At 62.7% G+C, this 55,955-nt stretch carries 53 protein-coding genes (2 of these 53 running past the window's edge); 24 read left to right on the top strand and 29 right to left on the bottom strand.

All coding sequences use genetic code 11. The features are described 5' to 3' along the window. The 3 genes in view from LGT41_RS04570 to trxA are tightly spaced (at most 56 nt apart) and all read left to right on the top strand, a layout consistent with a single transcriptional unit that may run on beyond the window. Positions 1 to 2,889 carry the 3' portion of a PD-(D/E)XK nuclease family protein gene (locus tag LGT41_RS04570; RefSeq protein ID WP_274128897.1) on the top strand. The gene continues 42 nt to the left of window position 1, outside the view, so only the last 2,889 of its 2,931 coding nucleotides appear in the window; its start codon lies beyond the left edge, outside the window; the stop codon is at positions 2,887 to 2,889. Further along, positions 2,886 to 6,191, top strand: a complete 3,306-nt coding sequence (gene addA, locus LGT41_RS04565) for a double-strand break repair helicase AddA (RefSeq protein WP_274128896.1) — start codon at positions 2,886 to 2,888, stop codon at positions 6,189 to 6,191. Before LGT41_RS04570 ends, addA begins: the two co-directional genes overlap by 4 nt. Before the next feature lie 56 nt (positions 6,192 to 6,247). Further along, the gene (gene trxA / locus LGT41_RS04560; protein WP_274128895.1) at positions 6,248 to 6,568 is read left to right on the top strand and encodes a thioredoxin; all 321 of its coding nucleotides are present in this window, start codon (positions 6,248 to 6,250) and stop codon (positions 6,566 to 6,568) included. Positions 6,569 to 6,855: 287 nt separating this feature from the next. Here trxA and LGT41_RS04555 read toward each other — a convergent pair whose 3' ends face one another. From LGT41_RS04555 to LGT41_RS04535, 5 genes are all read right to left on the bottom strand, one after another. After that, a complete protein-coding gene (locus LGT41_RS04555; protein WP_274128894.1) occupies positions 6,856 to 7,473 on the bottom strand; it encodes a LolA family protein in 618 nt (205 codons plus the stop codon). Between the two features lie 84 nt (positions 7,474 to 7,557). Next, positions 7,558 to 10,206, bottom strand: a complete 2,649-nt coding sequence (locus tag LGT41_RS04550) for an FtsK/SpoIIIE family DNA translocase (RefSeq protein ID WP_274128893.1) — start codon at positions 10,204 to 10,206, stop codon at positions 7,558 to 7,560. A 15-nt stretch (positions 10,207 to 10,221) separates the two neighbouring features. Beyond that, positions 10,222 to 11,418 (bottom strand): aminotransferase class I/II-fold pyridoxal phosphate-dependent enzyme, encoded by a 1,197-nt coding sequence (locus LGT41_RS04545; RefSeq protein WP_274128892.1) that lies wholly within the window; start codon positions 11,416 to 11,418, stop codon positions 10,222 to 10,224. Between the two features lie 80 nt (positions 11,419 to 11,498). Then, positions 11,499 to 11,828, bottom strand: a complete 330-nt coding sequence (locus LGT41_RS04540) for a DMT family transporter (RefSeq protein ID WP_274128891.1) — start codon at positions 11,826 to 11,828, stop codon at positions 11,499 to 11,501. Positions 11,829 to 11,832: 4 nt separating this feature from the next. Beyond that, positions 11,833 to 13,152: an amidase gene (locus LGT41_RS04535; protein WP_274128890.1), complete on the bottom strand. Its 1,320-nt coding sequence runs from the start codon at positions 13,150 to 13,152 to the stop codon at positions 11,833 to 11,835. Positions 13,153 to 13,237: 85 nt separating this feature from the next. Here LGT41_RS04535 and LGT41_RS04530 point away from each other — a divergent pair, with 85 nt between their 5' ends. Next, positions 13,238 to 14,458, top strand: a complete 1,221-nt coding sequence (locus LGT41_RS04530; protein ID WP_274128889.1) for a UbiH/UbiF/VisC/COQ6 family ubiquinone biosynthesis hydroxylase — start codon at positions 13,238 to 13,240, stop codon at positions 14,456 to 14,458. 18 nt (positions 14,459 to 14,476) lie between these two features. Beyond that, complete coding sequence (locus tag LGT41_RS04525) at positions 14,477 to 14,893, top strand: hypothetical protein (RefSeq protein WP_274128888.1); 417 nt, start codon at positions 14,477 to 14,479, stop codon at positions 14,891 to 14,893. 58 nt (positions 14,894 to 14,951) lie between these two features. Here the strand turns inward: LGT41_RS04525 and LGT41_RS04520 are convergent, their stop codons facing one another. The 4 genes from LGT41_RS04520 to ubiG form a co-directional block, all read right to left on the bottom strand. After that, positions 14,952 to 15,269 carry a hypothetical protein gene (locus LGT41_RS04520; RefSeq protein ID WP_274128887.1) on the bottom strand — a complete coding sequence of 106 codons (318 nt, stop codon included), beginning with the start codon at positions 15,267 to 15,269 and terminating at the stop codon, positions 14,952 to 14,954. Between the two features lie 61 nt (positions 15,270 to 15,330). After that, the gene (locus LGT41_RS04515; RefSeq protein ID WP_274128886.1) at positions 15,331 to 16,068 is read right to left on the bottom strand and encodes an FkbM family methyltransferase; all 738 of its coding nucleotides are present in this window, start codon (positions 16,066 to 16,068) and stop codon (positions 15,331 to 15,333) included. Between the two features lie 58 nt (positions 16,069 to 16,126). Then, positions 16,127 to 16,702 carry an ActR/PrrA/RegA family redox response regulator transcription factor gene (locus LGT41_RS04510; RefSeq protein WP_274128885.1) on the bottom strand — a complete coding sequence of 192 codons (576 nt, stop codon included), beginning with the start codon at positions 16,700 to 16,702 and terminating at the stop codon, positions 16,127 to 16,129. Positions 16,703 to 16,766: 64 nt separating this feature from the next. Continuing rightward, on the bottom strand, positions 16,767 to 17,513 hold the full coding sequence (gene ubiG / locus LGT41_RS04505) for a bifunctional 2-polyprenyl-6-hydroxyphenol methylase/3-demethylubiquinol 3-O-methyltransferase UbiG (RefSeq protein ID WP_274128884.1): 747 nt from the start codon (positions 17,511 to 17,513) through the stop codon (positions 16,767 to 16,769). A gap of 66 nt (positions 17,514 to 17,579) precedes the next feature. On the opposite strand from ubiG, the gene pip reads away from it, so the two are divergent. From pip to LGT41_RS04485, 4 genes are all read left to right on the top strand, one after another. Continuing rightward, on the top strand, positions 17,580 to 18,569 hold the full coding sequence (gene pip, locus LGT41_RS04500) for a prolyl aminopeptidase (protein ID WP_420720201.1): 990 nt from the start codon (positions 17,580 to 17,582) through the stop codon (positions 18,567 to 18,569). Between the two features lie 109 nt (positions 18,570 to 18,678). Next, positions 18,679 to 19,635, top strand: coding sequence for an ABC transporter permease (locus LGT41_RS04495; protein ID WP_274128883.1), 957 nt, complete (start codon positions 18,679 to 18,681; stop codon positions 19,633 to 19,635). Continuing rightward, positions 19,632 to 20,570: an ABC transporter permease gene (locus tag LGT41_RS04490; RefSeq protein ID WP_274128882.1), complete on the top strand. Its 939-nt coding sequence runs from the start codon at positions 19,632 to 19,634 to the stop codon at positions 20,568 to 20,570. The genes LGT41_RS04495 and LGT41_RS04490 overlap by 4 nt, the downstream gene beginning before the upstream one ends. 4 nt (positions 20,571 to 20,574) lie before the next feature. Next, complete coding sequence (locus tag LGT41_RS04485) at positions 20,575 to 22,224, top strand: ABC transporter ATP-binding protein (RefSeq protein ID WP_274128881.1); 1,650 nt, start codon at positions 20,575 to 20,577, stop codon at positions 22,222 to 22,224. Between the two features lie 138 nt (positions 22,225 to 22,362). On the opposite strand, the gene LGT41_RS04480 is transcribed toward LGT41_RS04485, so the two are convergent. The 3 genes from LGT41_RS04480 to ilvD all read right to left on the bottom strand — a co-directional run bounded on the left by LGT41_RS04480 (position 22,363) and on the right by ilvD (position 26,809). After that, positions 22,363 to 24,384, bottom strand: a complete 2,022-nt coding sequence (locus LGT41_RS04480) for an NADPH-dependent 2,4-dienoyl-CoA reductase (protein WP_274128880.1) — start codon at positions 24,382 to 24,384, stop codon at positions 22,363 to 22,365. 69 nt (positions 24,385 to 24,453) lie between these two features. Continuing rightward, on the bottom strand, positions 24,454 to 25,089 hold the full coding sequence (locus tag LGT41_RS04475) for a hypothetical protein (protein WP_274128879.1): 636 nt from the start codon (positions 25,087 to 25,089) through the stop codon (positions 24,454 to 24,456). Further along, entirely contained in the window at positions 25,076 to 26,809 is a 1,734-nt protein-coding gene (gene ilvD, locus LGT41_RS04470; protein ID WP_274128878.1) for a dihydroxy-acid dehydratase, read from the bottom strand. Before ilvD ends, LGT41_RS04475 begins: the two co-directional genes overlap by 14 nt. 125 nt (positions 26,810 to 26,934) lie before the next feature. Between ilvD and LGT41_RS04465 the strand changes: the two genes are divergently transcribed. From LGT41_RS04465 to LGT41_RS04450, 4 genes are read left to right on the top strand one after another with little or no spacing between them, the layout of a single operon-like run. After that, complete coding sequence (locus LGT41_RS04465) at positions 26,935 to 27,864, top strand: CPBP family intramembrane glutamic endopeptidase (protein WP_274128877.1); 930 nt, start codon at positions 26,935 to 26,937, stop codon at positions 27,862 to 27,864. After that, positions 27,857 to 28,519, top strand: a complete 663-nt coding sequence (locus LGT41_RS04460; protein ID WP_274128876.1) for a CPBP family glutamic-type intramembrane protease — start codon at positions 27,857 to 27,859, stop codon at positions 28,517 to 28,519. Before LGT41_RS04465 ends, LGT41_RS04460 begins: the two co-directional genes overlap by 8 nt. Positions 28,520 to 28,549: 30 nt before the next feature. Next, positions 28,550 to 29,527 (top strand): acetyl-CoA carboxylase, carboxyltransferase subunit beta, encoded by a 978-nt coding sequence (accD, locus tag LGT41_RS04455; protein ID WP_274128875.1) that lies wholly within the window; start codon positions 28,550 to 28,552, stop codon positions 29,525 to 29,527. After that, positions 29,524 to 30,795, top strand: a complete 1,272-nt coding sequence (locus tag LGT41_RS04450; protein ID WP_274128874.1) for a bifunctional folylpolyglutamate synthase/dihydrofolate synthase — start codon at positions 29,524 to 29,526, stop codon at positions 30,793 to 30,795. The genes accD and LGT41_RS04450 overlap by 4 nt, the downstream gene beginning before the upstream one ends. A 44-nt stretch (positions 30,796 to 30,839) precedes the next feature. On the opposite strand, the gene LGT41_RS04445 is transcribed toward LGT41_RS04450, so the two are convergent. The 3 genes from LGT41_RS04445 to LGT41_RS04435 all read right to left on the bottom strand — a co-directional run bounded on the left by LGT41_RS04445 (position 30,840) and on the right by LGT41_RS04435 (position 32,857). Continuing rightward, positions 30,840 to 31,583, bottom strand: coding sequence for an enoyl-CoA hydratase/isomerase family protein (locus LGT41_RS04445; protein WP_274128873.1), 744 nt, complete (start codon positions 31,581 to 31,583; stop codon positions 30,840 to 30,842). Then, positions 31,580 to 32,365, bottom strand: coding sequence for an exodeoxyribonuclease III (locus LGT41_RS04440; RefSeq protein ID WP_274128872.1), 786 nt, complete (start codon positions 32,363 to 32,365; stop codon positions 31,580 to 31,582). Before LGT41_RS04440 ends, LGT41_RS04445 begins: the two co-directional genes overlap by 4 nt. Positions 32,366 to 32,473: 108 nt before the next feature. Continuing rightward, entirely contained in the window at positions 32,474 to 32,857 is a 384-nt protein-coding gene (locus tag LGT41_RS04435; protein ID WP_274128871.1) for a VOC family protein, read from the bottom strand. Positions 32,858 to 32,937: 80 nt separating this feature from the next. Between LGT41_RS04435 and soxR the strand changes: the two genes are divergently transcribed. Continuing rightward, a complete protein-coding gene (soxR, locus tag LGT41_RS04430; protein ID WP_274128870.1) occupies positions 32,938 to 33,396 on the top strand; it encodes a redox-sensitive transcriptional activator SoxR in 459 nt (152 codons plus the stop codon). Here soxR and LGT41_RS04425 read toward each other — a convergent pair. Beyond that, positions 33,378 to 34,064 carry a response regulator transcription factor gene (locus LGT41_RS04425; RefSeq protein WP_274128869.1) on the bottom strand — a complete coding sequence of 229 codons (687 nt, stop codon included), beginning with the start codon at positions 34,062 to 34,064 and terminating at the stop codon, positions 33,378 to 33,380. The genes soxR and LGT41_RS04425 overlap by 19 nt on opposite strands. Positions 34,065 to 34,226: 162 nt before the next feature. Here LGT41_RS04425 and ribA point away from each other — a divergent pair, with 162 nt between their 5' ends. Both ribA and LGT41_RS04415 read left to right on the top strand, forming a co-directional pair. Continuing rightward, positions 34,227 to 35,288: a GTP cyclohydrolase II gene (ribA, locus tag LGT41_RS04420; protein ID WP_274128868.1), complete on the top strand. Its 1,062-nt coding sequence runs from the start codon at positions 34,227 to 34,229 to the stop codon at positions 35,286 to 35,288. Beyond that, positions 35,285 to 35,782, top strand: a complete 498-nt coding sequence (locus LGT41_RS04415) for a L,D-transpeptidase family protein (RefSeq protein WP_274128867.1) — start codon at positions 35,285 to 35,287, stop codon at positions 35,780 to 35,782. Before ribA ends, LGT41_RS04415 begins: the two co-directional genes overlap by 4 nt. Here LGT41_RS04415 and LGT41_RS04410 read toward each other — a convergent pair. The 3 genes from LGT41_RS04410 to LGT41_RS04400 all read right to left on the bottom strand — a co-directional run bounded on the left by LGT41_RS04410 (position 35,773) and on the right by LGT41_RS04400 (position 38,661). Continuing rightward, positions 35,773 to 36,429, bottom strand: coding sequence for a YggS family pyridoxal phosphate-dependent enzyme (locus LGT41_RS04410; RefSeq protein WP_274128866.1), 657 nt, complete (start codon positions 36,427 to 36,429; stop codon positions 35,773 to 35,775). The genes LGT41_RS04415 and LGT41_RS04410 overlap by 10 nt on opposite strands. Before the next feature lie 99 nt (positions 36,430 to 36,528). Continuing rightward, positions 36,529 to 37,500, bottom strand: coding sequence for a porin (locus tag LGT41_RS04405; RefSeq protein WP_274128865.1), 972 nt, complete (start codon positions 37,498 to 37,500; stop codon positions 36,529 to 36,531). Between the two features lie 180 nt (positions 37,501 to 37,680). Beyond that, positions 37,681 to 38,661: a porin gene (locus LGT41_RS04400; protein WP_274128864.1), complete on the bottom strand. Its 981-nt coding sequence runs from the start codon at positions 38,659 to 38,661 to the stop codon at positions 37,681 to 37,683. A 247-nt stretch (positions 38,662 to 38,908) separates the two neighbouring features. On the opposite strand from LGT41_RS04400, the gene leuS reads away from it, so the two are divergent. Genes leuS through LGT41_RS04380 form a run of 4 tightly spaced genes read left to right on the top strand, consistent with a single transcriptional unit; the run spans position 38,909 to position 43,627 of the window. Continuing rightward, positions 38,909 to 41,491: a leucine--tRNA ligase gene (gene leuS / locus LGT41_RS04395; RefSeq protein ID WP_274128863.1), complete on the top strand. Its 2,583-nt coding sequence runs from the start codon at positions 38,909 to 38,911 to the stop codon at positions 41,489 to 41,491. Then, positions 41,478 to 41,993 carry an LPS assembly lipoprotein LptE gene (gene lptE / locus LGT41_RS04390; RefSeq protein WP_274128862.1) on the top strand — a complete coding sequence of 172 codons (516 nt, stop codon included), beginning with the start codon at positions 41,478 to 41,480 and terminating at the stop codon, positions 41,991 to 41,993. The genes leuS and lptE overlap by 14 nt, the downstream gene beginning before the upstream one ends. Further along, complete coding sequence (gene holA, locus LGT41_RS04385) at positions 41,990 to 43,018, top strand: DNA polymerase III subunit delta (RefSeq protein WP_274128860.1); 1,029 nt, start codon at positions 41,990 to 41,992, stop codon at positions 43,016 to 43,018. The genes lptE and holA overlap by 4 nt, the downstream gene beginning before the upstream one ends. A gap of 12 nt (positions 43,019 to 43,030) precedes the next feature. Then, on the top strand, positions 43,031 to 43,627 hold the full coding sequence (locus LGT41_RS04380) for a glutathione S-transferase family protein (protein ID WP_274128858.1): 597 nt from the start codon (positions 43,031 to 43,033) through the stop codon (positions 43,625 to 43,627). Here the strand turns inward: LGT41_RS04380 and aroQ are convergent. Genes aroQ through LGT41_RS04345 form a run of 7 tightly spaced genes read right to left on the bottom strand, consistent with a single transcriptional unit; the run spans position 43,624 to position 48,713 of the window. Continuing rightward, positions 43,624 to 44,061, bottom strand: coding sequence for a type II 3-dehydroquinate dehydratase (aroQ, locus tag LGT41_RS04375; protein WP_274128856.1), 438 nt, complete (start codon positions 44,059 to 44,061; stop codon positions 43,624 to 43,626). The two genes, LGT41_RS04380 and aroQ, sit on opposite strands and share 4 nt — an antisense overlap. Positions 44,062 to 44,089: 28 nt before the next feature. Next, the gene (locus tag LGT41_RS04370) at positions 44,090 to 44,440 is read right to left on the bottom strand and encodes a RidA family protein (protein ID WP_274128855.1); all 351 of its coding nucleotides are present in this window, start codon (positions 44,438 to 44,440) and stop codon (positions 44,090 to 44,092) included. Next, positions 44,437 to 45,555 carry an NAD(P)/FAD-dependent oxidoreductase gene (locus tag LGT41_RS04365; protein ID WP_274128854.1) on the bottom strand — a complete coding sequence of 373 codons (1,119 nt, stop codon included), beginning with the start codon at positions 45,553 to 45,555 and terminating at the stop codon, positions 44,437 to 44,439. The genes LGT41_RS04370 and LGT41_RS04365 overlap by 4 nt, the downstream gene beginning before the upstream one ends. After that, a complete protein-coding gene (locus LGT41_RS04360) occupies positions 45,552 to 46,571 on the bottom strand; it encodes a histone deacetylase family protein (protein WP_274128853.1) in 1,020 nt (339 codons plus the stop codon). The genes LGT41_RS04365 and LGT41_RS04360 overlap by 4 nt, the downstream gene beginning before the upstream one ends. Continuing rightward, positions 46,568 to 47,047 carry a GNAT family N-acetyltransferase gene (locus tag LGT41_RS04355; protein WP_274128852.1) on the bottom strand — a complete coding sequence of 160 codons (480 nt, stop codon included), beginning with the start codon at positions 47,045 to 47,047 and terminating at the stop codon, positions 46,568 to 46,570. Before LGT41_RS04355 ends, LGT41_RS04360 begins: the two co-directional genes overlap by 4 nt. Further along, positions 47,044 to 47,970 carry a 3,5-dioxohexanoate:acetyl-CoA acetone transferase gene (gene kce, locus LGT41_RS04350; protein WP_274128851.1) on the bottom strand — a complete coding sequence of 309 codons (927 nt, stop codon included), beginning with the start codon at positions 47,968 to 47,970 and terminating at the stop codon, positions 47,044 to 47,046. Before kce ends, LGT41_RS04355 begins: the two co-directional genes overlap by 4 nt. 14 nt (positions 47,971 to 47,984) lie before the next feature. Next, complete coding sequence (locus LGT41_RS04345) at positions 47,985 to 48,713, bottom strand: sulfotransferase family 2 domain-containing protein (protein ID WP_274128849.1); 729 nt, start codon at positions 48,711 to 48,713, stop codon at positions 47,985 to 47,987. A 130-nt stretch (positions 48,714 to 48,843) separates the two neighbouring features. On the opposite strand from LGT41_RS04345, the gene LGT41_RS04340 reads away from it, so the two are divergent. From LGT41_RS04340 to LGT41_RS04325, 4 genes are all read left to right on the top strand, one after another. Further along, the gene (locus tag LGT41_RS04340) at positions 48,844 to 50,133 is read left to right on the top strand and encodes a UDP-glucose dehydrogenase family protein (protein ID WP_274128847.1); all 1,290 of its coding nucleotides are present in this window, start codon (positions 48,844 to 48,846) and stop codon (positions 50,131 to 50,133) included. An 86-nt stretch (positions 50,134 to 50,219) separates the two neighbouring features. Continuing rightward, complete coding sequence (locus LGT41_RS04335; protein ID WP_274128846.1) at positions 50,220 to 52,277, top strand: caspase family protein; 2,058 nt, start codon at positions 50,220 to 50,222, stop codon at positions 52,275 to 52,277. Between the two features lie 12 nt (positions 52,278 to 52,289). Continuing rightward, the gene (locus tag LGT41_RS04330) at positions 52,290 to 53,585 is read left to right on the top strand and encodes a tetratricopeptide repeat protein (protein WP_274128844.1); all 1,296 of its coding nucleotides are present in this window, start codon (positions 52,290 to 52,292) and stop codon (positions 53,583 to 53,585) included. Next, positions 53,582 to 54,454 carry a hypothetical protein gene (locus LGT41_RS04325; RefSeq protein ID WP_274128843.1) on the top strand — a complete coding sequence of 291 codons (873 nt, stop codon included), beginning with the start codon at positions 53,582 to 53,584 and terminating at the stop codon, positions 54,452 to 54,454. The genes LGT41_RS04330 and LGT41_RS04325 overlap by 4 nt, the downstream gene beginning before the upstream one ends. A gap of 14 nt (positions 54,455 to 54,468) precedes the next feature. Here the strand turns inward: LGT41_RS04325 and LGT41_RS04320 are convergent, their stop codons facing one another. The 3 genes from LGT41_RS04320 to LGT41_RS04310 all read right to left on the bottom strand — a co-directional run. Beyond that, a complete protein-coding gene (locus LGT41_RS04320; RefSeq protein ID WP_274128842.1) occupies positions 54,469 to 55,107 on the bottom strand; it encodes a hypothetical protein in 639 nt (212 codons plus the stop codon). Between the two features lie 22 nt (positions 55,108 to 55,129). After that, entirely contained in the window at positions 55,130 to 55,453 is a 324-nt protein-coding gene (locus LGT41_RS04315) for a hypothetical protein (RefSeq protein WP_274128840.1), read from the bottom strand. A 90-nt stretch (positions 55,454 to 55,543) separates the two neighbouring features. Next, on the bottom strand, positions 55,544 to 55,955 hold the 3' portion of the coding sequence (locus LGT41_RS04310; protein WP_274128839.1) for a hypothetical protein. The gene runs 56 nt beyond the window's last position; only the last 412 of its 468 coding nucleotides appear in the window; the start codon falls outside the window, past its right edge; it ends in the stop codon at positions 55,544 to 55,546.

Here is a 55,955-nt window from a genome sequence, read left to right as displayed (position 1 = left end):
CGCGTCTTCGCCCTGCCCCCCGGTGCGGGCTTTGCACAGGCGCTGGTCGATGGGCTTGCCACCCGCCTGTCGGGCCAGCCGCCCGAGGCTTGGGCGCGCATCACGCTCTGGGTCAATACCCGCCGCACGGCGCGGGCGATCGAACAGATCATGGCTGGGCGCGGCGCCAGCCTGCTGCCGAATATCCGCGTGCTGGCCGATCTTTCCAAAGACATCGCGCCGCTGCCCGCCGCCCCCGATGCGCTTTCCCGCCAGCTTGACCTTGCCGCACTGGTGCGCAGCTACCAGCTTGCGCGCGGCCAAAGCCCGCAGCCCGCAATGGTGCTGGACCTTGCGCAATCATTGGCCGATCTGCTGGATGAGCTGGAGGGTGAGGGGCTTACCCCCGCCGTCTTTGAAAAGATCGATGCGACAAGCCTGTCGCGCCACTGGGTCGAAAACCGCGAATTCCTTGGTATTTTGCAACACTACCTGTCCAGCCTTGGCCTGCCCTATTCGGGGGCGGAAGGGCGGCGGCGTGCGGTGGTCGATACGCTGGCCGCGCGTTGGCAAACAAAACCGCCGCAAGGCCCGGTTCTGGTGGCAGGCTCCACCGGCTCGCGCGCCGCAACCCGCGCCTTCATGGCTGCCGTTGCGCGCCTGCCACAAGGCGCGGTCATCCTGCCGGGGCTGGATGCCCAACCGCCCGGCGCGATGCCGCCCGGTGGCCCCGGCGCCGACCATCCGCAAGCCGCTTTGCTGGCCACGCTCGCCGCTCTTGGCGCGGACCAGCCGGTTGCGGCATGGCATTCGGCCCCCGTGCCAAACCCCGTGCCCAACCCCGTGCGCGCCGCACTCGTCTCGCTTGCTTTGCGCCCTGCACCTGTCACCGACCAATGGCTTGCCGAAGGTCCGGCGCTTCTACCCGGCTTGCAAAACGCAACCGAATCCCTGTCGCTCATCACCGCCGACAGCACGCGGCACGAGGCGCTGGCCATCGCCTGTGCTTTGCGCGAAGCAGCGGATGCGGGCCAGCGCGCCGCGCTCATCACGCCCGACCGCAACCTCGCCCGCCGCGTTGGCATTGCGCTGACCCGCTGGAACATCGAGGCCGATGACAGTGCAGGCCAGCCCCTGCACCTCTCGCCCCCCGGCCTATTGTTGCGGCTGCTGGCCGAAGACACGCAAGCCGGCATCAGCCCCGTGCGCCTGCTCGACATCCTCAAACACCCGCTGGTGGGCGGGCAGGGCGCGGCGCGCGGCGCGCATTTGCAATTGACCCGCGCGCTTGAACACCAGGTGCTGCGTGGCGGCCCGCCCCAACTTGGCCCCGACGATCTGGCCATTTGGGCAGGCGATGACCCCGTGCGAAAAAACTGGGTGGCAGAAATCACTCCGGCGCTGTTTCCGCCCGCCAGCGAATCACAGCGCCTGTTCGATTGGGTCGCAAGCCTGCGCGCCCGCGCCACAGCGCTTGGCCCCGAGGCCGTATGGGATAAGGAGGCCGGCGAGCGCGCCCTCGCCCTGTTGGAGCAGTTGCAATCCGGCAGCGCCAGCGCCGCGCCGCAACCCCCCGCAATCTGGGCCGCGCTTCTGCTGCGCCAGATGCAACGGGTGGAGCTGCGCGGTGCCGCCTTCCTGCCGCACCCCAACATCGCCATCTGGGGCCCGCTTGAAGCGCGCGTGCAATCCGCCGATCTGCTTATTCTTGGTGGGCTGACCGAAGGCGTCTGGCCCGCGCGCCTTGCCGAAGACCATTGGCTCAGCCGCCAGATGCGCGCGCAAATCGACCTGCCCTTGCCAGAGCTGCGCATCGGCCTTGCCGCGCATGATTTTCAATGCGCGCTGGCCGCCCCGCGCGTGATCCTGTCGCGCCCGCTGCGCGATGGCGATAGCGAAACCCTGCCCGCCCGCTGGCTGCTGCGCCTTACCAACCTGCTGCAGGGTCTGGGCGACACCGGCAAGGCCGCGCTTGAGGCGATGCAAACGCGCGGCGCGGTCTACACCAGCCTCGCCGCGCGGCTCGACCGCCCCGAAGCGCCCATCGCGCCCGCCCCGCGCCCCAGCCCGGCCCCGCCCGTTGCGGCGCGCCCCAACCAGCTTTCCGTCACCGCCATCGAAAAGCTCATCACCGACCCTTATGCCGTTTACGCCTCCAAAATCCTGAAGCTTTCTGCGCTCGACCCGTTAGGGCGCGCGCCCGATGCGCGCGAACGTGGCACCGCGCTGCACAGCATTCTGGCGCATCTGATGCCGCGCATCCCCGACCCTGTGCCCGATACTTTGCCCGACAGCCTGCGCGCCGAAATCATTGCGCGCTTCGAAGCCGGCGTGCCCTGGCCCGCCACACGGCGCGAATGGCAGGCGCGGCTGTTCGGCGCGCTCGACTTTCTGCTTGCCAGCGAAAGAACCCGCCGCGAGGCCGCAAGGCCGCTGGCGGTGGAGCGCAGCGGCGCGCTGCCGCTCACCATTGCAGGCGCAGCCTTCACCCTCACCGCCAAGGCCGACCGGATCGACCGCGCCGCCGATGGCAGCATCGCGCTGTATGACTATAAAACCGGCGCCACCCCCAACCAGACGGCGGCCAACCACACCGCCGTGCAACTGCCGCTGGAAGGGCTGATCGCTGCGGCGGGCGGTTTTAGCGATGTGCCCGCTGGTCCGGCTGAAACACTCGGCTATATCCTGCTTGGCGCGCAAAGAACCACCGCGCCTGATGGCAAGCAAACCGTGCTGACCAATCTGGCCGAAAACCTTGTCGCCCTGCTCACCGCCTATGCCGACGCAGCACAGGGCTACACCGCCCGCGCCCGCCACGAATTGCTGCCTTATCCGGGCGATTACGACCAGCTGTCGCGCTTGGGCGAATGGGATGATGGCGCGCCGACAGCACCGGAGCCGCTGCCATGACCACACCGGAAATCGACCGCGCCACAAAAGCCCAACACGCCGCCGCCCGCCCCGATATCTCAAGCTGGATCACCGCCAATGCCGGCTCCGGCAAAACCTCGGTGCTGATCAACCGCGTGGCGCGCATTCTGCTGGGCGGCACCCCGCCCGCGCGCATCCTGTGCCTCACCTATACCAAGGCCGCTGCCGCCGAAATGCAGAACCGGCTGTTCACGCAGCTTGGCGCATGGTCGATGCTGCCCGATTCCGCCCTGCGCAAGGCGCTCGGCAAACTTGGCGCCGGCATGGTCGACGCCGCCGCCCTCATCGAGGCCCGCCGCCTGTTTGCCCGCGCGCTCGAAACCCCCGGCGGGCTGAAGATCCAGACCATCCACGCCTTTTGCGAATCGCTTCTGCGCCGTTTTCCGCTGGAAGCCGGGCTGTCACCCAGTTTCGAACTGCTTGATGACCGCGCCGCCGAACTGCTCCGCCGCGATATCCGCGATGAAATGGCCATAGGCGATGACCTGCCCCTGCTCGACGCCATGCTCGCCCAATCCGGGCAGGTCGACGAGGTGACAAAGGAAATCCTCAAACATCAGGATGCGTTCGCGCAGAAGCCAAACCGCGCAGCACTGGCCAAAGCCCTTGGCATTGCACCCGATCTGAGCGCCACCTCCATCCTCTCCACCGCGATGCAAGATTTTTCCGATAGCGATATCAACGCCATTGCCAGCATCCTCGCCAAGGGCACGAAAACCGAGCAGAACGCCGCCGCCATGCTTGGCCTGCGCAGCAGCGACCCTGCCGAAGCCGCGCTTGCCGCCTTCATTTCCGGCTTTCTTACCAAGGCGGGCACACCCTATAAAACCGGCCTTCCGGGGGCTGAAACCAAGAAAATGCCCGATGCCGCCAGCCGCGTTGAAACCCTCGTTGCCCGCGCCGAAGCGGCCAGCCAAGCGCTCAACGCCCTCAACGCGCTGGAACGCGGCCTTACGCTGCACCGCTTTGCCCGCGCATTCCTTGCCCGTTACCGCGCCGCCAAAGCCCGACGCCAGCGGCTGGAGTTTGATGACCTCATCCGCCACGCCAGCGCGCTGCTGCACCAATCCGACATGGCGGCTTGGGTGCTTTACCGGCTCGATGGCGGCATCGACCATATCCTGATTGACGAGGCGCAGGACACAAGCCTTGCGCAATGGCGCATTTTTGAAACATTGGCCGAAGAGATCATGGCCGGGCTGGGTGCTGCGCCCGAACGCGCGCGCACGCTGTTTGTGGTGGGCGATATCAAGCAATCCATCTTCTCCTTCCAAGGGGCCGACCCGGCGGCCTTTTCAACCATGCAAACGCATCTGGCCGCACGGCTGGCGGCGCGTGAAACCCCGATGCAGGAAACCAGCCTGCGCCATTCCTTCCGCTCGGCCACGCCGATTCTGGCGCTGGTCGATGCGGTTGCAGCCCCTGTTGAAGCCGGGCTTGGTGGCCCCTCGGCCCATGCGCCCGCCTATCCCGACCTGCCCGGCCGGATCGACATCCACCCCTTTGTAAAGGCCGAAGACAAGCCCGAAACCGCCCCGCTATTCGAGTTCACCCTCACCCCGCCCCATCCGGACCCGGAGCGTTTGCTGGCCGAGAAAATCGCCGATGACATCGCTACGATGATCGCCACAAAAACCCTGCTGCCCGCCAAGAACCGCCCCGTGCGGGCGGGCGATTTTCTGATTCTGGTGCAGCGGCGCAAGGTGCTTTACAAAACCCTGATCCGCGCGCTCAAGGCTCGCGGTGTTGCCGTGGCCGGGGCCGACAGGCTGACCCTGGGTGAAGACCTGGCCGTGGCCGATGTTATCATGGCACTGAAATTCGCCGCTTGCCCCGAGGATGATCTGGCGCTTGCCACCGTGCTGCGCTCGCCGCTCATCGGCTGGACCGAGTCGCAGCTTTTCACCCTTGCGCATAGGCGCAGCGGCGGGTTGTGGCCCGCGCTGCACGCCCAAGGCGCGCCCAAAATGCTGGCCGACCTGCTGGCACGGGCCGATTTCCAGCGCCCTTACGAGCTGATCGAGCTTATCCTGCAAAAGCATAATGGCCGCAGCAATCTGCTCGCCCGTTTGGGCAGCGAATGCGAAGATGCGCTCGACGAATTGCTCGTGCAGGCGCTGGCATACGAGGCGGCTGACATTCCCACGCTGGGCGGGTTTCTTGAATGGTTCGAAAGCGGCGATACCGAGATCAAGCGCCAGGTTGACAAGGCCAGCGACCAGTTGCGCGTGATGAGCGTGCATGGCGCCAAGGGGCTGGAATCGCCCATCGTTATCCTGCCCGATACGGCTAAGCTCGATCTCGCCAACAGCCCCAACATCATCACGCTCGGCGATCAGGCTGTGGCATGGGGCAAGTCAGCCGATGTAAACCCTCCTGTCGTGCAGGTTGCGGTTGCGGCCAGCCGCGAGGCTGAAATGCATGAACGCCAGCGCCTGCTTTATGTCGCCATGACCCGCGCCGAAAGCTGGCTCATCGTCTATGGCGCAGGCGCGCGCGGCACCGCTGAAAAGCCGTGCTGGTATGACCAGATTGCGACAGCCGCGCGCGCGATGCCGGGCGCGGAAATTGATGGCGAAGCCATCACCCTGCGCCATAACTGGGCTGCAGCGGGTGCGACCAGCGACGCGCCCACCGCGCCAGACGCCGCGCCCGAACCGCCCGCATGGTTCACCACCGCTGCCGCCACGCCCCCGCGCCCCGCCAGTCGGCTTTCACCCTCACAGCTCGGCGGCGCCCATGCCCTGCCCGGCGCCGATGGGCTGATGGCCGACGAGGCGCTGGCCTATGGCACGGCCCTGCACGCATTGCTGGAACAGATCATCGCGCTCGACCCCGAAGCGCGGGCAGAGGCCATTGCCGCGCTGCGCCCTGAAATCGGCATGGAGGCCGAAGCCGCACAGCTTCTGATCAGCCCCGACATGCGCAAGCTGCTGGAGGCGGCCCCGCTGGCCGAGGTTGCATTCGCGTGTCATATCAAAGATTTGGGCGATATTTCCGGCCGCATCGACCTGCTGGAAATCAGCGAGTCCACCGTCACCGCCTATGATTTCAAGACCAACCGCAACCTGCCCGCCCGCCCCGAGGATACGCCCGAAGCCCTGCTGCGGCAGATGGCCAGCTACCGCGCGGCGCTTGCGCAAATCTACCCCACACGTAAAATTGAGACGGCGATTATCTGGACAAAAACCGCACAAATCATGCCACTTGGCCACGCCATCACCGATGCCGCCCTCATGCGCGCTGTGGCAGATGCCCGGGTTGTCGCCAGCGCGCCTTGACGCCGCTACATCTGCTGCTTAGGTTCCTTGCTGAGCCCATATATAGGAGAGCCCCAATGGCCAGCGTTGCCGTATCCGATGCCACTTTCGAAGCCGAAGTCCTGAATTCCGACATCCCCGTTCTGGTGGATTTCTGGGCGGAATGGTGCGGCCCCTGCAAGCAGATCGGCCCGGCGCTGGAAGAAATTTCCGAGGAACTGGCCGGGCAGATCAAGATCGCCAAGGTCGATATCGAGGAAAACCCCGGCACGCCCAGCGCACTCGGCGTGCGCGGCATTCCGGCGCTGTTCCTGTTCAAAGACGGCAAGGTCATCGCCAACAAGGCGGGAGCAGCCCCGAAGGCGAGCCTGAAAAGCTGGATCGAATCCTCGATCTGAGCAGAGTAGAAATGCGATTGAAACAGGCCGCTTTAGCGGCCTTTTCTGCACGCTATGGTCGGTTTTGGGCCCGTTTTGCGGTGATAATGTAACAGAAGATACAATATATCAACAAACCGCACAGCGACGAGCATTACCACGGGCATTGCCCTTGGGCCCACCCGTGGCCGCAGGTAATGGCATGATCAAATCACGCCGCCCCGGGCCTGACCCGGGACCTCGACCACAATGCGCAGAGGTCCCGGGTCAGGCCCGGGACGCGTTGGATGCTGTGTTGATGGTTGGCTTCAGCGGTTGCGCTGGAAGGTCGAGATATTATGCGCGATGTTGAAAATCCGCGTCTCAAACTGCGCTTCAGTGTCGATGGTTTCCAGAAACACATGCGTTTCAAGCCCGGTGCGGTCGGTCAGGATCCATTCGCGCAACGCCACCGGCTCGGTATCGAAAATCATCACCATCTGGCCATTTTCCGGCGCTTCCGGGTCAAAAAGGGTAATCTGCGCGCGGTTTTCAACCATATCGATACGCCGCACAAAGGGCGATGACGTGACATTGATTTCGCGCATCGACAGCAGTGAAAGCGGTGTCTGGCGTTGCGGATAACGCTGCGGTCCGGCGTTCGATTTGGCATCAAACACCGCCAGAGTCGTGCCATCGGCAATGATCAGCTGATCGGCGGGCGCATCAAACTCAAAGCGCATCTTGCCGGGTTTCAGCAAAAAGAAGGTGCCGGTCTGCTCGGTGCCGTCGGGGCTGGCCTGGCGAAAACGTGCGCGCACGCGGGTCAGCCCGTTCAGATAGGCGTTCAGCCCGTCGATCACGGCGTTTTGCGCCACGCCAATGCGGGGCAGGGCTGTGGCAAGGGCAAGGCCGGTCGCGGCCGTCAGAAAGTGGCGTCTGTCCATAACTCTAATTTAACCTTGCCTGTTCATCGTTGCACTGCACGAAACCGAGAACGCGCGTAAATCCGCCGCGTGTTGATAGCCGCATCACCCTTCAGGCACAAGTATTTCACGCTTGCCCACATGGTTGGCAGGCGAAACTATGCCGCTATCTTCCATTTGCTCGACCAGCCGCGCCGCCTTGTTATAGCCAATGGCCAGTTTGCGCTGGATATAGGAGGTGGAGCATTTCCGGTCGCGCGCGACAATCGCCACGGCCATATCGTAAAGCTGGTCTTCGCTGTTGCTGCCATCGCTCAGCCCAAGCACGAGGTCGATATTGTTCTCGGTATCGCCATCCGGCCCTTCGACCACGCCCGACACATATTCGGGGCTGCCCTGGGCTTTGAGGAAGTTGACGATTTCCTCGACCTCTTCATCCGACACAAACGGCCCATGCACGCGGGTAATACGCCCGCCACCGGCCATATAAAGCATATCGCCCATGCCGAGCAGTTGTTCGGCCCCCATTTCACCCAGAATCGTGCGGCTGTCGATCTTGCTGGTCACCTGAAACGAAATCCGCGTCGGGAAGTTCGCCTTGATCGTGCCGGTGATCACATCGACCGAGGGGCGCTGCGTGGCCATGATCAGGTGGATTCCGCTCGCGCGCGCCATCTGCGCCAACCGCTGGATGCAGGCCTCGATCTCCTTGCCCGCGACCATCATCAAATCGGCCATCTCATCGACGATCACCACGATATAGGGCATCTTTTCGGGGGTGAAGTCTTCGGTCTCGAAAACCGGCTCGCCGGTCGTGTCATCAAAGCCGGTTTGCACGGTGCGGGTAAAAGCCTCGCCCTTGTCCAGCGCCTCGGACACGCGGCCATTGTAACCGTCGATGTTGCGCACGCCCATTTTGGACATCTTGCGATAGCGTTCCTCCATTTCCGCCACCACCCATTTCAGGGCGACAACCGCTTTCTTCGGGTCGGTCACAACGGGGGAAAGCAGGTGCGGGATGCCGTCATAGACCGACAGTTCCAGCATTTTCGGGTCGATCATGATCAGGCGGCATTCATCGGGGCGCAGCTGGTAGAGCAGCGACAGGATCATCGTGTTGATCGCCACCGATTTGCCCGAACCCGTGGTGCCGGCAATCAGCAAATGCGGCATTCGCGCAAGGTTGGCCACCACGGGCTCGCCGCCAATATCCTTACCAAGGGCCAGCGGAAGCTGGTGCGTGCTGTCACCATAGGCGCGCGCGGCCAGAATTTCGCGCAGCAGCACCTTTTCGCGGTGCGCATTGGGCAATTCGATGCCAATGACCGACCGGCCCGGAATGGTAGACACGCGCGCCGCCAGCGCCGACATGGAGCGCGCGATATCATCGGCCAGGCCAATCACCCGGCTGGCCTTCAGCCCGGCCGCCGGCTCCAGCTCATACATGGTGACAACCGGGCCGGGGCGGACCGAAACGATTTCGCCCTTCACGCCATAATCATCAAGCACGCTTTCCAGCATACGGGCGTTTTCCTGCAAGGCATCATCGGAAAGCTGCGCACGCACAATGGTCTTGGGGTTTTCCAGCAGCGAAAGCGGCGGAATATCGTATTGCTCGGCGGCGGAGTCTTCCAGCGCCAGGCGCGGCTGGGCCTCGGCCCTTGCGCGGGCAGATTGCGGGGCGGGTTTGGGCGACGGGTGCTGCACCAAAGGTTCGACGCGCTTATGCACCACCGAAGGGGCGGGCGCATCGGCTGTATCGTCCAGCACATCATCATCGTCAAACACATCGCCGGCGCGGTTGACGCCTCCAAGCCGCAAGCGTGAAGGGCTTTGGCCATCGCTGCGCACGGCCGCAGCAACACGGCCCGCAAGCGAGCCGTCATCTTCACTGGCGCGCAATCCGGCCAGCCTTTCGCCAAAACGCCCGCCATCGCCTTCGCGGCTAAGTTCGGGTTCCAGCGCGCGCCGCTCGCGCCTTGCATCGCGCGCGCGCGCCGCCGCAGCCACACCGCTGCGCCCGGCCGTAATGGCGGCAACACCGGCCTGCTTTGCGCCGACATGCGCAGCCTTGGCCCCGCGCCCGGCCAGAAAGGCCAGCGCGGTCATCAGCGCGGCGATCAGCCAGATCAGCCCGCGTTTCATGATATGCAGCAGGGCGCGCAGCTCGGCCCCGGTCATGCCGATGGCCAGTGCAAACAGCCCCACAAGCAGCAGCGCCAGGCTGCCCGAAGCAACCTTCACCGCCAGGCCAAGCTCCAGCGGGATCAGCGGCAATATCCATTCCAGCACCGAATCGCCCAGCATTCCGCCAAGGCTGTAAACCGGCTGCCAGCCGGCAGGCGGCACATGGGTGGCAAGGTAGATGGGGGCCAACAGCACCACCGGCACAATGAAAATCAGCCGGGGCAGCATTTTGCGGCTGGCCCGGTGCATCAGAATGCGCATACCCCAGGCCGCGGCAAGCAGCACCAGCGACCATGCGCCCAGCCCCAGCACCCGGTGCAAGGTATCGGCCCCATAGGCGCCGATCAGCCCCAGCCTGTTTTGCGCTTCGGCATCGGTATTGACGAAAAACGACGGGTCGGAGGCATCATAGCTGGCCAGCGCCAGTGCAATTGCGAATGCCAGCACCAGCAGGCACAGGCCCGCAAATTCCGCCAGCCGCTTGCGCAAAGCGGCTTCGGTTTTGCTTTCGACCAGCCGTTCGCGGCGGCGGCGGGGTTTGCGGGCGTTGGAAACTGCCATAGCCATGTATTTACTTCGTTCCTAACCTTCATACAGGCAGGCGCGTATTGCGCCAAGCCCGCGTTCGATATCGTTAATGGGGGCGACAAGCGCAACACGGATATAGCCCTGCCCCGGATTGCCACCGCCAAGGCTGGCATGGTTTTCATTGGCCAGATAGCGCCCGGGCAGCACGCGCACCCCATGCGTGACCCAAAGTTTCAGCGCGGCGGCCTCGTCATCTTGCACCGGCAACCACAGGAAGAACCCGGCATCGGGCGTGCGCAGCCCGGCAATATTGCCAAGCATCCTGTCGGCCATGTCGAATTTGGCGGCATAAAGCGCGCGGTTTTCGGCGGCATGGGCATCATCGGCCCAAACGGCGGCAGAAACCTTCTGGATGGGCAGCGGCAAGGGCGCACCGCCATAGGCGCGCAGCTGTTTGAGCTGCGCGATATTCCTGGGCCCGCCCGCCACAAAGCCCGAGCGCAGCCCCGCAAGGTTGGAGCGTTTGGAGAGCGAGTGAAAGGCCAGCACCCGTTCGGGATTGGCGCCAATGGCCTGCGCAATTTCCAGCACGCCCGGTGGCGGGGCATGGCGGTAGATCTCGGCATAGCATTCATCGGCCAGCACGATGAAGTCGTGCCGTTCGGCCAGTGTCAGCAGCCCGGTCCAGTATTGCGCATCGGCCACCGCGCCCTGCGGGTTGGCGGGCGCGCAGATATAGGCAAGGCTGACACGGTCGAGCAATGCGGGCGGCAGGCTGGCATAATCGGGCAAGAATCCGGTTTCAGCGCGGGCGGGCACCATAATGGGCGCGGCCCCGGCGGCGCGCGCGGCGACCATGTAGCATTGGTAAAACGGGTTGGGCAGCAGCACGGCGGGCTGTGCGCCATTCTTGCCTTCGGGTGACAGCGCCAGCGCGGCATTGAACAGCCCCTCGCGCGTGCCGTTCAGCGGCAGGATGCGCGCACCGTCAAACCCCGTCACCCCATAGCGGCGGGTCAGCCATCCGGCTATCGCCTCCAGCAATTCCGGCGCGCCGTCATTCGGGGGGTAGCCACCGAATCCGGCCATATATTCGGCCATCAGCGGCGCCACGAAACCGGGGAACGGATGTGTCGGGTCGCCGATCGACATCGACAAAACCGCACCGCCTGCCGGATGGTCATCCAACAGCGCGCGCAAACGCGGAAACGGATACGCCGGCAATGCGGCGAAGCGGTCAGGATACTGCATGTAGCCTCGATTGCGGGGTCTGTTTGCCCCATTGCCCGCCAGTCTAACCGCTTGTGATGCTTGCGTAAAGCAAATCAGCCCTAATGGCCGGTTGTGCCTGAAAACACGTTCAGCACCAGCACGCCCGCCACAATCAGCCCGATGCCCAGCATGGCCCCGAAATCGAGCTTTTGTTGAAACACCACCAGCCCGATAAGCGTAACCAGCGCCACGCCCGCCCCCGACCAGATGGCATAGGCCACACCCACCGGCATGGTTTTCAGCACAATGGACAAAAAGTAAAAGGCCACGGCATAGCCAAGCAAGGTGACCAGCGCATAGCCCCAATGGGTCAGCCCATCCGAGGCCTTGAGCGCGCTCGTGCCGATCACCTCGCCGATAATGGCGAGCGTCAGAAGAATCCACTGCATTGTTTTACTCCATCAATCCGGCTTCTAATGCCGTGCCAAGCCGCAAAAGCGCGGCCTCGCAATGCGGGGGTGCCATTACCATCAGCCCGCAGTAATCGGTGCCGGTTGGCAGGGTCAGCGAACAGCCGCCCATCAGGTTGCCAATGCGGGTATTGCGCAGGGTCATCAGGTTGCGGGTATTGAAATAATCCGGCTCGGCCAGCAGGCGCGCGGCATCGGGCGGCAAAATGGGCGCGGTTGGGGCAAGCACCGCATCATAGCCCGCCGTTGCGGCTGCCCAGCCGGCACGCAATGCACGCAGCCGCGCCCAGGCGCGCAAATAGTCGCTGGCCGTGGCATCGCGCCCGCCGCGAAACCGCTCGCGCACATTGGCAAACATCGCATCGGGGTTCGCCTCGATCAGCGCGCCCCATTGCGCATAGGCTTCCGGTGCAAACAGAATGCCCGACAGCGCCAGCGCCTCATCGACCATTGGCAGGGCGGCGGTTTCAACCACCGCACCGGCGGCGGCAAGCCGCGCGATGCACGCCTCAAAGGCTGCGGGAATCGTCTCCTCGCAATCGGAAAGCGCCGGTTCACACACCAAAAGCCGCGCGCCGCGCAATGCCGTATCATTCAGGTCTACATGCGCGCCACCCATCGCCTGCCAGAGCAGCGCCGCATCCTCGACCGAATGGCACAGCGGGCCGATCGTGTCGAAACTGGCGCAAAGCGGCACGACACCGCCCATTGGCAGGCTGCCATGCGTGGTTTTCAGCCCGACAAGGTTGTTCCAGGCGGCAGGCACCCGCACCGAGCCGCCGGTATCCGAGCCGATGGCCGCTGCCGCCAGCCCCAAAGCCGCCGATACCGCCGCCCCGGAAGACGAGCCACCCGGCGTGCGATACGCCTCTATGGCATTGGGCGGCGTGGCGGTCATCGGGTTCAGGCCAAGGCCGGAAAAGGCAAGTTCCGTCATATGGGTCTTGCCAAGGCAAACCAGCCCGTTGGCGCTGGCATTGGCCAGAACGGCCGCATCGCGCGCCGGCACGCGGCCAGCCAGAAGCCTGCTGCCGGCCTCGGTTGCCACACCGGCCGAATCAAACAGGTCTTTCCAGCTGATCGGCACGCCGTCAAGCGGATGGCGGCGCAGGCCCGCGCGGGCGCGCGCGGCGGCGGCATCGGCTTCGGCCAGCGCGCGGCGTTCTGTCAGCCGCGCATAAATGCGGCCAGATTCGGGGTGGGCGGCGCTGCGGTCCAGATATTCACGCACCACTTCGCGCGCATCAAGCGCGCCGCTTTCAATGGCCCGCCCGGTTGCGGCGGCGGTTTTGGGCAGGTCCATAGCGCGCTCCTCTGGTCAAATTCTGCCGCAGCCTAATCGCTTTGTGCGGCATGGACAATTGCCGCCAAACCTTGATACTTGCGGCATGAGCAACCGGGTGATCATTGTTGGTGGCGGGCTGAACGGGGCGGCGCTTGCGCTGGCGCTGGCCAGCACGGGCCAGCCAAGCCTGCTGGTGGATGCCCTGCCGCCCGAAACCCGCGCCGACCCGGCCTTTGATGGCCGCGCCTATGCGCTGGCGCTAAGTTCGCAGCGGATGCTGGCGGCTTTGGGCCTGTGGCGAGAGCTGGCCAGCAAGGCCGAGCGGATTGCCCATGTAAAGGTTGCCGATGGCCGCCCGAACAGCGGCGTTTGCGGCCCGCATTTGCACTTCAATGCCGATGAGCTGGATGGCGAAGGCGCGGGCTTCATGCTTGAAGACCGGCACTTGCGCCCGGCGTTACTGGCCGCCATTGCCGGGCAAAAGCTGATCACACATTTGGCCCCGGCCAAGGTGGTCACCCAGAATAGTGGCCCCAATACCGCCTCCATCACGCTTGATGATGGCCGGAAGTTTGAAGGCGCCTTGCTGGTTGGTTGCGACGGGCGGGCAAGTGCGGTGGCGGCGCGGGCGGGCATTGCCCGGCAGGGGCATGATTATGGCCAGATCGCGCTGGTCTGCGCGCTGACCCATGAAAAACCCCATAACGGCACCGCCTATCAGCTGTTTCTGCCCGCCGGGCCGCTGGCGATTCTGCCGCTCAAAGGCAACCGCTGTTCGATTGTCTGGAGCGAAAGCGCCAGCCGTGCCACCGCAATTGCGGCACTGGATGATGCAGCCTATATGGCCGCCTTGCGCCCGGTCTTCGGCAATTTTCTGGGCGAAATCAGCCTGTGCGGCGCGCGCTTCTCCTACCCGCTCAGCCTGACGCTGGCCACCGAGCTGACCCGCCCGCGGCTTGCGCTTGTCGGAGATGCGGCGCATGGCATCCACCCGCTGGCCGGCCAGGGGCTGAACCTTGGCCTGCGCGATGTCGCCTCTTTGGCCGAGGTGATCAGCGATGCCACGCGGCGCGGCGAAGATATTGGCGGCGCGCTTGTTCTGGCGCGGTACGCGCGCTGGCGGCGCAGCGATATTGCCGCCAATTCGATTGTGACCGACGGGGTGAACCACCTGTTTTCCAACGATAACCCCATTCTGCGCGCCGGGCGCAGCCTTGGGCTTGGCGTGGTCAATGCCTGGCCCGGCCTGCGCCGCTATCTGATGGCCGAGGCCGCCGGCCTGCACGGAACCCTTCCCCGCCTGATGCAAGGTCAGGCGCTTTAACCTTCCTCAAAAGGATACATGATGTTTGTAACCCTCAAGATCTTTCATTTCATCGGGCTCATGCTGGGCGGGGGTGCCGGTTTCGGCCTCATGCTTCTGGCCCCGGCCCTGCGCCGCGCCGATGCGGCAGGCAAGGCCGCCCTTATGCCGCTGCGCCCGAAACTCGCCAATTTGGGGCTGCTCGGCATTGTCCTGCTCTGGATCAGCGGGCTGGGCATGGCCTTTATGGTGGGCAGCTATGGGCTGTCGGGCCTGTGGTTCGGGCTGAAAATGCTGGCCGCAGCCGGGGTTCTGGCGCTGGCGATATTCGGCTTTGTCATGCGCCGCCGTGCCGCCGCCGGGCAGGCCGTGCCCGCCTATGCCCTGAAAATCGGCATCCTCGCCTCGCCGCTGTCGGTGCTGGCGGTCATTCTGGCGGTATTGGCCTTCAACTAAGCAAAAAGCGCGGGCCGACCAGCCCGCGCTTTCATGGGTTCAGACCCGTGCGACGTGATCAATATACCCGCCACGAGCCCAATTCGCAGACGTTGAAACCAAAATTCGTAACCTCGTCGCCATCGGAAAACAGCGCGCGGAAATCATAGATGCAATAGCCGCTGCCATCATCGAAATTCAGCGTAAAATATCGACCACTTGGCAGGACTTCGCTTCCAAACCAGTCGCGGCCCCAGCTGTTCTGGTCGCGATTGGTGGCATAGAAATTGGTCATCGTGACATTGGTATCATTGATGATCTGCACCACACGGTTTTGTGCAAATGCACCGCTGAACAGGGCAGCAGCAAAGGTTAGGGCCAAAATGAAAATACGCATCGTTACCTCCAAAATGTGAACGCGATCATCATTGCTGGAAGTTTGAATTCCGTCAACGCTTTCAAGCGTCGGTCTTGCCGGAAAACGGGCGCAGAACCTCGTTGGGTTGCACGCGCCGAAACAGCACGACGGCACCGCAGGAATGGCGCGGGTCATAGGCAAAGCCGTGCGCGCCCATATGCGCAAACAGCGCCGCAATGCCCCCAAGCCCGGTGATATGGTCGTGAAGCTCGATATAGATCCGGTCGACGCCGCCAAGATCGGCATCGCCAAACAGCCATTTCTCGGCACCTTCGATATCGCAAATGATCAGGCTGACGGCTTCGCGCGCCAAAAAAGCGTTCAGGTTGACTACAGGCACGGCAATGGCCGCATCATAGGGCTCTGGCCCCGGTGCAAGGCTGCCCATCCAGAAATCGCGCCGCTGATAGAATTTCATGCTGGTTTCAGGCGCATTGCACAGAACCGCATTCACCCGTTCAACGCCTGTCACCTGGTTTTCGGCATGAAGCCGGGCCATGAAGGGCATCAAGGCCGGATTCGCCTCGAAGGCGAAAACCTTGGCCAGGCCGGGCTGGCGCGCCACAAGCGTTGAGATGAAGCCGATGCCGGCACCGATTTCCAGCACCACATCGCCAGGTGCAACAATCATGGGGATTTGCGCCGCCTCTTCCGCCTCGTAGCAGCCGGCGCGCAGGGCGGCGGCGATGGGCGGTGTGATGATCGCCGGATCATAGGGCACGCACACGCCCAGCGTGTGCAAATTGCGGGTTTTGGCAAGTTGAAGCGACTCGGTCATGCAGGCAACTTGCCAGACAACGGGCAATTGCGCTAGCAATTTCTACCAAGGGTTGCGCCTAGCGCGGGCTGCGCTTGGCCAGAATGCGTTGCAGGGTGCGCCGGTGCATGTTCAACCGCCGCGCGGTTTCGCTGACATTGCGGTCGCACAGCTCGAACACCCGCTGGATATGTTCCCAGCGCACCCGGTCGGCCGACATGGGGTTGTCGGGCGGGGCGGGCTTGTCATCGGGCAGCGACAGCAGGGCCGCGGTCACGTCATTAGCATCGGCCGGTTTGGACAGATAGTCGGTCGCGCCGATTTTTACCGCCGCCACGGCGCTGGCAATGGCGCCATAACCTGTCAGCACGACAATGCGCGCATCGGGGCGCAGGGCGCGCAGGGTTTCCACCACATCCAGCCCGTTGCCATCTTCCAAGCGCAAATCAAACACACCATAGGCGGGCGGGCGCTGGGCGATCAGCCGCTTGGCTTCGGCCACGGTTTCGGCGGTTTCAACGCTAAAGCCGCGCTTTTCCATTGCCCGCGCCAGACGGCGCAGAAACGGCTCGTCATCATCGAGCAGCAGTAGCGACGGGTCCGGCCCGATTTGCGCGGCCCGAAGCTCGTTTGCGGATTTCTCAGTTTCGGCCATGCCTGCCCTCGCGCGTTTTCTTCTTGATAAGCTGCGATGCACGCGGCGTCAAACGCAACCCTGTCTAGCGCGGCCTTATGCTGGCTGTCACATAGTTCACCGACAGGTCGCGCGCGGAAATCGACCAGCGCCAGCTTAGCGGGTTGAACACAAAGCCCTTGCGGTCCACCGGATCCAGCCCGGCGGTTTTCAGCAGGGCAAACAGCTCGTCAGGCGTAATAAACTTGGCCCAATCATGCGTGCCCCTGGGCAGCCAGCGCATGATATGCTCGGCCCCGACAATCGCCACCGCCCAGCTTTTGGGGTTGCGGTTGAGCGTGGAGCAGATCATCAGCCCGCCGGGGTTCAACAAATCGTGACAGGCGGCCAGATAGGCGGGCGGGCTGGCCACATGCTCGACCACTTCCATATTCAGCACCACGTCGAACCGCTCCCCCGCCGCAGCCAGGTCTTCGGCGGTGATATGGCGGTAATCTATGTCCAGCCCCATCGCCTGTGCATGGACCTGCGCCACCGGAATGTTGCGCGCAGCCGCATCGGCCCCCACAACGCTGGCCCCGAGCCGCGCCATCGGTTCTGACAAAAGCCCGCCGCCGCAGCCGATATCGAGCAGGCGCAACCCGTCAAACGGCTTGGGTGCCTTCAGATCGCGGCCAAATTCGGCGGCAATCTGGCTGGTGATGTAATCCAGCCGCACGGGGTTCATCATATGCAGCGGTTTGAACTTGCCGCCCTCATCCCACCATTCGGCGGCCATAGCTTCAAACTTCGCCACTTCGGCGGGGTCTATCGTGCTGTGCGTTGCGTTCATCCGATCAACCTGCCATGTTTTGGGAAAGCGAGCCATAACTTATGTTCCCGAGATAATCCGAGAGCGATGCCCGAACAAGTCGACAATCTGTCCACCCTGATCCGCCCGAAGCTGTTTGCTGCGCTCAGCCCCTATATGTCAACGCAACTCCGCGTCGGCGACGGGCACACGCTTTATGTCGAATGTTGCGGCAATCCCGATGGTATTCCCGTCATCGTGCTGCATGGTGGCCCCGGCGGCGGCTGCACGCCCTTCATGCGGCGCTATTTCGACCCGGCGCGGTTTCGCATCATCCTGTTCGATCAGCGCGGCTGTGGCCGCTCGACCCCCCATGCCAGCATCGAGAACAATACCAGCCAGCACCTTGTGGCCGATATCGAGCGGATCCGCGCGCATTTCGGCATAGAGAGCTGGATGCTGTTTGGCGGCTCCTGGGGGGCGACGCTGGCGCTGCTTTACGCCCAGGCCCATCCAATGCGCGTGCGCGCAATGGTGCTGCGCGGCGTGTTCACCATGACCCGGGCCGAGCTTGACTGGTTTTACGGCGGCGGTGCCGCCCGCTTCTGGCCCGATGCCTGGGACGCGTTCTGCGCGCCCATTCCGCAAGACGAGCGCGGCGACATGATCGCCGCCTATCGCAAACGCCTGTTCGGGGCCGACGAGGCTGCTGCCAGCCGCGCAGCCCTTGCCTGGACGGGCTGGGAAAATGCGCTGGCCTTTGCCTCATCCGATGGCAAAAGCCACGGCGGCAGCGCGCATTATGCCGGCGCCTTTGCCCGGATCGAGAACCATTACTTCCATCATGGCGGGTTTTTGCGCAGCGATGACCAGATCATGCAAGACATGCCGCGCATTGCCCATATTCCGGCCATTGTGGTGCAGGGCCGTTACGACATGATCTGCCCGCCGGTAACGGCGGCAAGGCTGGTTGCCGCCTGGCCCAGGGCCGAATTGCAGCTTGTCGGCATGTCGGGCCATGCCATGTCGGAACCAAAAATCACCGAGGCGCTTCTGGCTGCGGTCACGCGGCTGGGCGCCGGCCTGAACGGGCAATGAGATTTCAAAACTATTCGACAATGCGCAATAATGTGTTGCAGCCTGACGCATGGGCTGTAAACATAATGGCAAGGGCGGCACAAGTCTGCCCATATCGGGAGATTGAAACTTGAGTAGCGTGCTACGCATCGTCGCCCAGCGGCTAGGTCTGGGCCTTCTCACCCTGTTGGTCGTATCGGTTATCATCTTTGGCGCGGTCGAGCTTTTGCCCGGCGATTTTGCGCAAGAACGGCTAGGCCAGGCCGCAACGCCCGAAGCGGTCGACGCCATCCGCAAGCAACTCGGCCTCGACCAACCCCCCGTTACCCGCTATTTCCAGTGGCTTGGTGCGGCCCTGCAGGGCGATTTTGGCGTGTCCTTCGGCAATAACCGCCCGGTGGCCAGCCAGCTTGCCCCGCGTTTTGCAAATACGCTGTTTCTGGCCATGCTCGCGGCGGCCATTGCCGTGCCACTGGCGCTGACCATCGGCATTCTGGCGGCACTCTATCGCAATTCGATCTTCGATCGGGTGGCCAATGTCGGCACGCTGGCCTCTATTTCCAGCCCGGAATTCTTTGTCGCCTATATGCTGATCCTGTTCTTTGCGGTGCTGAACCCCTGGCTGCCCTCGATCTCGAACATCCATGCCGGCATGGGCTTTGGCGCAAAGGCCTATGCCTCGCTGCTGCCCGCGCTGACCCTTACGCTTGTCGTGACCGCGCATATGATGCGCATGACCCGCGCGGCCATCATCAACCTGCTCGCCAGCCCCTATATCGAAATGGCGCGGCTGAAGGGCGTGAAGCCCTTGCGCATCATCACCCGCCACGCGCTGCCCAATGCGCTTGCGCCCATCATCAACGTGGTGGCGCTCAACCTTGCCTATCTGATCACCGGCGTTGTGGTGGTCGAGGTGGTGTTCGTCTATCCCGGTGTCGGGCAATTGTTTGTCGATAGTGTGAAGCGCCGCGATATTCCGATTGTGCAGGCAAGCTGCCTGATCTTTGCCGCCGCCTATATCCTGCTGAATCTTACAGCCGATATCATGTCGATCCTGTCCAATCCGCGGCTGAGGCACCCGAAATGATGACATTGCTCTATATCGCGCTCACCATTGCGGGCTGCATCGCGCTGGCTTTCGCCTTTCGCCTGCTGGGCCGCTCCGCGGGCACGGCCGCCAGCCGCAAGCTCTTTCGCCAGATGCCGCTGACCGCCGCCTTCGGCATATTCGTCATTCTGCTCTATGCCATCGTCGCCATCGGCGCGCCGGTCATCGCACCCTATGGCGAGGCGCAGATATTCGCCGCCACCAACGCCTTTCCCGGTCAAGTCGAAGGCCATATCCTTGGCACCGACCAGATCGGCCGCGACCTGCTCACCCGCCTGATTTACGGCGCGCGCAACACGGTCGGCATCGCGCTCGTCACCGCGCTGCTCACCTTCGTGCTGGGGGCCACGCTTGGTTTTCTCGCCGCCACGCTGGGCGGTTGGGTTGATCAGTTGCTGAGCCGCACGGTTGATGTGCTTATGGCCATACCGCAGCTGATTTTCGCGCTGCTGCTCATCACCATCGTTGGGCAGTCGACCATCAACATGATCCTCATCCTTGCCGTGCTTGACAGCACGCGCGTGTTCCGGCTGGCGCGCGCGGTGGGTGTGAATATCGTGGTCATGGACTATATCGAGGCGGCAAAACTGCGTGGCGAAACCCTGCCTTACCTGATTTTCCGCGAAATTCTGCCCAATGCGGTGGCACCCCTGCTGGCCGAATTCGGCTTGCGCTTCTGCTTTGTGTTCCTGTCCATCGCCGCTTTGTCCTTCCTTGGTGTCGGCATCCAGCCACCCCTGGCCGACTGGGGCAGCATGGTGCGCGACCTGTCGGGCTTCATCAACTTCGCCAGCATCAATTTCAGCCTTGCCGCCCTGCCGCTGATGGCCGCCGGTGCCATTGCCTTGCTGACAATCGCGGTAAATTTCGTGGTCGACTGGATGCTGCACCGGTCCTCCGGCCTGAAGGAGTAAACCGATGAGCGACGATCTTTTGCTGAAAATCCGCGGGCTGCGTATCGAGGGCCGTTCCGATGAGAAATGGAATGAAATCGTTCATGGTGTCGACCTCGATCTGAAGCGCGGCGAGGTGCTGGGGCTGATCGGTGAATCCGGCGCCGGCAAATCGACCATCGGGCTTGCCGCAATGGGCTTCACCCGCGATGGCTGCCGCATTTCGGCAGGCTCGATCGAATTTGACGGTGTCAATCTCGCCAAGGTCAGCCGTGATCGGCGCCGCGCTTTGCTGGGCAAGCGCATCGCCTATGTGGCGCAATCGGCGGCGGCCAGCTTCAACCCCGCGCATCGCATCATCGATCAGCATACCGAAGCGCCCGTGCAGCACGGTGTGCGCAGCAAGTCGGATTCCGAGGCCGATGCGATGGAGCTTTACCGCCGTCTGCGCCTGCCCAACCCCGATGAGATCGGCTTTCGTTACCCGCATCAGGTTTCCGGTGGCCAGCTTCAGCGCGCCATGACGGCAATGGCCATGTCCTGCCGCCCGGACCTGATCATTTTCGATGAGCCGACGACCGCGCTCGATGTGACGACGCAAATCGAGGTGCTGGCCGCCATCCGCGACATTGTCGAGCAATTCGGCACCGCCGCCATCTACATCACCCATGACCTTGCGGTCGTGGCGCAAATGGCCGACCGGATCAAGGTGCTGCTGAAAGGCGACGAGGTCGAAGAGAACGACACCCGCACCATGCTGACCAGCCCGCGCGAGGATTACACCAAGTCGCTCTGGGCCGTGCGCAGCTTCGAGCGGCCCGCCAAGCCCGCCGTCATCAAGGCCAGCGTGCCGGTTGTGCGCGTGCAGAATGTCTCGGCCGCCTATGGCAAGGTGCCGGTGCTGCATGATGTGAGCTTTGACATCCATAAAGGCCGCACAGTGGCCGTGGTGGGCGAATCCGGCTCCGGCAAATCCACCGCCGCGCGCTGCATTACCGGGCTGTTGCCACCCACACGCGGCAGCATTGCCTTCAACGGTGAAGACCTGCCGCCAAGCTACAAAAGGCGCAACAAGGAACAGCTCCGCACCGCGCAGATGATCTATCAGATGGCCGATACCGCGCTGAACCCGCGCCAGAAGATCAAGGATATCATCGGCCGCCCGGTCGAGTTCTATCGCGGCCTGTCGGGCAAGGCGCGCAATGCCCGCGTGGCCGAACTGCTGGAACAGATCGAACTTGAGCCTGCGGAATATATGGAGCGCCTGCCCTCCGAACTGTCCGGCGGCCAGAAACAGCGCATCGGCATCGCGCGCGCGCTGGCCGCTGACCCCGAGTTCATCATCTGCGACGAGGTGACCAGCGCGCTCGACCAGCTTGTCGCCGAGGGCATCCTGAAGCTGCTGGCAAAACTGCAAGACGAGCTTGGCCTCGCCTATATGTTCATCACCCACGATCTTGCGACAGTGAAAGCCATTGCCGACGAGGTGGTGGTCATGAAAGATGGCCGTGTCGTGGAGATGGGCCCAAAGGCGGAAATGTTCCAACCCCCGCACCATGCCTATACCGACCTGCTGCTCTCCTCGGTGCCGGAAATGGACCCGGACTGGCTGACAAACCTGCTGGCCGAACGCGGTGTCGACAATATCGGCGACGCCGCCAGCGCCAAAATCTAGCGCCCCACCCCGCCGCAGCCGCAGATGCCTCCGGCGGGGATATTTTCAAGCAAAAGATGAGATGTGCCCTTCATCTTTTGCTCACAAATATCCCACGGGGGTCCGGGGGTGTGAAACCCCCGGCTAACAGCATCATTGCTAAAGCGTTGCCGCCAGTCGCGCGCCCTGGTCAATGGCGCGCTTGGCATCCAGTTCGCCGGCAAAATCGGCACCACCGATGATATGCGGGTTCTGGCCAGTGGCGACCAGCGCATCGGCCAGGCTGCGCTCGCTCACCTGCCCGGCACATAGCACAATCGTATCCGCCGCGATCAGGCGCAAATTCTCACGGGCCGCGCCGTCTGAGACCCATAGCCCGCCGGGGGTTATTTCCTCGTAATTCACCCCGCCGACCATCTGCACCTTCTTCATCTGCAATTGCGCACGGTGAATCCAGCCGGTGGTTTTGCCCAGACCCTTGCCCAGTTTCTGCGCCTTGCGTTGCAGCAATGTCACCTGCCGCGGCGATGCTTCGGGCTGCGGGCCTTCGGGGGCAAGCCCACCGCGGGTGAGCGCCGGATCACCCACACCCCATTCGCGCCGCCAGACTTCAAGGTCGAGCGTCGGGCTGTCTTCAACCGTCAGAAACTCGGCAACATCAAAACCAATGCCGCCCGCGCCGATGATCGCCACGCGCGCACCCACCCTGGCACCGCGCAGCACTTCGGCATAGCCCAGCACATGCGGCAGGTCTTGGCCCTTGATGGCAGGGTCGCGCGGGTTCACGCCCGTGGCGACAATCACCTCGTCAAACCCGGCAAGTGCCGCCACATCCGCCCGTGTGTTCAGCCGCAGATCGATGCCGCGTGCCGTCACCTCGCTGGTGAACCAGTCCACCAGCCCGTGAAACTCCTCTTTACCCGGCACCTGGCGGGCCAGATTGAGTTGGCCGCCAATGGCACCGGACGCCTCGAACAGCGCAACCTTGTGGCCACGCTCGGCCGCCACCAGCGCCGCCGACAGCCCGGCGGCCCCTGCGCCGACCACGGCAATGCGCTTGGGTGTGGCGCTGGGCGCATAGCTCAACTCCACCTCATGGCAGGCGCGCGGATTGACGAGGCAGCTTGTCAGCTTCATTGCAAATGTATGGTCCAGACAGGCCTGATTGCAGGCGATGCATGGCGCAATCCGCGCCGCTTGCCCGGCTTCGGCCTTGGCCACAAAGGCGGCATCGGCCAGAAAGGGCCGCGCCATCGACACCATATCGGCGCAGCCATCCGCCAGCACCGCTTCGGCCACATCGGGGGTATTGATGCGGTTGGAGGTGATCAGCGGAATGCCGACATGCCCCATCAGCCGCCTGGTGACCCAGGCAAAGGCCGCGCGCGGCACCGAGGTGGCAATGGTCGGGATCCGCGCCTCGTGCCAGCCAATGCCGGTATTGATCAGGCTGGCGCCCGCCGCCTCCACCGCCTGCGCAAGCTCGCGGATTTCCGCGAAGGTCTGGCCATTGGGAACAAGGTCGATCATCGACAGCCGGTAGATGAGGATGAAATCCCGGCCCACCGCTTCGCGCACACGGGCCACAACCTCGACCGGCAGGCGCATCCGCCTGGCCCATGACCCCCCCCAGTCATCGGTTCGCTTATTGGTATGGGTCACCAGAAACTGGTTCAGGAAATACCCTTCCGAACCCATGATCTCGACCCCGTCATAGCCCGCCTGGCGCGCGCGCACCGCCGCTGTGACCATGTCGGATATCTGCTTTTCTATGCCCGCCGCGTCCAGCTCTGCGGGCACAAAGGGCGATATGGGCGATTTGATCGGCGAAGGCGCCACGCATTTCGGGGAATAGGCATAGCGCCCGGCATGTAGAATTTGCATGGCGATCTTGCCACCCGCCGCGCGAACGGCATCGGTCACTTGTCTGTGGTTGGCGATGTCCTTGTCGCTGAACAGCCCGGCAGCGCCGGGCAGCACCGCGCCCTCGGCATTCGGGGCCATGCCGCCGGTGACGATCAGCGCCGCACCACCCGCCGCACGCTCGGCGTAAAAGGTGGCCACGCGGTTCCAGTCGCCAAGTTCTTCAAGCCCTGTATGCATCGAGCCCATCAGCACACGGTTTTTCAGCACCGTATGGCCAAGGTCGAGCGGGGCGAGCATATGGGGGTAATTCTTCATTCTGGCACCTGTTTCCTGTGCCACAATGGCAAAGCCACGGCGCGATGTCACGCCGCGACCTTGCGTTAGCTACAGGCGCGCGCCGGTGGCATTCGCCGCCTGCATGGCGGCCACAAAGCCTTCGGCCAGCGCGCGGGCCCGGGCTTCGCTGGCATCCGAGTTTGCAAAGGAATTGGCCGAAAGCGAGGCAAGGCGGCCATTCACCTCGGTGAAGGCGCGCCAGAAACGCTGGCTTAGCCCGGCGCCGGTTGGGGCGGCACGGTCCTGCACCAGAATATACAGCGCATCAGCCGTGCGATAGCTGCGCAGAATGCTCACCGCCGCCGGTTCGCGCCCCTTGCCAAGCGAGGGGAGCCCCGCCGGGCTGCGCAGAAATTCCTCCAGATCGGCCAAAGCCCCGCCCATGCCGCGTTCGCGCGCCCCGAGCAAGCCGCTGGGGGATACCGCCGCCACAAGCACGGCGGAAAGCGGCACATCGGCAATGGTGGCGCGCCCGGCCTCGGTCTGGTCGCAATCCGACAGAATCACGAACGCCCCGGCGCGGTTCTGTTCGCCCGTGCGCTCGTCGATACAAAAGCCGGGGGGGCCAGCCACGACAACCGGCACCCCGCCCGCCACGACAGAGGCGCTTGTGACAATGCCGCGCGTTGGTGAAAAACACGCCGCAAGCAGCGTGAAGCTCAGCAATAGGCTATAGATCCGCATAGGAATGTTTTTCCTTGGCACCGCCCGGATGGGTGACGGCGCCTTTATAGGTGGCCCCCACCTGCTGGGCGTATTTCCACAAAGCGCCCGAGGCATAGATCGTATCGCGCGGGCCGCGCCAAGCAGCCCGGCGCGCGGCCATGTCTTCATCCGATACGGCGACCGAAATTTCGCCCTTCACCGCGTCGAGCGTGATCAGATCGCCGTCTTGAACCAGCGCGATGGGGCCGCATTGCGCAGCCTCTGGCCCGACATGGCCCACGCAAAAGCCGCGCGTAGCACCGGAAAAGCGGCCATCGGTGATCAGCGCCACCTTCTTGCCCATGCCCTGGCCCGAAAGCGCCGCCGTGGTGGCCAGCATTTCGCGCATTCCAGGGCCGCCCGCCGGGCCTTCATTGCGAATGACGATCACTTCGCCTTCCTTGTAAGAGCGCGCCTTCACGGCTTCAAACGCGTCTTCCTCGCATTCAAACACCCGTGCGGGGCCGGTAAATACCTGCTCTTCGGCGCTCATGCCCGCGACCTTCACAATCGCACCTTCCGGGGCAAGGTTGCCCTTCAGGCCGACCACACCGCCGGTATTGGAAATCGGCGTGGCAACGGGGTAGATGACGCGGCCATCGGCCTCGCGCTCGATCAGGTCGATCTCCTCGCCAATCGTGCGGCCCGAGGCGGTCATGCACTCCTCGTGCAACAGCTTGGCCTTGCGCAATTCTTTCATGACAACCGGCACGCCGCCGGCTTCATACAGGTCTTTGGCCACATATTGCCCGCCCGGCTTGAGGTCGACGAAATAGGGCGTGTCGCGGAAAATATCGCAGACATCCTGCAAGAAAAACTCCAGCCCCGCCTCGTGTGCAATGGCGGGCAGATGCAGGCCCGCATTGGTTGACCCGCCCGTGCAGGCCACAATACGCGCGGCATTTTCAAGCGATTTCAGCGTGACGATATCGCGTGCGCGGATGTTCTTTTCCAGCAGGTTCATCACCGCTTGGCCCGAAGCCTCGCCATAGGCATCGCGGCTTTCATAAGGCGCGGGCGCACCGGCCGAGTTGAACAGCGCAAGGCCTATGGCTTCCGACACACAGGCCATCGTATTGGCGGTGAACTGGCCACCACAGGCCCCGGCGCTGGGGCAGGCAACACGTTCCAGCGCATCCAGTTCCGCGTCGGAATTGGCGCCGGCCTGGTGGCGGCCCACGGCCTCGAACACATCCTGCACGGTGACATCCTTGCCCTCATACCGGCCCGGCAGGATGGAGCCGCCGTAAAGAAAAACCGAAGGCACGTTCAGCCGCACCATAGCCATCATCATGCCCGGCAGGGATTTGTCGCAACCCGCAAGCCCGACAATGGCGTCATAGCAATGGCCGCGCATGGTCAGCTCCACCGTGTCGGCAATCGCCTCGCGGCTGGCAAGGCTGCTGCGCATTCCTTCATGGCCCATCGCAATCCCGTCGGTCACGGTGATGGTGGTGAATTCGCGCGGCGTGCCAAGGGCCGTGCGCACGCCCGCCTTGACCGATTGCGCCTGGCGGTTCAGCGCAATGTTACAAGGTGCCGCCTCGTTCCAGCAGGTGGCCACGCCCACCAAAGGCTGGTGGATTTCCGTTTCCGACAGGCCCATCGCGTAAAGATAGCTGCGATGCGGCGCACGCGCCGGCCCTTCGGTGACATGGCGCGAAGGAAGTCTGGACTTGTCAAAACGGCTGGTGGTCATGAGAGAACTCCGAAAATATGGTTGCCCTAGCAATAGGCAAAGCTGCGCGCATGGGCAAGCCGCACAGGCTTGCGCCAGCCAGTTTTCGCATTAGTCTGGCCAAAAGAATTTCAATCAGGCAGATCATGCACAGGCAAATTCCCACGCTCAACGCCTATTGCGCCCCGGCAGTTGCCTATTGCGGGCCCGGGCGCACGCTTGTCGGCGGGCTGGCGGTGGTGCTTTTGCCAGCCCTTGTGGTGCTGGCGCTGGCGGCGGTGTTCTACTATGTGCTGATTCCCTATTACGAGGCGCAGCAGATCGGCGCGGGCTATGTGATGCTGGTCAGGGCCACATCGCTTGGCACCGAGATTGCCCGCGGCCAGACCCCGCGCGCCGTGCTGTTCGTGGTTGGCTTGGTGCTGATCGTGCTGCCAAGCCTGTGGCTGGTGCTGCGAAAGCTGCACCACCGCCCCTTTCGCAGCCTGTTCGGCCCGACATTGCGGCTGAACTGGCGGCATATGGCCTGGGGTTTTGGCGTGGTGCTGCTGGCCAGCCTGCTGCGCCCTGCCACATTGCTTGGCCCCATGCCGCAACTGGCCATGCCCGCGATCGACTGGGCCGCGCTCATGTTCATCGCCCTGCCGCTGATTTTCGCGCAGGCCTTCACCGAAGAGGCGTTCTTTCGTGGCTACCTGCAACAACAGCTTGCCGCGCGCTTTGCCAGCCCGCTGGTCTGGATGCTGATTCCATCGCTGCTTTTCGGTCTTATCTCTTATCGCACCGGCACTGCCCCGCTGCAACTTTGGCTGAATATCGGGCTGATGGCCGCCCTGGGGGCGCTGGCCGCCGATGTCACCGCCCGCACAGGCAACCTTGGCGCGGCCATCGGGCTGCATTTTGGCAACAGTCTTTACATGCTGGCCCTTCATGCCACCGGCACGGGTGCCTCGGGGCTGGCCTTGCTGCAAAGCACCGCGCGCAGTGAAACAACCGCCGCGCTGCATCATTTTCTGCCGCTCGCGCTGGCCTGGCTGCTGTTTCGTATTCTCATGGCGCGGCGCAACAATGCCTAGCGCAAACCCGACCACGGCGCTGTGGCGCATCGTTCTGGGCTTCGCGCTGACCATGCTTACCCCGGCTGCGCTGCTTGTCTTGCTCATCGTGCTGGCCCGCGCCTTTGCGCCGGGCCGGGGCGTTGATGTTGCAAGCCTTGGCAATGGGGCCACGCCCTTGGCCGTGCTTTTCATGCTTGGCACGATTGTGGCCAGCCTGCCGGTGCTGGCTTTGGCCATGCGCATCCTGCACCGCCTGCCGCTGCGCTGGCTGTTCAGCCCCGGCCCGCAACGCTGGCGCTGGTTTTTTGCCGCCATCGCGCTTGTGCTGGCCGCGCAGCTTGCCATTATCGCACTATCCGGCGGGCATGGGGCGCGCCAAAACATTGCCCTGCCGCTCTGGCTTGTCTGGCTCGTGCCCGCGCTGGCGGTGATCTTGCTGCAATCCGCCACCGACGAGCTGATCTTTCGCGGTTATCTGCAACGCCTGCTGCGCGCCCGTTTCGCGGCGCTCTGGCCTGCGCTGCTGCAATCTGCCGCGCTGGAGCTTGCGCTTTACGGGCGTTACCAACTGGTGCGCGCGGCCTACCGCAAAGGCACCCGCAAAGGCACCCGCAAAGGCACACGACGCCGCGCCCGCTCCGTGTTGCAATCCATGCCGCCGCCCTCTATTTAGAAGGTTAAAGCCTAGGGGAGCCGCCAATCCATGAACTGGATTTCCAACTACGTCCGACCGACCATCAACTCGCTGTTTTCGCGCCGCGAAATGCCCGAAAACCTGTGGACCAAATGCGATGGCTGCGGCACGATGCTGTTTCACCGCGAGCTGAAAGACGCGCTCAACACCTGCCCGAACTGCAACCACCATATGCCGATCAGCCCGCGCGCGCGGTTTGGCAACCTGTTCGATGCGGGTGTATTTGCCGAGATCGACGTGCCCGAAGCCACGCCCGACCCGCTGCATTTTCGCGACCAGAAACGCTATCCCGACCGGATGCGCGAAGCGCGCAAGAAGACCAATGAAAAAGAGGCGATTCTCGTCGCCTCGGGCGAGATGGGCCGCATGAAGGTTGTTGCCGCCGCGCAGGATTTTTCCTTCATGGGCGGCTCGATGGGCATGTATGTCGGCAATGCCCTGCTGGCGGGGGCCGAAGCGGCCGTGAAGGCCAAGGCCCCCTTTGTGGTGTTTTCCGCCGCCGGGGGCGCGCGGATGCAGGAAGGCATTCTCAGCCTGATGCAGATGCCGCGCACCACCATTGCCGTGCAAATGGTGAAAGAGGCGGGCCTGCCCTACGTGGTTGTGCTGACCCACCCCACCACAGGTGGCGTGACCGCCAGCTACGCCATGCTGGGCGATGTGCAAATTGCCGAACCCAACGCGCTGATCGGCTTTGCCGGCACGCGCGTGATCGAACAGACCATCCGCGAGCAACTGCCCGAAGGTTTCCAGCGCGCCGAATACCTGCTCGACCACGGAATGCTTGACCGCGTGACCGACCGCAAGGATATGCGCGACGAGCTGATCTCGATTCTGCACATGCTCACCGGCCGCCCGCAGCCGGTGAAAGGCGATCTGCCCAAGCCCGAACCTGTGCCCGAGCCTGTGCCCGCTCCGGCCACGAAAGACGCGCCGAAAGCCGCAGATAAAGCGGGCGACGCCCCCAGGAAAGACGCCAAAAAGTGAGCAACCCGAGCGACATCATCCTTGCGCGGATGATGTCTCTGCACCCCAAGATCATTGACCTCACGCTCGATCGGGTCTGGCGGCTGCTCGAAGCGCTTGGCCATCCCGAACGCCACCTGCCACCGGTCATCCACATCGCGGGCACCAATGGCAAGGGCAGCACGCAGGCGATGCTCCGCGCAGGGCTGGAGGCGACGGGTGCCGCCGTTCACGCCTATACGTCGCCGCATCTGGCGCGGTTTCACGAACGTATCCGCCTTGCGGGCAGGCTGATTGACGAGGATGCGCTCTTCGCCGTGCTGGAAGAATGCGAGGCGGCCAACGGGCCCGACAGCATCACCTATTTCGAGATCACCACCTGTGCCGCCCTGCTGGCTTTTGCGCGCATACCTGCCGATTATACCCTGCTCGAAGTCGGGCTTGGGGGGCGGCTGGATGCGACAAATGTCGTGGAAATTCCAAGGCTTACGGTCATCACCCCTGTCAGCATCGACCATCAGCAATATCTGGGTGACACCCTGGCCGAGATTGCCGGTGAGAAGGCCGGCATCCTGAAAGAAGGCGTGCCCTGTATTGTCGGCGCGCAAGAGGATGTCGCGCTCGATGTGATCGAGGCGCGCGCGGCCCGCCTGCACGCCCCGCTGCTGGTGCATGGCCGCAACTGGCATGTCTGGGAAGAACATGGGCGCATGGTCTATCAGGATGAACAGGGCCTGCTCGATCTGCCCATGCCCGCGCTGATTGGCGCGCATCAGGTGCAGAATGCGGGCATGGCGATTGCGGCTTTGCGTGCGCTCGGCAAGAACAGCGCCGCCTGTGAAGCGGCGGTCACGCGGGCCGAATGGCCCGCACGGCTGCAACGCCTGCGCCACGGTCCGCTGGTCGCGGCGGCTGCGGGCTGCGAATTGTGGCTCGATGGCGGGCATAATGCGGCGGCGGGTGTGGCCTTGGCCGAGGCGCTGGGCCGATTGCCGCAGCGCCCGCTGGCAATGGTCTGCGGCATGTTGAACACCAAGGATATCAGGGGATTCTTGCGCCCGCTGGCCGCTGTCGCCGAGGCGCTTGTCGCCCTCTCCATCCCCGGCGAGGCCAACACACTGCCCGCCGATGTAACCGCCGGTGCTGCGCGCGATGTCGGCCTGCACGCCAGCACCGCCGAGGATGCGCTGGCCGCGGTGTCAACGCTCGCCCAATCCCGCCCCGGCAGCCGCATCCTCATCTGCGGCTCGCTGTATCTTGCGGGCAATGTGCTGCGCGAAAACGGCTGATGCCAGAGGCCCCGGGTCAGGCCCGGGGCGGTGCAAGCCTGTGGCTAACGTCCGGTAAATATCGGTTTTCGTTTCGCGCGCTGTGCGGCCAACCCTTCGGCATGGTCATCCGAGGCGAAGGCGGCAACGATTCGCGCCTTTGCGGCGGGTGCATCGAGCGTGCCGCGCTCCATCTCCACAATCGTGCGCTTCATCCCCTGCACCGCCAGCGGGGCGAGCCCGGCAATCTGCTCGGCCATCGCAGCGCTGCGGTCGGCCAGATCCGCGGGTGCAACCAGCGCGTCAAGAAAGCCCGTTGCCAGCAGGGCGTTGTCATCAAAACTTTCGGCCAGCAGGAACATGCGCCGCGCGGTCTGGCTGCCCAGCCGGGCTATTGCCCGCGCTATCCCGGCTGGCGGGTAATGGATGCCGAGTTTTGCGGGCGGCACACAGGCGCGCATTCCGCTAACGCCAATGCGAAAATCGGCCGCCAGCGCCAGTTCCACCCCGCCGCCATAAGCGCCACCGTTGAGCGCGGCAATCACCGGGGCGGGGAAATCTTCGATAGCGTCACACAGCGCGGTGAGCGGGTTTTCAGCCCAGTCGCTGTTGGCAACATCATCCAGACTTGCACCTGCGCAAAAACTCTTGCCGGTGCCTGTCAGGATGATCGCGCGTAAGCCATCGCCCTGCCAAGCGCTAAGCTGCGCTTGGATTTTGGCCATTGCATCGCGGGTCAGCGCGTTATGCGCCGCGGGGCGGTTCAGCGTCAGATAGCCGAAATCGCCGTGCCGCTTTGCCTCGATCATAGATCGAAGCTCGCAAAAACCGGCACGTGGTCGCTTGGTTTTTCCCAGCCGCGTGCTTGGCGCAGAATATGGCTGGAATGACCTGAAGCCGCTATGTCAGCCGTGGCCCAGATATGGTCGAGCCTGCGGCCCTTGTCGGCAGCATCCCAGTCTTTGGAGCGATAGGACCACCAGGAATAGAGCTGGCCTTCGGGAATATTTGCGCGGGTAATATCGACCCAGTTGCCCGCATTCTGCACCTGCGCCAGATGATCAACCTCGATCGGCGTATGGCTGACGATTTTCAGCAACTGCTTGTGGCTCCAGACATCATCTTCGCGCGGCGCGATGTTCAGATCACCCACCATGATGGATTTTTCGGGCGCCTCGGCGGCGAACCAGTCGCGCATCTCGGTGAGAAAGTCGAGCTTGTGGCCGAATTTCTCGTTCACTTCGCGGTCGGGCACATCACCACCTGCGGGCACATAGAAATTGTGGATGGTCACGCCGTTTTCCAGCCGAGCCGCCACATGCCGCGCATCGCCTTTCGCGCAGAAATCGCGGTGGCCCGCATCCACCGCCGGAATGCGCGACAGGATCGCTACGCCATTATAGCCCTTCTGGCCACGGGCAATCAGGCTGTAGCCGAGGGCTGAAAACGCCTCGGCAGGCATAAGCTCGACCGGCGATTTGCATTCCTGCAGGCACAAGATGTCGGGCGCGTTTTCGCCAAGCAGTTTTGCCACGATATCCTGGCGCAACCGCACCGAATTGATGTTCCAGGTTGCCAATGTAAACGCCATGCTCTGCCCCTTATGGAAATTTCGGCGCAGTGTCGCGCGCCGCGCGCGGGCATTCAAGCGCAAAGGCCAACCTTGGCGGTGCCTGGTTTTCGGTGCGGTCAGGCCTGCTCAATCATAGGCGACGATCTCGAATTCGATATTGTCATGGTCGCGGAAGTAGAACCGGCGTCCGGGCTCGTAATCGGCATGTTTTCCGGGGGTAAAGCCGGCGGCCTTGACCCGCGCCTCGACCGCGTCGAGATCATCCACCACAATCCCCACATGGTTGAGCCCGCCCCGCATTGTATAGCTGGAATTGCCGGGCACGAGCGGCACATTGGGGTTGTAGATGGCAAGGTAATGATCATCGGCGCCGATATGGATGGTGAAACCGCCGTTGATCGCTTCGCCCTGCCAGCGGATTTGCCAGCCAAACACCTCGGCCAGCCAGGCGGCGGTTCTGGCAGGGTCTGAAACGGTGATGTTGGTATGTTCAAGGCGGGTCTGAGTCATGGTCTGTCCTTTCAAATTGCTTGATTTTGCCTGTCTAATTGCTAAACCTAACTTTAGGTCAAGCATTTTATCGGGGCAATATGCAAGAAATTTCCATCGGGCAACTGGCAAGCCGCACCGGGCTTGCCGTGTCGGCCATCCGCTATTACGAAACCCAAGGGCTGCTGGCCCCCAACCGCAATGCGGGCGGGCAAAGGCGCTACCCCAAGGCCGATATCCGGCGGTTGTCCTTCGTGATCATCGCGCAGAAATTCGGCTTTTCACTGGCGCGGATCAAAGAGCTTATGGCCAGCCTGCCGCAGGGCCATGCACCAACGGGCGCGGATTGGCAGGCCATCAGCCTGCACTTGCGCGACGAGTTGAACACGCGGATTGCGGCGCTGGAAAAGCTGCGCGACAATCTGGATGGCTGCATTGGCTGCGGTTGCCTTTCCATGACAAACTGCGCGCTTTACAACCCCGGCGACCGCGCCCGCCTGAAGGGCGCGGGGCCGCGTTATTTGCTGGGCGATTCGCCCGATCAAGCCGAAAGCCGGTAGCCACCGCTTTCTGTCAGCAATATCTGCGCATGGCTCGGGTCGGGCTCGATTTTCTGGCGCAGACGGTAGATATGGGTTTCCAGCGTATGCGTGGTCACCCCCGCGTTATAGCCCCAAACCTCGTGCAGCAGCACATCGCGCGCGACCACCGAATCCGAAGCGCGGTAGAGGTATTTCAGGATGTTGGTTTCCTTCTCCGTCAGGCGGATCTTGCGCTCGGACTCATCGAGCAACATTTTCGCGGCAGGTTTGAACGTATAGGGGCCAACCTGAAACACCGCATCTTCGGATTGTTCGTGCTGGCGAAGCTGCGCGCGGATACGCGCCAGCAAGACCGGGAATTTGAAGGGTTTGGTCACATAATCATTGGCGCCGGCATCCAGCCCCAAAATCGTGTCGCTATCGGTATCATGGCCGGTCAGCATCAGAACCGGGGCTTTTACGCCCTGTTTGCGCATCAGGCGGCACAATTCGCGGCCATCCATATCGGGCAGGCCCACATCCAGTATCACCAGATCGTAATGCGATTCCTTGGCGCGTTTCAGCCCATCGGCACCGTTGCCCGCCTCGAACACGTCAAACTCGTCGGTCAGCACCAGCTGGTCGGCCAGCGCCTCGCGCAGGTCTTCGTCATCATCAACCATCAGAATTTTTTTCAAACCGCTCATGTCGTCCTCCATCGTGACTATGGGCTTAAATTGCGGGCGATTGCTGCGCTTCGCAAGGCTTGTGGGGGGCGCATCACGCGGCTGTGTCACTTGGGGGTGGTATGTTTCAGTTTGAGGGTTCAGACTCGACAAAACTGTAACATTGCGCAACACAACTTCGTTATGAGCAACTTTCTCACCCCACAGGCCCGCATGGCCCGCGCGCAGCATGATTTGCGCATCGGATTGCCTATTTTACTGGGCGATGGCCTGCTTGTGGCTGCGGTTGAAACGCTGGATGCGGCGGGGTTTTCAGGCATCTGCGCGCTTGGCCCCCCCGATCTGGTGCTATCGGCCGCCCGCGCCGAAACGCTGAAAGCACGCGTCTATAGCGGTGATCATGCGCGCATTGCTTTGCCTCTTGGGGCCAATCTGCGCTGGCTGCACGCCTCGGCCGACCCGGCGGCAGACCTGAATTATCCGATGAAAGGGCCCTATCAAAGCCGGCGCGACAACCCCGATGCGGCGGGCAGCCGCGCGGCGCTGACCCTGCTGCGCCGCGCGCATTTGCTGCCCGCCGCATTGGTGTTGCGGCTGGATGCGCCCCCCGCCGGGCTGACAATGCTGTCGCTGGATGAAATCGCGCAAGCCGCCGCCCCGCAATTGCGCGAGGTTGCGGGCGCACGCGTGCCGCTGCATGTCTCTGCCGCCGGGCGGGTGCTGGTGTTTCGCGACGATCATGGCGATGAGGAGCATTACGCCGTTGAAATCGGCGCGCCGGATCGTGCCAAACCCGTGCTGGCACGGCTGCATTCGGCCTGCTTTACCGGCGATGTGATCGGCAGCCAGAAATGCGATTGCGGCGCGCAGCTTCAGGCGGCGCTGGCGGCCATCGGTCAGGCAGGCGCGGGTGTGCTGCTGTATCTCAACCAGGAGGGGCGCGGCATTGGGCTGGCCAATAAAATGCGCGCTTACGGCTTGCAAGACCAGGGGTTCGACACGGTCGAGGCCAACCACCGCCTGGGCTTTGCCGATGACGAGCGCGACTTCACCATTGGCGCGCAGATTTTGCGCAAAATGGGCTTTCGCGCCGTGCGGCTGATGACAAACAACCCCGCCAAGGTCGCCCGGATGAACAGTTGCGGGTTGAACGTGGTGGAACGTGTGCCGCTGGCCGTGGGGCGCACGGTTGAGAATTCCGGATATCTGGACACGAAAGCCGCCAAATCCGGACATTTGCTATGAGCGCGGATTTACAGGTTTCACCGCAAGGCGCGCGGTTTGGAAGCCGTCACATGCCTTGCGCCCTTGGGCGTGGCGGCATTGGCATCAAGCGCCGCGAGGGGGATGGCATAACCCCGATTGGCCGGTTTGAACTGCGCGCGCTGTGGTATCGGGCCGACCGTGTTGCGCCGCGTTGCATTTTGCCCCAGCACAAGATCGCGCCCCATCATGGCTGGTCGGATGATGAAAATGACCCCGCCTATAACCGCCAGATCACCCTGCCGCATCGGTATCACCATGAGAAGCTTTGGCGCGACAGCCCGGTCTATGACCTGGTTGGCGTGATGGATTACAACCTGAACCCTGTGGTTGCCGGCGCGGGCTCGGCGGTGTTTTTGCATGTCTGGCGCGGGGCGGATATGCCAACCGAAGGCTGCGTGGCGCTGGCGCGCGACGATCTTTTGCACGTTCTGGCAGGCTGGACCCGCGACAGCCGCATCGCCATTCAGCCGTAATCGCGCGCCCCGAATAGGGCCGAACCCACGCGGATATGCGTGGCTCCGGCGGCTATCGCCGCTTCAAAATCGCCGCTCATCCCCATTGACAGGCCCGCAAGCCCGTTGCGTGCCGCCATTTCGGCCAGCGCATCAAAATGCGGGCGCGGGGCGTCATCCATCGGCGGAATGACCATCAACCCGGCCAGGGGCAGCGCATAGTCATCGCGGCAGCGGGCGATGAACGCGTCCAGATCATCGGGGTCAATGCCCGCCTTCTGCGGCTCGCGCCCGGTATTGACCTGCACAAAAAGCGGCGGACAGGCCCCGCGCGCCTGTGCGGCATCGGCCAGTTTGCGCGCCAGCTTGTCGCGGTCCAGGCTGTGGATCACGTCAAACAGCTCCAGCGCGGGTTTGATCTTGTTGGTTTGCAGCGGGCCAAGCAAATGCAGCTCTACCCCCGCAAAGGCCGCGCGAAAATCCGGCCATTTGCCCTGGGCTTCCTGCACCTTGTTTTCGCCAAAAACCCGGTGGCCCGCCTGCAAAACCGCCTTCACCCGCGCATTCGGCTGCACTTTTGAAACGGCAATCAGCGTAATTTCGGCCGGATCGCGGCCCGCTGCTTCTGCCGCCTGCGCCACGCGCGCCAAAACATCATCCAAACCCATCGCCTTCACCCTTGGTCTTTTGCTTGGTGTGCCACGGGCCTGAACAAAAGAAAAGGGCGCACCATGTGGCGCGCCCCGATCTTGATACCTGTGTTCAGCTTAGAACGGCATGGTCAGCCAAACCGAAACACCTTCACGAATTTCTTCGTCACCGGCTTCGGTGTATTCAGCCCAACCGGCACCAACAGTCGCATCACCAACCATCATCAGGCCGTAGATATAGGCGCCATCATCCTGGTCGTAACCGGCTGCAACCGAGATATTGTCGTTGACGGCATAGCCGACATCAACACCTACATTGCTGTAGCCGCCGGAATCAGCTTCCCAATAGGCGCCAATGGTGACGGGGCCAGTGGCATAATCTACCGACAGGCCATATTCGTCGTCATCGCCGCTATTGAAGGCGTAATAGGCCGAAACACCAATGTCGCCAAAGGTGGTTGCGACGCCGAGGCCGATTGAATCATCGTCATGGGTGTTGTTGAGATAGGCCAGATCGACTTCGAAATTGCCAAAGGTCGTGCCAACCGAAACACCGATCATATCTTCGGCCTGGTCGTAACCGGCGGTGAAAGAGAAGGCGCCGAATTCACCCATTGCACCAATCGAAAGCTCGTTGGTCGGGTAGCTGTTATTCGCGCCGGTATAAAGATTGGTGTCAGCCGAAACACCGATGGTGAAGCCACCAAAGGTAACGTCAACGCGCACGACCAGTTCATCGTTCACTTCGCGGAAGCCATGCGTATCGTCCATGCCGTCGACCATTTCGAACATGTCGGTGCCGGCATATTCCACGTCGCCAACGGTCAGCGTTGCCCAGGGGGTGGTTACAGTGACTGTCGGGAAATTGTCGAACGAGCCGTCATACAGGTCAAGCCCATAGGTCACTTCAACGGAGACACCGTTGTCAAACTCGGCGGTGCCGGTGATGTTCAGCTCGCCATCAAGGAAGAAGCCGTTTTCTTCAACATCGTTATAGCCAACGGTGACTTCGCCACCAAACGACACTTCAGCAGCGGCATAGCCTGCAAAGGCAACCAGTGCGGAGGTCGTGAGAAGTACTTTTTTCATAGTTATCTCCGGTTTGTGTTAATAATTTATTGTCAGAACCATAGGGAAACCGCGTTTATCTGCAATCAAAAATGTGAAAAAACGTGTCCGCCCTGTGACACAGCACGAAACTTGGTGCAATTTTGCAACAAAAAGGGGCGCACCAGGCGGCGCGCCCCAATCTTGATACCAGCGTTCAGCTTAGAACGGCAGGGTCATCCAAACGTCTACACCAGCTTTGTAATCGTCGTCCTGGTCGCCGTCGCCATCGTCGTTATACGAAACGCCGATGGTTGCATCGCCAACCATCATTGTGCCGAATACATAGAAGCTGTCGACATCGGAATAGCCAGCGCCAAGGTTGATGTTGTCGTTATAGGCGTATTCAACGTCTACACCGAAGTCTTCGCCAACGCCGCCTTCAACGCCTTCATACCAAACAGCGATAGATGCTGCACCGGCGGTGAAGTCTGCCGAAACGCCAAATTCATCGGCGTTGCCATTGTTGATCGCGTAGTAGGCAGCAAGGCCAACATTGCCGAAGGTGGTGCCAAGACCGATACCGATCGAGTCATCGCCCGTCGCGTCAGAAGCCAAATAGGCAACCGAGATGTCGAAGCCACCGAAGGATGTGCCAGCCTGCACACCATACATGGAGTTGGTATCGTCATATACGGCGCTGAACGAGAAGGCGCCGAATTCACCCATTGCACCAATCGAAAGCTCGTTGGTCGGGTAGTTGTTAAACGGGGTGGAAAAGAGGTTGGTGTCAAACGAAAGACCAACCGAGAAACCGCCGAAGGTTGCGTCAACACGTGCAACCATCTCTTCGTTGATTTCACGCAGGTCTGCGCCGGGATTCATGCCGTCTACGATTGCGAACATGTCGGTACCAGCATATTCCACTTCGCCAACGGTCAGCGTTGCCCACGGGGTGGTTACAGTGACTGTCGGGAAATCGTCAAACGTGCCGTCATACAGGTCAAGGCCGTAGGTCACTTCAACAGCAACGCCGTTGTCGAACTCGGCGGTGCCGGTGATGTTCAGCTCGCCTTCCAGGTAGAAGCCGGATTCTTCGATGTCGTTATAGCCAACGGTGACTTCGCCACCGAACGACACTTCAGCAGCGGCATAGCCTGCAAAGGCTACCAGTGCGGAGGTCGTGAGAAGTACTTTTTTCATGTGTATTCCCTCGTGAGAGTTAAATTGCCTCATCCGGGAACACCCGGAAGGAGTGGTGCTGTTTTCTGCCAAACCGCCACGACCGTCAAGCAAGCCCATAGTTTTGTTGAACTTGTTTGCCCCCCTGATGCAGGGATGCAACACTTTCGAGCATTGGGGGGGGCTTTTGCCCCTCTTGTTAGTGTGCGCAACTGCTTATACTAGTCGAAAAACAAGGGCATAACCCCAGACGATAAGGCGAAAAACTATGGCAACGCGCTATGACCCCCTGACGATAGAGCCGAAATGGCAGGCAAAATGGCATGAGTCGGCCCTGTTTGCGGCAAAGCGCGATGCCGACAAGCCGAAATACTATGTGCTGGAAATGTTTCCCTATCCGTCGGGCAAGCTGCATATCGGCCATGTGCGCAACTATTCTATGGGCGATCTTGTGGCGCGTTACAAGGCGGCGCAGGGCTTCAGCGTGTTCCACCCGATGGGTTGGGATGCGTTTGGAATGCCGGCCGAGAACGCCGCGATGGCCAATAACACCCACCCCGGCACCTGGACGCGGCACAACATTGCCCAGATGAAGGAACAGTTCGCCGCCCTTGGCCTGTCGCTTGACTGGAGCCGCGAGCTGGCCACATGCGAGCCTGACTATTACGGCCAGCAGCAGGCGCTGTTCCTTGATATGCTGGAGGCCGGCTTGGCTTACCGCAAATCGGCGCAGGTGAACTGGGATCCGGTTGATATGACCGTGCTGGCCAATGAACAGGTGATCGACGGGCGCGGCTGGCGCTCGGGTGAATTGGTCGAGCGGCGCGAGCTTACGCAATGGTTCTTCAAGATATCGGACTATTCCGAGGAATTGCTCACCGCGCTGGATGGTTTGCAGAACTGGCCGGAAAAGGTGCGGCTGATGCAGAAAAACTGGATCGGCAAATCCGAAGGGCTGCAATTTGCCTTTGAAACCAGGGGCGCGCCCGAGGGGTTCGAGGCGCTTGAAGTCTATACAACCCGCCCCGACACGCTGCTTGGCGCAAGCTTTGCCGCCATCTCTCCCGACCATCCGCTGGCCCGCGCGCTTGAAAGCAACCCCGAGATAGCCGCCTTCAACGCCGAATGCCGCCGCATGGGCACCAGCGAAGAGGCGCTTGAAACGGCGGAAAAGCGCGGCATGGATACCGGGCTGACGGTTGTGCATCCGCTGGATGCAAGCTGGGAACTGCCCGTCTATATCGCCAATTTCATCCTTATGGATTACGGCACCGGCGCGATTTTCGGCTGCCCCGCGCATGACCAGCGCGACCTTGATTTCGCGCGCAAATACGGGCTGAACGTGGCCGATGTGTTCGTGCCCGAAGATGGCTCGACCGTTAGCAAAACCGTCACCGACACCGCCTTCGTGCCGCCGAAAACCGAGCCTGTGCGCTATGTGCGTGGTTTCGCCGGCGCTGAAGTGCAAACCGGCGAAGCGGCCATTACCGCCGCCATTGCCGAATGCGAGAAACGCGGCATTGGCCAGGGCGTGACCAAGTTCCGCCTGCGCGATTGGGGCATCAGCCGCCAGCGTTACTGGGGTTGCCCAATTCCGGTGGTGCATTGCGCGCGCTGTGGCGTGGTGCCGGAGAAAAAGGAAAACCTGCCCGTCGTGCTGCCCGAGGATGTGAGTTTCGACTCCCCCGGCAACCCGCTCGACCGCCACCCGACCTGGCGCAACTGCGCCTGCCCGAAATGCGGCGCCCCCGCGCAGCGCGAAACCGATACGATGGACACATTTGTCGACAGTAGCTGGTATTACGCCCGCTTCACCGCCCCGGGTGCCAGCACGCCGACCGATAAGGACGAGGCGGCGCACTGGATGAATGTCGATCAGTATATCGGCGGGGTGGAACATGCGATTTTGCACCTGCTCTATTCGCGGTTCTTTGCGCGCGCTATGGTCAAATGCGGGCATTTGCCGCAAACGGCCATCGAGCCGTTCAACGCCTTGTTCAACCAGGGCATGGTCTGCCATGAGACCTATTTCACCGAAAACGCCCGCGGCCTGCCAATCTGGCACGCGCCCGACGAGGTGAACCGCAGCGCCGATGGCGCCACGCTGAAGGCCGATGGCAGTGCGGTGAAAATCGGGCCTTCGGTGAAAATGTCGAAATCCAAGCGCAATGTGATCGACCCGATGGAGCAGATCAAACTGAACGGGGCCGATGCCGCGCGCTGGTTCGTGCTGTCCGACAGCCCGCCAGAGCGCGATGTCGAATGGACTGCGGCAGGCGCCGAGGCCGCGCTGAAGCATTTGTCGCGCGTCTGGCGGTTTGCCGATGAAATCGGCACGCGCGCCGAGGAGGCCGCCCCCCCGGGGGCGGTTGACGAGGCGCGCAGCCTGAAAAAGGCCATGCACCGCGCGATTGCCGATGTCACCGACTGTTTTGAAGGGTTCGCCTTCAACAAGGCCATTGCCAAAATGTATGAGTTTACCGCGCAAATCGGGCGGTCAAACGCGCCTTTGGCCGATAAACGCGTGGCGGTGCAGACATTGGCGCAGCTTATGGCGCCAATCACCCCGCATCTGGCCGAGGACATGTGGGAAATGACCGGCGGCGCCGGGCTGATTGCGCAAGCCCCCTGGCCCAAGGCCGATGCCGCGCAACTGGTTGATGATGAAATCACCCTGCCCATTCAGGTGAACGGCAAGCGGCGCGGCGAAATGCAGGTGTCCGCCACTGCCGACAGGTCGGCGATCGAGGCGCTGGCGCTGGCGCATCCTTCGATTCTGCCCTATCTTGACGGGAAACCGCCGAAAAAGCTTATCGTCGTGCCGGGGCGAATTGTGAATGTCGTTGTCTAGCAAGCCACCAACCCGCCGCAAACTATTGGGGCTGTTGCCCGCAGCCGCGCTGTTTGGCGTGGCGGGCTGCGGCTTTACCCCGGTTTACGGCCCCGGCTCGGCAGCGGCCGGTCTGCGTGGCCGCATCGCACTGCCCGCCTTTGACTCGCGCCTGAGCTTTGACATGTTCGAGCGGCTCGAACAGCGGCTTGGCCCGCCCGAATCGCCGCTTTACCGGCTGACCATTTCCACCACGGTTGAAGAACAGGGGCTGGCGATTTCGCAAGACAACGCCATTACCCGCTATAACCTGCGTGCCACGGCCGAATACAGCCTGACCAGCCTTACAACCGACGAGCGCGTCTTCGCCGCCCGCGCCCGTGCCTTCACCGCCTATTCCGCCACCGCCTCGGCCTATGCCACCCGCGTTGCGGCGCGCGATGCGGAACGGCGCATTGCCGTTTCACTGGCCGACCAGATCGCCACGCGCATTGCCGTGGCGGCTGCGGATTTCGCCCAATGAAGGCAGATGCCCGCAGTGCTGCGCGGTTTTTCGAAAAGCCCGACCTGTCGCGCGCGGCGGTGCTGATCTACGGGCAGGACGCGATGCGCGTCGCGCTCAAACGGCAGGCCTTGGTGGCCCGGCTCATCGGGTCCGAGGGTGAGGCTGAGATGCGCCTTACCCGCCTGTCGGCCAGTGCTGTGCGCGCCGATCCTGCCACCTTGGCCGATTCGCTGGCGGCACAGGGGTTTTTTGGCGGCCAGCGCGTTGTGCTGCTGGAAGATGCCAATGATGCCAGCGCCAAGCCCATCGAATCGGCCCTGCAAGGCTGGCGGCAGGGCGATGCGATGCTGGTCATCACCGCAGGCAAGCTTGGCACCGGCGCCAAGGGCTTGCGCAAGCTGATCGAAAGCCACCAAGCCGCACTTGCCATCGCCATTTATGATGATCCGCCAAGTGCCGAGGAAATCGACCGCCAGCTTGCCGCCGCAGACATTGCCAATCTGGCCAATGCTGCGCGGCAAGACCTGCATGTGCTGGGCAGCAGCCTCGACCCCGGCGACTTTGCGCAACTCGTTGAAAAGCTTTCACTTTATACGCGCGGGCAGGCGGAACCAGTATCGGTTGCCGATATCGCCGCCGTCGCCCCCGTCAGCACCGAGGCGCAAAGCGATGCGGCGATTGAACTGCTTGCCGCGGGCAAGGCCGCCGAGCTTGCGCCGCAGCTCACGCGGCTCGATGCGCAGGGCATATCGCCCGTCTCGCTTGTGCTGGCCGCGCAGCGCTATTTTCGCCTGCTCCACGCCGCGGCCACCCATTCCGGCGGGCCGGACGCCGCGCTTGCCAGCGTGCGCCCGCCGGTTTTCGGGCCGCGCCGCAACCGCTTTATGGGCTATCTGCGCGGCTGGCACCCCGAACGGCTGGAAGCCGCGCTCAAAACCCTGACAGATACCGACCTTGCGCTGCGCTCATCGCGCCCCATTCCTGCCCATGCCATGCTGGAACGCGCCTTTGTGCGCATCGCCATGCTGCGCCAGAACAGCTAGAAAGGACACCCCATGTATCAGGTTATCGGCCATCCGCGTTCGCGCACCATGCGCGTGCTTTGGATGCTTGAAGAGCTGAACCAGCCCTATGAGCTGGTCGCCCATAGACCCGGTTCCGAGGAAGCGCGCGCCATCAACCCGTCGGGCAAGGTGCCGGTGCTGCTGGTCGATGGTGTGGCCATTGCCGATTCCGTGGCCATCATGCAGTTTCTGGCCGACCGCCATAACGCGCTGACCTTCCCGGCTGGCAGCGTCGAGCGTGGCCAGCAAGACAGTTTCACGCAATTCGCCTGTGACGAGGTCGATGGCCCGCTCTGGACGGCGGGCAAGCACAGTTTTGCCTTGCCCGAAAAGCTGCGCGTGCCGGAAATCAAACCCACCGCCAAGGCCGAATTCGCCCATGCAATGCGCATACTTTCCACCCGTCTGGGCGAGAATGAATTCGTGATGGGCGCGAAAATCACCGTGCCCGATATTCTGCTGGGCCATTGCGCCGGCTGGGCGGTGAACGCGAAGTTCGACCTGCCCGAAGGCAATGTCGGCGCATATTTTACCCGTCTGCGCGCCCGCCCCGCATTGCGCCGCGCGATGGAAGCCGCAGCGGCCTAGGCCAGCCGCGCCACCAGCTTTTCCAGCGCCATCGCATAGCCCCTGGTGCCCTGTCCGATGATCACCTCATCGGCCCGCGCCGATACATAGGAATGGTGGCGGAACGCCTCGCGCGCATGGATATCCGAGATATGCACCTCGATCACCGGGCCATCAAAGGCATAAAGCGCGTCGAGAATGGCAATGGATGTATGCGAATAGGCGGCGGGGTTGATGATGATGCCACGCGCATCCTGCCGCGCCTCTTGAATCCAGTCGACAAGCTGGCCCTCATGGTTGGATTGCAGCGCGCGGAGCGCAAACCCAGCCGCTTGCGCCTGCACTGCCAGCCGCGCGGCGATTTCCTCCAGCGTATCGGCGCCGTAAAGCTCGGGCTGGCGCTGGCCAAGCAGGTTCAGGTTCGGGCCGTTCAAAAGGTAGATTTTGCCTGTCATGCGGCCCTCACCAGATTCTGTTGCGCTGCTATGCAGCCTGCGCGGCGATGATGATGATTTCAACCCGATAATCCGGCGTTGCCAGCGCGCTTTCGCCCGTGGCGCGGGCCGGCGCATGGCCTGCGGGCACCCAGGCATCCCATTCGGCATTCATCGCGGCGAAATCATCCATGCTGGCCAGCCAGATCGTCGCCTGCAAAATATGCTCTTTGGACGAGCCTGCCTCGGCCAGCAGCGCATCGATCCCTGCCAGAATCGTGCGGGTCTGCTGGGCGACATCCTCACCGGGCTTGCCCACCTGGCCTGCCAGATAAACCGTGCCGTTATGGATGACTGCCTGGCTCATCCTTGCGCCGGTTTTGATACGTTCAATGTTCATGTGTCTGCTCCTTTTCGGGTTGAAAAACGGTTGGGCGACAGGGCATTGACCACCCAATCGGCCAAAACGGGGGTGCGCCCGATGCACAGATCGGCGGTAAGCTGCGCCATTGCGGGCGCGGTTTGCACGCCATAGCCGCCCTGGCCGACCAGCCAGAAAAACCCCTTCGCATTGGCATCAAACCCTGCAACAAGCGTGCGGTCGGGCACAAAGCTGCGCAAGCCCGCCCAGCTGCGTTCCACCCGGCTGACCCGCATGGTCACATCCTGCTCAAAGCGGTCCAGCCCTTCGGCCAGCACCATGTCATCGGGCCATGCGTCATGCGGCGCGACCGGGTCTTCCTCGGCGGGCGAGACCATAAGCCTGCCGCCCATCGGTTTGGCATACCAGGCATCATCCACCCTGCCAAAAAGCGGCCAGGCGGCAATGTTTTCACCATCCGGTGCGGGCAAAATCGCCGCAGAGCGGCGCATCGGCACCAGCCCGACCGGGGCCAGCCCGGCCATTTGCGCCACAATGTCACCCCAGGCCCCGGCGGCATTGATGACCACCGGCGCGCTGTAGCTGCCAGCCTTGCATGTCACGGTCCAATCCTGCCCGCGCTCAACCGCCAGAACCTCGGCCCCGGTAACAACCTGCCCGCCATGCGCCCTAAGCAGGCGGGCAAAGCCGTTCAGCAGCAAATCAACGTCAATATCCCGCGCCTCGGCCTCGTAAACCGCGCCGGCAATCCGCTCGGGGCGCAGAATGGGCGCAAGCTCTATGGCCTGCTGCGCGCTGAGCGCCTCCATCCCGGTCGCACCGGCCTGCATTGCGGCAAGCTCCGGCAGGCGCGCCTCATCGGCAAAGATCAGAAATCCGCGCGGGGTCAGCAGCGGGTGGTCGGCCAGCCCATCGGGTTCGGCCAGAAGCGGGCCGCTTGCCGCGTTGATCGCCCGCAATGTGGCATTGCCGTAATTGGCAATGAATATCGCCGCCGAACGCGCGGTGGAATGCGCACCGATGCCTGGCTCGCGCTCCAGCACCACAACCCTGGCGCCCGCCTCGGCGCAGCGCGCAGCGGCGCTGATACCGGCGATACCGCCGCCGATGACAAGAATATCCGCCCTGGTCATGCTGCCTGAAACCCCGTCAGGAAACTGGTGAGATTCCTGCCCAGATCCTCGGACAGATAGCCGCCCTCCTGCACCAAAAGCGTGGGCAGGCGCAGTGCTGCGATGGTTGCGGCGATTTCGGCAAAACCCCCGGTGGTAATGGCAAATCCCTTGAACGGGTCAGCCTCATGCGCATCAAGCCCCAGCGCCACGACAAGCGTATCGGCCCCAAAGGCGGCAATCCGCTCCAGCGCCTTGCCAAGGGTGCGCAAATAGGCGGCATTATCAGTGCCGCGCGGCAGCGGCAGGTTGAGGTTATGGCCAAGCCCGTCACCCGCGCCACGCTCATGCGCATGGCCCCAGAAGAAGGGGTAGAAGCGGGCAGGGTCGGCATGAAGCGAGACGGTCAGCACCGAAGGGTCGCGCCAGAAAATACCCTGCGTGCCGTTGCCGTGATGCACATCGACATCCAGAATTGCCACGCGCTTGCCCTGGGCGGCAAGGCGGCGCGCAGCTATCGCGGCATTGTTCAAAAAGCAAAACCCCCCCGCCATATCGCCAAAGGCATGGTGGCCGGGCGGTCGGCACAGCGCATAGGCGACGCGGTTTTCAGCCAGCGCATCGGCCCCGGCAATGGCGCATTGGGCAGACAGATAGGCCGCCGCCCAGGTGTGTTCGCCAATCGGGCAGGCCGTGTCGGCCTGATGATAGCCCGACTGGCCGGTGGCTGAAAGCGGGTAGCTGTCGGTGCGGTTGGCGGGGTGGATATTGGGAATAACCTCGGCCCCCGCCCCGTCAATCCGCTGCCAGCGGGCATAGATATTCTGCAAAAACGTAATGTATTCCGGGCTATGCACGGCGGCAATCGGGCCAAGCCCGGCATCGGGTGGTGCGCCAAATTCGCAGCCCGCCGCCAGCGCGCCAGCCTGCAGAACATCCAGCCGCGCAGGGGCTTCGGGGCTGGGTTGAATGCGGCCATTGGCCATGAAATGCTGCGGGTCATGCGCGGCCTGGCGGGTGTCGACAAAGGCTTTCATCCGGCATCTCCCAATGCGCGCAAGGCGGCACCCGACAGGCGCAGCGCGTGTTCATCTGCCAGAACCTCAAAGCCGAGCTTGCGGTAAAAGGCAAGGGCTGCTGCATTGTCCCGATAGGCGGCGAGCTTGATGAAGCCCCCATTCCAGGTTGCCGCAGCATCCGCCTGCACAGCCGCCAGAAGCTGCACGCCAAGCCCTTGGCCACGCACGGTTTTATGGCTCCACAGGTCCGACACATAGCAGCCTGCCGTGCCGAGCAGGGTTGAAAACATGGGCGCATAATAGGCCAGCCCGACAAGCGCCGCGCCGTGATAGGCAAGCTGCGCGCGCACAATAGGATGCGGGCCGAACAGCGCGTTTTTCACCTGGGCCGCGCTTGCATTGAAGGCATCGCCAAGATCGGCGGCAAGCGATTGCAGGCCCAGCATCACGTCCTCCAGATCCTCTGCTTTGGCAGGGCGGATATGGACGCTCATAGCGCCACCGCTGCGCAGCCCTTCAGGCCAAGCCGGGCGCGGGCTTCATCGGCCGAGGCCAGCTCGCGCCCGCTTTCGGTTACAATGTAACGCATTTTTGCGACCAATTCGGCGTTGTTGCGCGCCAAAACGCCCTTTTCAAGCATCAGATTGTCTTCCAGACCCACGCGCACATTGCCGCCCATCTTAACCGCCTGTTCACCCATCAGCATTTGCTGGCGGCCCGCGGCCAGCACCGAAAATTCGTAACCTTCGCCAAAAAGCCGGTCGGCTGTGGCCTTCATGTGAAGCAGATTTTCGGGCACCGCCGCCATGCCGCCCAGCACGCCGAACACGAACTGGATGAACAGCTTGCCCTGCACCAGACCCCGGGCAACGAAATGCGCCAGCATATCCAGATGGGAAATATCGTAGCACTCAAACTCGAATCGCGCGCCGCGCTTCTGGCCCATTTCCGCCAGAATATACGCAATGTCGCGCGGGGTGTTCTTGAAGACCAGATCGTCGGAGTTTTCCAGAAACGGCTTTTCCCAGTCAAACCGCCAATCGGTGATTTTTGCGGCCATCGGGTAGAGCGCGAAATTCATGCTGCCCAAGTTGAGCGAACACATTTCCGGCGCAATCGCCAGCGGTGCGGCCAGCCGCTGCTGAATGCTCATCACGGCCGAGCCGCCGGTTGTCATGTTGATCACCGCATCGCAGCCCGTGGCGATCTGCGGCAAGAACCCCCGCCAATGTGCAAGGCTGGCAGAGGGGCGGCCATTGGCCGGGTCGCGCGCGTGCAGGTGCAAAATCGCGGCCCCCTGGCGCGCGGCATCAACCGCCTGCCTGGCAATATCATCCGCCGCGAAGGGCAGGTAGGGCGACATGCTGGGCGTATGGATCGAGCCGGTTATGGCGCAGCTAAGAATGACATTCTGCATGGTGTTCGCTTTGTTCAGGCGTAATCCAGCGCCAGATAATCATCGGCGAAACGCGTGCGCAAAAAGGCACGGTCATCATCGCTGACATCGGCAAGCGGCTGGCGGTAGAATTTCGGGCGGTTCTCAACGGGCAGCATGAAGCGCGTGCCGATCTTGTCCCATAGGGCGGGCAGATCGCGCAAAAGCGCCTCGTATTTGATGACTTTATCAACCATCAGCGTGCCGGACTGGTTTTGCAGCGCATCGATCTGCAACTGAAAGCCGCTGTCGCTTTCCAGCTCTTTGCTGCGAATAAAGTCGCTGAAATTCGGGCTCAGATAGTAGGCGCGCGTGGCGGGCCAGTCGAGAAACTTCAAATTCGGGGTCATCTCCAGCTGTTCCTGGCGCGCCGCGATCACCAGATCATCATGCTGCAAGCCCAAGGACTGGCCCTTGTAGCGGAAAAACTCGGCAATGTAGTTGTAAAGCGAAACGGAGCGCGCCACGGGGTCGCGCACAATGGCAAAGCTGAAATAGTCTTTCACCAGCGCCGCGCCGCACTGATCGATGATCTGCTGGATGCCGCCATGTTTTGTCAGCCCGAAATGGGTTTCATAGGCGGGGGCAACCGCATCGCCAAACTGCGAGCCGCCGATCACAAGATCGTTCCAGGCCAGATGCGGCTGCAACGCCACTTTCAGCGCGGTGCCCGCCGCCTTGTGGATATGCACAAAGATGAATTTGCGGCTGTTGGAGATGATCATCGCGCGCCTTGGCTGTTTTGCGCCAGACTAGCCGCGCCCTGCCTGCGGGTCAAACGGCAAGCATCGCTTTGGGGTTGACGGCGCGAAGCGCATTTCACAGGCTTCGCCACGGGTTTCGGAAGGGGCGCATATGCGACTTGCGGTATACGGCTGCGGCTATGTCGGTCTGGTTACGGCCGCCGCATGTGCCAGACTCGGCCACAGGGTCAGCGCGGTTGAAACCAACCCCGCGCGCTTGGCCCTGCTGCAAGGCGGCACATGCCCGCTGCACGAGCCGGGGCTCGATGCGCTGCTGCATGAAACGATGGCCAGCGGCGCGCTGGATTTTGGCGCCACGCCGGTGTCGGCAGAGCTTGCCATTCTGGCGGTCGGCACCCCGGCCCTGGCCGACGGCGCCGCCGATTTGCGCCAGCTTCATGCGGCGCTGGATGCGCTGGCCGGGCTTGCGCGCCTGCCCGATGCCATCATGGTCCGCTCGACCGTGCCGGTGGGCACAACCGCTGCGCTGGCGGCACGGCTGCGCGCAAGGCGGCCCGACTGGCAGGGCGTGGCACTGTTCAACCCCGAATTCATGCGCCAGGGCTCGGCGCTGCACGATTTTCTTGCGCCCGAACGCGTGGTCATTGGCGCGGATGAGGCGGCGGGGGCCGCGCTGGGCCGGGCGGTTTACGCCCCTATGGCCCTGCCCGAAAACCGCCTGCAAATATGCAGCAGCGCCAGTGCGGAACTGATGAAATATGCCGCCAACACCCTGCTGGCCACGCGGCTGGCTCTGGTCAATGAAATTGCCGGGCTGGCGCGGTTCACGGGCGCCGATATCGATGCGGTGATGCAGGGCGTCGGCCTTGACAGCCGCATCGGGCCGCAGTTTCTGCGCGCCGGGCCGGGGATTGGCGGGTCATGCTTTCCCAAGGATATTCGCGCGCTTGCCCGGCAGGGGCGCGCGGCCGGGCAGAATATGGGCATCGTCGATGCGGTGATCGCCTCCAACGAAGCGCATATGGCGCGGATGGCGGCGCTGGTTGTTGCGCATTGCGCCGGCAATGTGCAGGGCCAGCGCATTGCGGTTCTGGGGGTCACCTTCAAGGCGGGCACCGATGATCTGCGCAACAGCCCGGCGCTGGTGATCCTTCCGGCCCTGCAAGCGGCCGGGGCGGATGTGGTCGCCTATGACCCGATGGCCGCGGACGCGGCGCGCAGCGCCTTGCCGGGGGTGGGCTGGGCGGATGGGGCCGAGGCCGCCGCGCGCGGCGCCGATGCGCTGGTCATCCTGACCGAATGGCCGGATTTCGCAAGGCTTGATCTGGCGCTTCTGGCCGGGCTGATGCGCCATCCAAGGCTGGTCGATCTGCGCAATCTGCTGAACCCGGCCACGGCACGGGCTGCCGGGTTTGACTATGTTTCGCTGGGGCGGCCCTGATAAATCTCGATTTTTTTCAGGCAACGCGCTAGGCTGGGCGCTGGTCAAATTCGCATTTTCATTGATTCGATTGAAGGTAAATCGCCATGCTCCGCCTCTCATTCATGCGTGCAATCACACTGTTCATTGCCCTGATTCTGGGCACAGCCAGCCAGGCGCAAAGCCGCTGGGCGGTGATTGTCGGAAATTCGGTATATGATGACCCCGGAATCGTGACGCTGCCCAATACGGTGAACGATGCCCGCGCAATGGCCGGGGCGCTTTCATCGATGGGGTTTTCGATTTACCTGCTGGAAGATGCGACCCGCGCCGATGTCGCCGCCACCTTTGCCGAGATTGCGGCCAATGAGCAGGGCGCCGAGCTTGGCCTGTTTTTCTATGCCGGCCACGGGGTTCAGCATGAAGGCATCAACTATCTGCTGCCCGCCGATATCCGCCCGACCTCGCGCAGCTTCTTGCAGGAACAGGCCTTTGCGCTGCCCACGCTTATCGACCAGCTGGCGCAGTTGCAGGCCGACAAGCTGGTGATCGTGCTGGATGCCTGCCGCAATTCACCCTTTGGCGAAGGTCAGGCTTCGGGGGTGGGGCTGGCTTTGACCGAGGCGCCGCCAAATACGATAATTTCCTACGCCACCTCGCCCGGCGCTGTTGCGCTTGACGGGGCCGGTGCAAACAGCCCGTTCACCGCCGCGCTGGCCAGCACGCTGGAAGGCCCGCGCCAGGATTTTCGCGATGTCCTGCGCCTGGTGCGCGCCAAGGTGCGCCGCGCCACGAATGGCGAACAGACCCCGTGGTATATTGACAATGCGACCGAGGAAATCTGGCTCGACCCGAACCCGGCGATTGTGCTTGACGCCGAAACCCAGGCCGCGGTTACCGGCAATATCAACCTTGCCTCGGTGACATGGAACACCATTCGCTCCAGCGCCGACCAGACCGATTTTCAGCTTTTCGTAGAGCTTTTTCCCGAAGACCAGCTTGCGCCCGTGGCCAGCCGCCAGTTGCAATTGCTCGAGGAATCCGGTGTCGAGCCGCTGGGCGCCATCGAGATTGCCACCGATGACACCGCGCAGATTGTGCCGGGCGGGCTGACGCAGCTGATAACCCAATGCGATATTCTGGCAACGCCGGACAATGACCCCTATGCGCTTGTTGAAGGTGTGCCGCATGATCTGGTCAATACCCGCGCCGCCATTCGTGCCTGTATTCAGGCGCTGGAGGATGACCCGGGCAATGCCCGCATTACCGGGCTTTTGGCCCGCGCGCTCAGCATTGCGGGGCGCGACGAAGAGGCGCTGTTCTTCTTCCAGCTTGCCGCCGATCGGGGCTATGCCACCGCCTATGGCGACCTTGCCGAAGCCTATCGCATTGGCCGTGGCGTGGAAATAGATGAAGCCCGCGCCGCCGAATATCTGCGCCTTGGCGCGCTGGCGGGCATGGGCAATCTGCGCGTGGCGCTGGGCGAGTTTTACCGCGAAGGCTGGGGCGTGCCGCAAAGCTATGCCGAAGCGCGCCGCTGGTTCGAGGTGGCCGCGCAGAACGGGCAGGTCAATGCCGTCACCGCACTTGGCGATATTTACCGCCGCGGGCAGGGCGTTGAGGCCGATGAGGGCCGCGCGCTGGGCTTTTATCTGAGCGCCGCCGCCAACGGCCAGTCAGATGCGATGAACAATGTCGGGCTTGCCTATTTGCGGGGCGAGGGGGTTACGCGCAACTACCCGCAGGCGATTTACTGGCTGACCCGCGCCACGGATGAGGGCAACCCCTATGCGCCCTTGCAGCTTGGCCGCATGTTCATGAAGGGCTGGGGGGTTGATGCCGATGGCCGCCAGGCGCTGGCCTATTTCCGCCTGTCGGCCCAACGCAACTTTGTGAATGCCTATGAGTTCATCGGCGATATGCTGGCCGGGTTTGAAGGGGTCGAGGAAGACCTGCCCGCCGCTTACGCCAATTACATGATCGCCTATGAGGGCGGCTTGCTGCGCGACACAAGCGGTTCGCGCCAGGTGGCCGAGTCGGCCGCCGAAAAGATGGCCGCGCTCGAGGCGCGCATGAGCGCCGCACAGCTTGAAGCCGGGCGCGCCACGGCCGAAGCCTGGATCGCCGAATACGGCGTTCTGGATTTCAACCTCGTCAACCGTTAGGGCCGCGAATTTATGGCGCTTGTGCGTGATCTGCCGATTGTCTTCATGTCGATCGACGAGCCCTGGGCCGATGACTACTGGGCCGATCTGCTGGCCAAAGCCCCCTGGGCCAAGCGCGTGCATGGTGTGATCGGGTTGGATGCCTGCCACAAGGCGGCGCTGAAAGCGGGCGGCGGCGCGCAGGTGATAACCGTTGATGCCGACACTCTGGTGCGCCCGTCCTTCTTCGAGCTTGATGTGCCGGATGCGTTCATCCGCCCGAATTGCCGCGTGGAATGGCCCAGCCGGAATGTGGTCAACGGGCAGGTCTATGGCAATGGCAGCCTGAAATGCTGGCCCGGCAAGATGATCCGCGAAATGCGCACGCACGAGCTTTCGCCAAAGGGAGAGGTGTCTATCGACCATGCGATCGGGGCGCATATGGCGGCGGGCAAGGGTAGCCCGCGCGTGCATGTGCCCGAGGTGCATTCCGATGTGAACCCGGCACTGACCCCTTACCACGCCTTCCGCTGCGGCTTTCGCGAAGGGGTGCGCCTGTCGCTTGGCGGCGGGGGTGGCGTGCATCATCGGCTGGATTTGCGCAGCCTGCCCGACCGGCAGATCCGCCGGCTGGTCGCCTGTTGCAGTGTTGGGGCCGATTGCGAAAACGGGCTGTGGCTGATGTATGGCACCCGGCTTGGCGTGTTCATGACCCAGGCAAGCGACTGGGATTTCACCACTATCAACTCTTACCCGTGGTTTGACAGATTCTGGGCCGACCTGATCGCGCGGCGCTTTTCCAAGGGCGGCGCCACCTGCCGCTATACCGGCTTTCGCTGGTCGCCCGATGAGCTGGCCGAGGAATGCGCCGCCCTTGGCGCGCAGCTTGCCACGCATTTCGGCATTGAAGTGTTTGACTTATCCGCCGCCGAAAGCCGCATGTTCAAGGAAACCGGGCCCGAGCCGATGGATTGGTGGATGTCGGACAGCTTTGGCTATATGTATCTGAAAGGCCACGGCATTGCCGCCGACCACGCCCGCGCACGCCGCCTGTTCGATGTGGGCGTGCTGAACGAGGTGGCCGCCTCATTCAACAATCTTGGCCGCATGGCCGAGCATGGGCAGAATGGCGGGGTGGATACCGAAGCCGCGCTGGCGCTCTATGAACAGGCGGTTTTGCGCGGCGACCGTTTTGCCCCGCATCATATGGCCAACCTGCTGCGCGCGCTGTCACCCGATGACCAGTTCGAGAATATGCGCGCCGACACGCTGGACTGGCTGGCGGTCGAACGCGGGTTCGACCCCCTGTCGCTGGCTGATGCCGAATGAAGCCCCTGGCCAGGTTTGAAGCCCTTGCGCTGATGCCGCCCAACCCGCCACGCGGCTATGGCTTTCGTCTGCGTCAGGCCCTGCCGCGCGCCCATCTGGTGCCTTCATCCAGCCGCAATGCGCAATTGGCGGCGCTAAAGGCGATGGAGGGGGCCTATGTTGTGATGATGCCGCCCGATGTGCTGCCAAAACCCGAATTCGGGCAGGTCGAGCCGGATGCCGTGCTGCTGCGGGCGGGCTATCGCATTGGCTGGCTTGCGCGCAACGCTGTTACCGGCGCGCTTGCCGCCAGCCCCGGCCCGCAGCTTTGGCAGAGGCGCGACCTGATCGCCTTTATTGGCGAAGAAATGCCCAAGGCCGGCCTGCCGCCCAGCGCCACGATGCCGCTATGCCAGTGCGACTGGGCATTCAACTATGCCTCGCGCCCGGCGTTTCTGGCCGGGTTTGACCACGTGCTTGCGCTGCTGAAACAGGGCGCGCCCAAGGTTGCACTGACAATTGCCGCCAGCTATGGCAGCGATCAGCCCTATGCCGATTGGTGGCATCTGGGTGCGCTTGTCGCCATGCTAGGCAGCCAAAACGCGGATCAGGAATTGGGCCGCGAGAAATTTGCATTGGCCGGCGGGCGCAAGATGCAGGACCGCCTGCACGACCTTACCCGGCGGGCAAATGCGGCTTTGGGCCTGGAAATTGTGCGCCTGTCACGCCAGAACGCCGCCTTCTTCCGCCAGAACCGCTTTGCCATTGCCGATCTGGGCCATTACCACGCGCTGGCCGAAATTTATGCGCCGCTGGGGGCCGCCGGGGCGATTTCAGCCGAAAACTGGCGCGAAGCGGCGCGCTGGGCCTGGGGGCGTTCGGCTAGCTAAATAGCGCAAAACTGCTAACTTTGCCTGATTATAGCGCGGGTTGCGCGCGCTGAACCACAGATCACACCACGCGAAAACTTGGCGCGACTTGCCCCGTCAAACGTCAAGGTTTCATTGTAGATAACGGCATTGTCGTTGAGCTGGACCGTTCGGATTGTAGCACTATGCTGTTCCGCTATTGTTGCAAAGATTGCACCGCCTTGTGTCGCGTCAGCGCGAATCAAGATTGTCACATCGCTCATGCTTGAAAACTCACGGCGAACAAAAGTCGAGCCCCCACGAGCGCCCGGCACTTCGATAATGGAGACGGGCGCATTGGCCGCATAAATTGCGACGCTGCCCAATGGACCGGATTGCAACGCTCCGCAGGAAACCAGGTTTGTTTTATTGCTACGGGCTACAATCCGCCCTGCGGATACATCTGCTTCAACAATCTGAAAGTCCTGAGCGCGCAGATTGCGCACGGCTGTATTGAAAGCCTGTGTGTAGCTACCCTCAAGCGAAATCAGTTGACCATTCTCTGGCGTTTTTCGCCCCTCCTCGTAATAGGTTGAAAGATCTCGCATTTGATCATCAACCATACGAAAATCACAGCCAGCCACGGCGACTGCAATTAGCATGAAAGACGTAATCCGTAGTGAGGTTCTTTTCATGACCAATTCCCGAGATTGCGCTTTAATATGGCGTCTCTGCGACGATGGGCGGAACAAGATTCGGCGGCGCGCTCAGCTGTTCAACCGGACGAACATAGGGCGTTGTTCCAGGCCCAATCTCACCACTTGCAATAAGCACGCGAATGGCTTCCTCTATATGGGCACCGTTTGGATACATGCGCAGATATTCGCGCATCGCCGCTGCTGTGCCAATCGAGGCGGCATAGGTCCAGGCCTGGTTATCGGGGTTGCCCTGCGCCTGCGTCTGGCTGAGCTGCGAGCCGGTAAACAGCGTCAGCAAGAACGCCCGCAAGACCATTGCCCATGCTGAAATTTTCTTGGCCATGACTGCCCCCGATTGCCCCGTCAGGGCTTCAATCGGGCGATATTACCATCTATTTCGCGCATTTAATATATAGCGACAAAAATTTTTCGGCTACGCCCTGGGCTGCGCGGCCTTAAATGCGGCAAACATATCAACGGAGCGGTCGCCAAAAGGCAGCACCTGCACCGGCTCCCATTTGCGCAGCAAAATCGCCAGCCGGTCTTGCAGATAGAGATAGGGGTCATGCGGGTTGGGCAGGCTGGCAAGCCTGTCAATTGCAGGCAGATATTCGGCAATACAATCCGGGTGCTGGAAAATTTCTATATCCTGCCGGTCGGTCACGATCACAATGCCATGATCGTTTTCCGCCGCGATCTTGCGCAAGGCCAGCAGCGCGGTTTCCACCTCTGCCGGGGTTTGGCCGAACATCAGGGCAACCACCATGCGGCGACTGTTCAGCGGGGGTGCTTCGGCTGGCGTGGCGGAAGTGCTGGCGGGGGCGCTGGCCGGGATGTTGGCTGCG

It is taken from the genome of Abyssibius alkaniclasticus, from assembly GCF_020447305.1.
Lineage (GTDB): Bacteria > Pseudomonadota > Alphaproteobacteria > Rhodobacterales > Rhodobacteraceae > Abyssibius > Abyssibius alkaniclasticus.
This window is presented reverse-complemented; position numbering and strand designations above follow the sequence as displayed.

Bases quoted from the DNA above. Each gene is read 5' to 3' on its own strand.
- addA (WP_274128896.1), top strand. From the start codon at position 2,886: ATGACCACACCGGAAATCGACCGCGCCACAAAAGCCCAACACGCCGCC.
- trxA (WP_274128895.1), top strand. From the start codon at position 6,248: ATGGCCAGCGTTGCCGTATCCGATGCCACTTTCGAAGCCGAAGTCCTG.
- LGT41_RS04555 (WP_274128894.1), bottom strand. From the start codon at position 7,473: ATGGACAGACGCCACTTTCTGACGGCCGCGACCGGCCTTGCCCTTGCC.
- LGT41_RS04550 (WP_274128893.1), bottom strand. From the start codon at position 10,206: ATGGCTATGGCAGTTTCCAACGCCCGCAAACCCCGCCGCCGCCGCGAA.
- LGT41_RS04545 (WP_274128892.1), bottom strand. From the start codon at position 11,418: ATGCAGTATCCTGACCGCTTCGCCGCATTGCCGGCGTATCCGTTTCCG.
- LGT41_RS04540 (WP_274128891.1), bottom strand. From the start codon at position 11,828: ATGCAGTGGATTCTTCTGACGCTCGCCATTATCGGCGAGGTGATCGGC.
- LGT41_RS04535 (WP_274128890.1), bottom strand. From the start codon at position 13,152: ATGGACCTGCCCAAAACCGCCGCCGCAACCGGGCGGGCCATTGAAAGC.
- LGT41_RS04530 (WP_274128889.1), top strand. From the start codon at position 13,238: ATGAGCAACCGGGTGATCATTGTTGGTGGCGGGCTGAACGGGGCGGCG.
- LGT41_RS04525 (WP_274128888.1), top strand. From the start codon at position 14,477: ATGATGTTTGTAACCCTCAAGATCTTTCATTTCATCGGGCTCATGCTG.
- LGT41_RS04520 (WP_274128887.1), bottom strand. From the start codon at position 15,269: ATGCGTATTTTCATTTTGGCCCTAACCTTTGCTGCTGCCCTGTTCAGC.
- LGT41_RS04515 (WP_274128886.1), bottom strand. From the start codon at position 16,068: ATGACCGAGTCGCTTCAACTTGCCAAAACCCGCAATTTGCACACGCTG.
- LGT41_RS04510 (WP_274128885.1), bottom strand. From the start codon at position 16,702: ATGGCCGAAACTGAGAAATCCGCAAACGAGCTTCGGGCCGCGCAAATC.
- ubiG (WP_274128884.1), bottom strand. From the start codon at position 17,513: ATGAACGCAACGCACAGCACGATAGACCCCGCCGAAGTGGCGAAGTTT.
- pip (WP_420720201.1), top strand. From the start codon at position 17,580: ATGCCCGAACAAGTCGACAATCTGTCCACCCTGATCCGCCCGAAGCTG.
- LGT41_RS04490 (WP_274128882.1), top strand. From the start codon at position 19,632: ATGATGACATTGCTCTATATCGCGCTCACCATTGCGGGCTGCATCGCG.
- LGT41_RS04485 (WP_274128881.1), top strand. From the start codon at position 20,575: ATGAGCGACGATCTTTTGCTGAAAATCCGCGGGCTGCGTATCGAGGGC.
- LGT41_RS04480 (WP_274128880.1), bottom strand. From the start codon at position 24,384: ATGAAGAATTACCCCCATATGCTCGCCCCGCTCGACCTTGGCCATACG.
- LGT41_RS04475 (WP_274128879.1), bottom strand. From the start codon at position 25,089: ATGCGGATCTATAGCCTATTGCTGAGCTTCACGCTGCTTGCGGCGTGT.
- ilvD (WP_274128878.1), bottom strand. From the start codon at position 26,809: ATGACCACCAGCCGTTTTGACAAGTCCAGACTTCCTTCGCGCCATGTC.
- LGT41_RS04465 (WP_274128877.1), top strand. From the start codon at position 26,935: ATGCACAGGCAAATTCCCACGCTCAACGCCTATTGCGCCCCGGCAGTT.
- LGT41_RS04460 (WP_274128876.1), top strand. From the start codon at position 27,857: ATGCCTAGCGCAAACCCGACCACGGCGCTGTGGCGCATCGTTCTGGGC.
- accD (WP_274128875.1), top strand. From the start codon at position 28,550: ATGAACTGGATTTCCAACTACGTCCGACCGACCATCAACTCGCTGTTT.
- LGT41_RS04445 (WP_274128873.1), bottom strand. From the start codon at position 31,583: ATGATCGAGGCAAAGCGGCACGGCGATTTCGGCTATCTGACGCTGAAC.
- LGT41_RS04440 (WP_274128872.1), bottom strand. From the start codon at position 32,365: ATGGCGTTTACATTGGCAACCTGGAACATCAATTCGGTGCGGTTGCGC.
- LGT41_RS04435 (WP_274128871.1), bottom strand. From the start codon at position 32,857: ATGACTCAGACCCGCCTTGAACATACCAACATCACCGTTTCAGACCCT.
- soxR (WP_274128870.1), top strand. From the start codon at position 32,938: ATGCAAGAAATTTCCATCGGGCAACTGGCAAGCCGCACCGGGCTTGCC.
- LGT41_RS04425 (WP_274128869.1), bottom strand. From the start codon at position 34,064: ATGAGCGGTTTGAAAAAAATTCTGATGGTTGATGATGACGAAGACCTG.
- ribA (WP_274128868.1), top strand. From the start codon at position 34,227: ATGAGCAACTTTCTCACCCCACAGGCCCGCATGGCCCGCGCGCAGCAT.
- LGT41_RS04415 (WP_274128867.1), top strand. From the start codon at position 35,285: ATGAGCGCGGATTTACAGGTTTCACCGCAAGGCGCGCGGTTTGGAAGC.
- LGT41_RS04410 (WP_274128866.1), bottom strand. From the start codon at position 36,429: ATGGGTTTGGATGATGTTTTGGCGCGCGTGGCGCAGGCGGCAGAAGCA.
- LGT41_RS04405 (WP_274128865.1), bottom strand. From the start codon at position 37,500: ATGAAAAAAGTACTTCTCACGACCTCCGCACTGGTTGCCTTTGCAGGC.
- LGT41_RS04400 (WP_274128864.1), bottom strand. From the start codon at position 38,661: ATGAAAAAAGTACTTCTCACGACCTCCGCACTGGTAGCCTTTGCAGGC.
- leuS (WP_274128863.1), top strand. From the start codon at position 38,909: ATGGCAACGCGCTATGACCCCCTGACGATAGAGCCGAAATGGCAGGCA.
- lptE (WP_274128862.1), top strand. From the start codon at position 41,478: ATGTCGTTGTCTAGCAAGCCACCAACCCGCCGCAAACTATTGGGGCTG.
- holA (WP_274128860.1), top strand. From the start codon at position 41,990: ATGAAGGCAGATGCCCGCAGTGCTGCGCGGTTTTTCGAAAAGCCCGAC.
- LGT41_RS04380 (WP_274128858.1), top strand. From the start codon at position 43,031: ATGTATCAGGTTATCGGCCATCCGCGTTCGCGCACCATGCGCGTGCTT.
- aroQ (WP_274128856.1), bottom strand. From the start codon at position 44,061: ATGACAGGCAAAATCTACCTTTTGAACGGCCCGAACCTGAACCTGCTT.
- LGT41_RS04370 (WP_274128855.1), bottom strand. From the start codon at position 44,440: ATGAACATTGAACGTATCAAAACCGGCGCAAGGATGAGCCAGGCAGTC.
- LGT41_RS04365 (WP_274128854.1), bottom strand. From the start codon at position 45,555: ATGACCAGGGCGGATATTCTTGTCATCGGCGGCGGTATCGCCGGTATC.
- LGT41_RS04360 (WP_274128853.1), bottom strand. From the start codon at position 46,571: ATGAAAGCCTTTGTCGACACCCGCCAGGCCGCGCATGACCCGCAGCAT.
- LGT41_RS04355 (WP_274128852.1), bottom strand. From the start codon at position 47,047: ATGAGCGTCCATATCCGCCCTGCCAAAGCAGAGGATCTGGAGGACGTG.
- kce (WP_274128851.1), bottom strand. From the start codon at position 47,970: ATGCAGAATGTCATTCTTAGCTGCGCCATAACCGGCTCGATCCATACG.
- LGT41_RS04345 (WP_274128849.1), bottom strand. From the start codon at position 48,713: ATGATCATCTCCAACAGCCGCAAATTCATCTTTGTGCATATCCACAAG.
- LGT41_RS04340 (WP_274128847.1), top strand. From the start codon at position 48,844: ATGCGACTTGCGGTATACGGCTGCGGCTATGTCGGTCTGGTTACGGCC.
- LGT41_RS04335 (WP_274128846.1), top strand. From the start codon at position 50,220: ATGCTCCGCCTCTCATTCATGCGTGCAATCACACTGTTCATTGCCCTG.
- LGT41_RS04330 (WP_274128844.1), top strand. From the start codon at position 52,290: ATGGCGCTTGTGCGTGATCTGCCGATTGTCTTCATGTCGATCGACGAG.
- LGT41_RS04325 (WP_274128843.1), top strand. From the start codon at position 53,582: ATGAAGCCCCTGGCCAGGTTTGAAGCCCTTGCGCTGATGCCGCCCAAC.
- LGT41_RS04320 (WP_274128842.1), bottom strand. From the start codon at position 55,107: ATGAAAAGAACCTCACTACGGATTACGTCTTTCATGCTAATTGCAGTC.
- LGT41_RS04315 (WP_274128840.1), bottom strand. From the start codon at position 55,453: ATGGCCAAGAAAATTTCAGCATGGGCAATGGTCTTGCGGGCGTTCTTG.